This is a genomic window from Sphingobium sp. MI1205 (genome assembly GCF_001563285.1).
Taxonomy (GTDB): domain Bacteria; phylum Pseudomonadota; class Alphaproteobacteria; order Sphingomonadales; family Sphingomonadaceae; genus Sphingobium.
Genome location: NZ_CP005189.1, coordinates 512,418 through 560,000, shown reverse-complemented (window position 1 = coordinate 560,000; position 47,583 = coordinate 512,418). Strand labels below are relative to the sequence as shown.

Annotated in this window: 44 protein-coding genes, 1 tRNA gene, 2 rRNA genes, 1 pseudogene and 1 other annotated feature (2 of these 49 running past the window's edge); of the genes and pseudogenes, 17 read left to right on the top strand and 31 right to left on the bottom strand. The window is 62.0% G+C overall.

The window, feature by feature from the left end:
- The 5 genes and pseudogenes from K663_RS19135 to K663_RS24475 all read left to right on the top strand — a co-directional run.
- A 23S ribosomal RNA gene (locus K663_RS19135) occupies positions 1 to 2,256 on the top strand; it begins 539 nt to the left of the window's first position.
- 128 nt (positions 2,257 to 2,384) lie between these two features.
- A 5S ribosomal RNA gene (gene rrf / locus K663_RS19130) occupies positions 2,385 to 2,499 on the top strand.
- A 128-nt stretch (positions 2,500 to 2,627) separates the two neighbouring features.
- Positions 2,628 to 2,704, top strand: a tRNA-Met gene (locus K663_RS19125).
- A gap of 265 nt (positions 2,705 to 2,969) precedes the next feature.
- Positions 2,970 to 3,338: a hypothetical protein gene (locus tag K663_RS19115; RefSeq protein ID WP_062121628.1), complete on the top strand. Its 369-nt coding sequence runs from the start codon at positions 2,970 to 2,972 to the stop codon at positions 3,336 to 3,338.
- Positions 3,339 to 3,404: 66 nt separating this feature from the next.
- Positions 3,405 to 3,994 (top strand): annotated as a pseudogene (locus tag K663_RS24475) (IS630 family transposase); the annotation flags it as partial.
- 284 nt (positions 3,995 to 4,278) lie between these two features.
- Here the strand turns inward: K663_RS24475 and K663_RS19105 are convergent.
- Both K663_RS19105 and K663_RS19100 read right to left on the bottom strand, forming a co-directional pair.
- A complete protein-coding gene (locus K663_RS19105) occupies positions 4,279 to 4,740 on the bottom strand; it encodes a hypothetical protein (protein ID WP_062121626.1) in 462 nt (153 codons plus the stop codon).
- A gap of 5 nt (positions 4,741 to 4,745) precedes the next feature.
- On the bottom strand, positions 4,746 to 5,105 hold the full coding sequence (locus tag K663_RS19100) for a DUF6152 family protein (RefSeq protein WP_062121625.1): 360 nt from the start codon (positions 5,103 to 5,105) through the stop codon (positions 4,746 to 4,748).
- A 353-nt stretch (positions 5,106 to 5,458) separates the two neighbouring features.
- Here K663_RS19100 and arr point away from each other — a divergent pair, with 353 nt between their 5' ends.
- Positions 5,459 to 5,872: an NAD(+)--rifampin ADP-ribosyltransferase gene (arr, locus tag K663_RS19095; RefSeq protein ID WP_062121624.1), complete on the top strand. Its 414-nt coding sequence runs from the start codon at positions 5,459 to 5,461 to the stop codon at positions 5,870 to 5,872.
- Positions 5,873 to 6,091: 219 nt separating this feature from the next.
- On the opposite strand, the gene K663_RS19090 is transcribed toward arr, so the two are convergent.
- Both K663_RS19090 and K663_RS19085 read right to left on the bottom strand, forming a co-directional pair.
- Positions 6,092 to 7,156, bottom strand: a complete 1,065-nt coding sequence (locus tag K663_RS19090; protein WP_235589591.1) for a tyrosine-protein phosphatase — start codon at positions 7,154 to 7,156, stop codon at positions 6,092 to 6,094.
- 16 nt (positions 7,157 to 7,172) lie between these two features.
- Positions 7,173 to 9,782 carry a TonB-dependent receptor gene (locus K663_RS19085; protein ID WP_083536038.1) on the bottom strand — a complete coding sequence of 870 codons (2,610 nt, stop codon included), beginning with the start codon at positions 9,780 to 9,782 and terminating at the stop codon, positions 7,173 to 7,175.
- 304 nt (positions 9,783 to 10,086) lie between these two features.
- Here K663_RS19085 and K663_RS19080 point away from each other — a divergent pair, with 304 nt between their 5' ends.
- The 3 genes from K663_RS19080 (at position 10,087) to K663_RS19070 (ending at position 11,951) form a co-directional block, all read left to right on the top strand.
- Positions 10,087 to 10,455, top strand: a complete 369-nt coding sequence (locus K663_RS19080) for a DUF6481 family protein (RefSeq protein WP_062121622.1) — start codon at positions 10,087 to 10,089, stop codon at positions 10,453 to 10,455.
- A gap of 580 nt (positions 10,456 to 11,035) precedes the next feature.
- Complete coding sequence (locus K663_RS19075) at positions 11,036 to 11,431, top strand: cupin domain-containing protein (RefSeq protein ID WP_062121621.1); 396 nt, start codon at positions 11,036 to 11,038, stop codon at positions 11,429 to 11,431.
- Positions 11,432 to 11,501: 70 nt separating this feature from the next.
- The gene (locus K663_RS19070) at positions 11,502 to 11,951 is read left to right on the top strand and encodes a universal stress protein (RefSeq protein ID WP_062121620.1); all 450 of its coding nucleotides are present in this window, start codon (positions 11,502 to 11,504) and stop codon (positions 11,949 to 11,951) included.
- A gap of 35 nt (positions 11,952 to 11,986) precedes the next feature.
- Here the strand turns inward: K663_RS19070 and K663_RS19065 are convergent, their stop codons facing one another.
- Together K663_RS19065 and K663_RS19060 are read right to left on the bottom strand one after the other, a co-directional pair.
- On the bottom strand, positions 11,987 to 12,313 hold the full coding sequence (locus K663_RS19065) for a TraR/DksA family transcriptional regulator (RefSeq protein WP_062121619.1): 327 nt from the start codon (positions 12,311 to 12,313) through the stop codon (positions 11,987 to 11,989).
- 82 nt (positions 12,314 to 12,395) lie between these two features.
- The gene (locus tag K663_RS19060) at positions 12,396 to 13,226 is read right to left on the bottom strand and encodes a universal stress protein (RefSeq protein WP_062121681.1); all 831 of its coding nucleotides are present in this window, start codon (positions 13,224 to 13,226) and stop codon (positions 12,396 to 12,398) included.
- A gap of 448 nt (positions 13,227 to 13,674) precedes the next feature.
- Between K663_RS19060 and K663_RS19055 the strand changes: the two genes are divergently transcribed.
- The gene (locus tag K663_RS19055; protein ID WP_158511238.1) at positions 13,675 to 16,749 is read left to right on the top strand and encodes a transglycosylase domain-containing protein; all 3,075 of its coding nucleotides are present in this window, start codon (positions 13,675 to 13,677) and stop codon (positions 16,747 to 16,749) included.
- Between the two features lie 9 nt (positions 16,750 to 16,758).
- Here the strand turns inward: K663_RS19055 and rodA are convergent, their stop codons facing one another.
- Entirely contained in the window at positions 16,759 to 17,829 is a 1,071-nt protein-coding gene (rodA, locus tag K663_RS19050) for a rod shape-determining protein RodA (RefSeq protein ID WP_062121680.1), read from the bottom strand.
- 262 nt (positions 17,830 to 18,091) lie between these two features.
- On the opposite strand from rodA, the gene K663_RS19045 reads away from it, so the two are divergent.
- Positions 18,092 to 18,529, top strand: coding sequence for a universal stress protein (locus tag K663_RS19045; RefSeq protein WP_062121617.1), 438 nt, complete (start codon positions 18,092 to 18,094; stop codon positions 18,527 to 18,529).
- Positions 18,530 to 18,583: 54 nt separating this feature from the next.
- On the opposite strand, the gene K663_RS19040 is transcribed toward K663_RS19045, so the two are convergent.
- From K663_RS19040 to K663_RS18990, 12 genes are all read right to left on the bottom strand, one after another.
- On the bottom strand, positions 18,584 to 18,976 hold the full coding sequence (locus K663_RS19040; RefSeq protein WP_062121616.1) for a Na+/H+ antiporter subunit G: 393 nt from the start codon (positions 18,974 to 18,976) through the stop codon (positions 18,584 to 18,586).
- Between the two features lie 9 nt (positions 18,977 to 18,985).
- Positions 18,986 to 19,255, bottom strand: coding sequence for a K+/H+ antiporter subunit F (locus tag K663_RS19035; protein WP_062121615.1), 270 nt, complete (start codon positions 19,253 to 19,255; stop codon positions 18,986 to 18,988).
- Positions 19,252 to 19,740, bottom strand: a complete 489-nt coding sequence (locus K663_RS19030; protein WP_062121614.1) for a Na+/H+ antiporter subunit E — start codon at positions 19,738 to 19,740, stop codon at positions 19,252 to 19,254. The genes K663_RS19035 and K663_RS19030 overlap by 4 nt, the downstream gene beginning before the upstream one ends.
- A complete protein-coding gene (locus K663_RS19025; RefSeq protein ID WP_062121613.1) occupies positions 19,737 to 21,251 on the bottom strand; it encodes a monovalent cation/H+ antiporter subunit D in 1,515 nt (504 codons plus the stop codon). Before K663_RS19025 ends, K663_RS19030 begins: the two co-directional genes overlap by 4 nt.
- A complete protein-coding gene (locus tag K663_RS19020; RefSeq protein WP_235589590.1) occupies positions 21,248 to 21,616 on the bottom strand; it encodes a Na+/H+ antiporter subunit C in 369 nt (122 codons plus the stop codon). The genes K663_RS19025 and K663_RS19020 overlap by 4 nt, the downstream gene beginning before the upstream one ends.
- On the bottom strand, positions 21,613 to 24,468 hold the full coding sequence (locus K663_RS19015) for a monovalent cation/H+ antiporter subunit A (RefSeq protein ID WP_062121612.1): 2,856 nt from the start codon (positions 24,466 to 24,468) through the stop codon (positions 21,613 to 21,615). Before K663_RS19015 ends, K663_RS19020 begins: the two co-directional genes overlap by 4 nt.
- 189 nt (positions 24,469 to 24,657) lie before the next feature.
- Positions 24,658 to 24,762, bottom strand: a complete 105-nt coding sequence (locus tag K663_RS24030) for a DUF2474 family protein (protein ID WP_145902376.1) — start codon at positions 24,760 to 24,762, stop codon at positions 24,658 to 24,660.
- Complete coding sequence (gene cydB, locus K663_RS19010) at positions 24,762 to 25,760, bottom strand: cytochrome d ubiquinol oxidase subunit II (RefSeq protein ID WP_062121678.1); 999 nt, start codon at positions 25,758 to 25,760, stop codon at positions 24,762 to 24,764. Before cydB ends, K663_RS24030 begins: the two co-directional genes overlap by 1 nt.
- The gene (locus K663_RS19005) at positions 25,760 to 27,160 is read right to left on the bottom strand and encodes a cytochrome ubiquinol oxidase subunit I (protein WP_062121611.1); all 1,401 of its coding nucleotides are present in this window, start codon (positions 27,158 to 27,160) and stop codon (positions 25,760 to 25,762) included. Before K663_RS19005 ends, cydB begins: the two co-directional genes overlap by 1 nt.
- Positions 27,161 to 27,209: 49 nt before the next feature.
- A complete protein-coding gene (locus K663_RS19000) occupies positions 27,210 to 28,004 on the bottom strand; it encodes a sulfite exporter TauE/SafE family protein (RefSeq protein WP_062121610.1) in 795 nt (264 codons plus the stop codon).
- A complete protein-coding gene (locus tag K663_RS18995; protein WP_062121609.1) occupies positions 27,997 to 28,221 on the bottom strand; it encodes a DUF6691 family protein in 225 nt (74 codons plus the stop codon). Before K663_RS18995 ends, K663_RS19000 begins: the two co-directional genes overlap by 8 nt.
- Positions 28,218 to 29,135: an MBL fold metallo-hydrolase gene (locus tag K663_RS18990; protein ID WP_062121677.1), complete on the bottom strand. Its 918-nt coding sequence runs from the start codon at positions 29,133 to 29,135 to the stop codon at positions 28,218 to 28,220. Before K663_RS18990 ends, K663_RS18995 begins: the two co-directional genes overlap by 4 nt.
- A 101-nt stretch (positions 29,136 to 29,236) precedes the next feature.
- Between K663_RS18990 and K663_RS18985 the strand changes: the two genes are divergently transcribed.
- The 3 genes from K663_RS18985 (at position 29,237) to K663_RS18975 (ending at position 32,818) form a co-directional block, all read left to right on the top strand.
- Entirely contained in the window at positions 29,237 to 29,458 is a 222-nt protein-coding gene (locus K663_RS18985) for a hypothetical protein (RefSeq protein WP_062121608.1), read from the top strand.
- 142 nt (positions 29,459 to 29,600) lie between these two features.
- Complete coding sequence (locus K663_RS18980; RefSeq protein ID WP_235589589.1) at positions 29,601 to 31,127, top strand: right-handed parallel beta-helix repeat-containing protein; 1,527 nt, start codon at positions 29,601 to 29,603, stop codon at positions 31,125 to 31,127.
- A gap of 73 nt (positions 31,128 to 31,200) precedes the next feature.
- Positions 31,201 to 31,256: a sequence feature (sul1 is cis-regulatory element that is thought to sense ions involved in sulfur or methionine metabolism; They are found in Alphaproteobacteria), on the top strand.
- Positions 31,257 to 31,321: 65 nt separating this feature from the next.
- Complete coding sequence (locus K663_RS18975; RefSeq protein WP_062121607.1) at positions 31,322 to 32,818, top strand: SulP family inorganic anion transporter; 1,497 nt, start codon at positions 31,322 to 31,324, stop codon at positions 32,816 to 32,818.
- Positions 32,819 to 32,849: 31 nt separating this feature from the next.
- Here K663_RS18975 and K663_RS18970 read toward each other — a convergent pair whose 3' ends face one another.
- The 4 genes from K663_RS18970 to K663_RS18955 form a co-directional block, all read right to left on the bottom strand.
- Complete coding sequence (locus K663_RS18970) at positions 32,850 to 33,236, bottom strand: Rap1a/Tai family immunity protein (RefSeq protein ID WP_062121606.1); 387 nt, start codon at positions 33,234 to 33,236, stop codon at positions 32,850 to 32,852.
- Positions 33,237 to 33,283: 47 nt separating this feature from the next.
- Positions 33,284 to 33,661, bottom strand: coding sequence for a DUF4168 domain-containing protein (locus tag K663_RS18965; protein WP_062121605.1), 378 nt, complete (start codon positions 33,659 to 33,661; stop codon positions 33,284 to 33,286).
- A gap of 136 nt (positions 33,662 to 33,797) precedes the next feature.
- A complete protein-coding gene (locus K663_RS18960; protein ID WP_062121604.1) occupies positions 33,798 to 34,484 on the bottom strand; it encodes a response regulator transcription factor in 687 nt (228 codons plus the stop codon).
- Entirely contained in the window at positions 34,481 to 35,926 is a 1,446-nt protein-coding gene (locus K663_RS18955; RefSeq protein WP_158511236.1) for a sensor histidine kinase, read from the bottom strand. Before K663_RS18955 ends, K663_RS18960 begins: the two co-directional genes overlap by 4 nt.
- 250 nt (positions 35,927 to 36,176) lie before the next feature.
- On the opposite strand from K663_RS18955, the gene K663_RS18950 reads away from it, so the two are divergent.
- Positions 36,177 to 36,632: a response regulator gene (locus K663_RS18950; RefSeq protein ID WP_062121675.1), complete on the top strand. Its 456-nt coding sequence runs from the start codon at positions 36,177 to 36,179 to the stop codon at positions 36,630 to 36,632.
- A gap of 79 nt (positions 36,633 to 36,711) precedes the next feature.
- Complete coding sequence (locus K663_RS18945; RefSeq protein ID WP_083536034.1) at positions 36,712 to 37,476, top strand: hypothetical protein; 765 nt, start codon at positions 36,712 to 36,714, stop codon at positions 37,474 to 37,476.
- A 62-nt stretch (positions 37,477 to 37,538) separates the two neighbouring features.
- Here K663_RS18945 and K663_RS18940 read toward each other — a convergent pair whose 3' ends face one another.
- On the bottom strand, positions 37,539 to 38,405 hold the full coding sequence (locus tag K663_RS18940; RefSeq protein ID WP_062121601.1) for a hypothetical protein: 867 nt from the start codon (positions 38,403 to 38,405) through the stop codon (positions 37,539 to 37,541).
- Positions 38,406 to 38,516: 111 nt separating this feature from the next.
- Between K663_RS18940 and K663_RS18935 the strand changes: the two genes are divergently transcribed.
- On the top strand, positions 38,517 to 39,836 hold the full coding sequence (locus K663_RS18935; RefSeq protein ID WP_062121600.1) for an SLC13 family permease: 1,320 nt from the start codon (positions 38,517 to 38,519) through the stop codon (positions 39,834 to 39,836).
- Here the strand turns inward: K663_RS18935 and K663_RS18930 are convergent.
- The 7 genes in view from K663_RS18930 to ectB are tightly spaced (at most 26 nt apart) and all read right to left on the bottom strand, a layout consistent with a single transcriptional unit that may run on beyond the window.
- Positions 39,833 to 41,110 (bottom strand): mechanosensitive ion channel family protein, encoded by a 1,278-nt coding sequence (locus K663_RS18930; protein ID WP_062121599.1) that lies wholly within the window; start codon positions 41,108 to 41,110, stop codon positions 39,833 to 39,835. The genes K663_RS18935 and K663_RS18930 overlap by 4 nt on opposite strands.
- Positions 41,107 to 42,447, bottom strand: a complete 1,341-nt coding sequence (locus tag K663_RS18925; RefSeq protein ID WP_062121598.1) for an MFS transporter — start codon at positions 42,445 to 42,447, stop codon at positions 41,107 to 41,109. The genes K663_RS18930 and K663_RS18925 overlap by 4 nt, the downstream gene beginning before the upstream one ends.
- Positions 42,444 to 43,691: an MFS transporter gene (locus K663_RS18920; protein ID WP_062121674.1), complete on the bottom strand. Its 1,248-nt coding sequence runs from the start codon at positions 43,689 to 43,691 to the stop codon at positions 42,444 to 42,446. The genes K663_RS18925 and K663_RS18920 overlap by 4 nt, the downstream gene beginning before the upstream one ends.
- A 17-nt stretch (positions 43,692 to 43,708) precedes the next feature.
- A complete protein-coding gene (locus K663_RS18915; protein ID WP_062121597.1) occupies positions 43,709 to 45,148 on the bottom strand; it encodes an aspartate kinase in 1,440 nt (479 codons plus the stop codon).
- Entirely contained in the window at positions 45,145 to 46,065 is a 921-nt protein-coding gene (gene thpD / locus K663_RS18910; RefSeq protein WP_062121596.1) for an ectoine hydroxylase, read from the bottom strand. The genes K663_RS18915 and thpD overlap by 4 nt, the downstream gene beginning before the upstream one ends.
- Before the next feature lie 26 nt (positions 46,066 to 46,091).
- Complete coding sequence (locus K663_RS18905; RefSeq protein WP_062121595.1) at positions 46,092 to 46,505, bottom strand: ectoine synthase; 414 nt, start codon at positions 46,503 to 46,505, stop codon at positions 46,092 to 46,094.
- Positions 46,506 to 46,515: 10 nt separating this feature from the next.
- Positions 46,516 to 47,583, bottom strand: the 3' portion of a protein-coding gene (gene ectB / locus K663_RS18900) for a diaminobutyrate--2-oxoglutarate transaminase (protein ID WP_062121594.1). The gene runs 240 nt beyond the window's last position; only the last 1,068 of its 1,308 coding nucleotides appear in the window; its start codon lies beyond the right edge, outside the window — the gene reads right to left on this strand; the stop codon is at positions 46,516 to 46,518.

The window sequence follows — 47,583 nt, the reverse complement described above, 5'->3', positions numbered from 1 at the left end:
ACCTGAAACCGGATGCCTACAAGCAGTGGGAGGGTCCTTGAGACCTGACCGCGTACCTCTTGCATAATGGGTCTGTGACTTAGTGTATCATGCAAGCTTAAGCCGTTAGGTGTAGGCGCAGCGAAAGCGAGTCTGAACAGGGCGACAGAGTATGATGCATTAGACCCGAAACCCGGCGATCTATGCATGACCAGGTTGAAGGTGCGGTAACACGCACTGGAGGACCGAACCGTTTAATGTTGAAAAATTATCGGATGAGTTGTGCTTAGGGGTGAAAGGCCAATCAAGCCGGGAAATAGCTGGTTCTCCGCGAAATCTATTGAGGTAGAGCGTCGGATGATTGCCGTTGGGGGTAGAGCACTGGATGGATGCGGGGGTCGCGAGATCTACCAACTCTAACCAAACTCCGAATACCAACGAGTCTAGTCCGGCAGACAGACGGCGGGTGCTAAGGTCCGTCGTCAAAAGGGAAACAGCCCTAACCTACAGCTAAGGTCCCCAAGTCATCACTAAGTGGGAAAGCATGTGGGATTTCCAAAACAACCAGGAGGTTGGCTTAGAAGCAGCCATCCTTTAAAGAAAGCGTAACAGCTCACTGGTCTAAATAAGAGATCCTGCGGCGAAGATGTAACGGGGCTAAAGTGATGCACCGAAGCTTAGGGTGTGCAGTTTACTGCACGCGGTAGCGGAGCGTTCCGTAGGCCGTTGAAGCGATCTGGTAATGGGTCGTGGAGGTATCGGAAGTGCGAATGCAGACATGAGTAGCGATTAACAGTGTGAGATGCACTGTCGCCGAAATTCCAAGGGTTCCTGCTTAAAGCTAATCTGAGCAGGGTAAGCCGGCCCCTAAGACGAGCCCGAAGGGGGTAGTCGATGGGAACCACGTTAATATTCGTGGGCCTGGAGGTGTGTGACGGATGGCGTAACTTGTCTGGCCTTATTGGATTGGTCCAGGCAGGGAAGTTGTCCCAGGAAATAGCCCCTCCGTATAGACCGTACCCTAAACCGACACAGGTGGAATGGTAGAGTATACCAAGGCGTTTGAGAGAAGTATCCTGAAGGAACTCGGCAAATTGCCTCCGTACCTTCGGAAGAAGGAGGCCCCACATCAAGGCAACTTTTTGTGGGGGGCACAGGCCAGGGGGTAGCGACTGTTTAGCAAAAACACAGGGCTCTGCTAAGTCGGCTTCAAGACGACGTATAGGGCCTGACGCCTGCCCGGTGCCTGAAGGTTAAGAGGAGGTGTGCAAGCACTGAATTGAAGCCCAGGTAAACGGCGGCCGTAACTATAACGGTCCTAAGGTAGCGAAATTCCTTGTCGGGTAAGTTCCGACCTGCACGAATGGCGTAACGACTTCCCCACTGTCTCCAGGATATGCTCAGCGAAATTGAATTCTCCGTGAAGATGCGGAGTACCCGCGGTTAGACGGAAAGACCCCGTGCACCTTTACTGCAGCTTCAGAGTGGCATTAGGAAAGAACTGTGTAGCATAGGTGGGAGGCTTTGAAGCCAGGTCGCCAGATCTGGTGGAGCCATAGGTGAAATACCACCCTGTTGTTTTCTGATGTCTAACCTCGCACCGTTATCCGGTGCAGGGACCCTCTGTGGCGGGTAGTTTGACTGGGGCGGTCGCCTCCTAAAGAGTAACGGAGGCGCGCGATGGTGGGCTCAGGACGGTTGGAAACCGTCTGTTAGAGTGCAATGGCATAAGCCCGCCTGACTGCGAGACTGACAAGTCGAGCAGAGACGAAAGTCGGTCATAGTGATCCGGTGGTCCCTCGTGGAAGGGCCATCGCTCAACGGATAAAAGGTACGCCGGGGATAACAGGCTGATGATTCCCAAGAGCTCATATCGACGGAATCGTTTGGCACCTCGATGTCGGCTCATCACATCCTGGGGCTGGAGCAGGTCCCAAGGGTTTGGCTGTTCGCCAATTAAAGTGGTACGTGAGCTGGGTTCAGAACGTCGCGAGACAGTTTGGTCCCTATCTGCCGTGGGCGTCGAAATTTGAGAGGAGTTGACCCTAGTACGAGAGGACCGGGTTGAACATACCTCTGGTGTACCTGTCGTCCTGCCAAGGGCGCAGCAGGGTAGCTATGTATGGACGGGATAACCGCTGAAAGCATCTAAGCGGGAAGCCTCCCTCAAGATAAGATTTCTTCGAGCGGTCGTAGACCACGACCTTGATAGGCCGGATGTAGAAGTGTGGTAACATATGGAGCTAACCGGTCCTAATTGCTCTGATCGCGCCTGAGAGTCCCACCATCAATGACAATGCTGGACACAGCATCAGTCATTGAGCGTGGTGATCACCTCAAGCCAGATACAAGTACAAACATGCGTGCACGGCATCGATTAACAACCCAAAGCGCAAGCTTCATTGCTTGGTGACCATAGCGTCTGTGACCCACCCGATCCCATCCCGAACTCGGCCGTGAAACCAGTCTGCGCCGATGGTACTGTGGCTCAAGCCCCGGAAGAGTAGGGCGTCGCCAGGCATTGAAGCTTGCGCTTTGAAACAACAAACCCATTCACATCTCAAAAAAAGGGCGGCCCATAAAGCCGCCCTTTTGCGCTTCAAGGGAAAAACCGGACACCCGGTCCCTCAAAGCACAAATATCGGTGACGCGGGATGGAGCAGCCCGGTAGCTCGTCAGGCTCATAACCTGAAGGTCGCAGGTTCAAATCCTGCTCCCGCAACCAATGATATTGCGATCGATCACCGGAGGTCGCAAGACGCTTCAGGCCCGCCCTCCCGGCGGGCTTTTTGCGTTCTACTGCTATCGACAGGATGCCGGCAAGATCGCCGCGGACGTCGATCTTCAACCCGCCGTCTTCTGGAACGAGAATGATCTCCTGAACCAAGGAGCAGATAACCTTCGCAGCCTCCAACCGTTCGGTTCGCAGTCCCCCTGCAATGTCTGATACAGTTGATCCAATTGCCACGATAATGGTAAGCCATATTCGGATGCAGAAGCGGCGGCGGTTCGGCGGCATCCGCCACAACTTTCTCCAGTTCCCTCTTGCGATCGTCCGTGGCTTCCATCCTGGCGTTGATCTTGGCCGCAGCACCGCCCTTGAGGATCAGGTTCACGAGGATGTCGAGATCGCGGTCGACCTTCTTGATCTCGATCTTGGCCGCCTCGGTCGACGATCGCCCCTCCATGCGCTGGCGATTCATTTCGCGCGTAAATTCGTCGCAGAACTCCTTGAACAAGGCTGGGTCCATCAGATGACGGTGCAGAGCATGGAGAACCCGCTCCTCGCGACGATCGCGCCGGATGTTCGTCCGGTTGTTGCACGTACCTTTGTTCCGAGCCATCGCAAAGCCGAGTGAAGTGGCTGAGATCATTGTGAGCGCGTGCCGCAGTGCGCGCACTTATGTGAAGCTGACACCGCGGCCCATCATGCCCAGAACGAACTTGCGATGGAGGCGTTCAAAAAAGGGGCTTTGCAGCCGAGGTAGCAAAGGTCCGGAGCGCTCTCCCGAAGGGCACCCCAATAGAGATCTGGCTCCAGAACGAGGCCCGCGTCGGGCAGAAGAACACCATCACTCGTCGCTGGGCGAGGCGAGGCCCGCGACCTTCGGCCCCCAAGGACCAGCGGACCAAGTCGGCCTACATCTTTGGCGCGATCTGGCCCGAACAGGGCAAGGGCGCCGGGTTGCTCCTACCCTTCTGCAACACCCAGAGGATGACGTTGGACCTGGCCGAGATCGCACTCGTCGTCGCGCCGGGCGCGCACGTTGTGGTGCCCATGGATCAGGCCGGATGGCACATGACCGGCAAGCTCGAGGTCCCTGCCAACATCAGCATCGTTGCACTGCCCGCAAAATGTCCAGAACTGAACCCCGTCGAGAACATCTGGCAGTTCATGCGCGACAACTGGCTCTCCAACCGCATCTGCACATCCCCCGACAACATCGTCGATCACTGTTGCGAGGCATGGAACAGACTGATCGAGCGGCCGTGGCGCATCATGAGCATCGGTTGACGCAAATGACACGTCGGTTTTGATCAATGCAGGTTGGCATTAGAAGTCCTCAATCGAGCGTCACGCTGACTAACCGAGGAATAGGGGGCATAAACTGCGGCCTTCACCAGACGACCTCCTGCATCAGGAGCGGGGCGTGCTGCGCTCCTCCAACATTTCGCGATAGGCCTTTCGCGCGGTACGGCGGGCGAGCAAATGAACCAATGCAATAAGGCGCTTATCGCGAGCCCTCGACGCACTGACCGCTGAGGCGTCTGTAAGCGCAACGCATTTCATGCTGCCGCCTAAAGATAGGCAATCAGACGTCCCAAACCAGCTACGCCCAACCATAGTACGATGGATGCCCCGGCCGTGATCCGCAACACCATCGGCGGTTCATTGGTGCCGCCTTTCCAGCATTGCCGGAAGATCGCGGCATTGCCGAGCGCAAGGACGATCAGCCCGAGCTTCCAGGTGAAGATGCTTGACCGCGAGAGCGCCACTGCATCCGTCGCGAACAGCAGCGGGCCGGTCAGAAGCATGAACGTAAGTCCGGCCAGCCCCACAGGTGTGAGTGCCCGCGACAGCAGCATGAGCGGGAGCGAACGAAAGGCGCCGACAATGCGTAGGTCGAGTAGCCCGATACCACCGATCAGCAGGATCATGCCAAGCAGATGCGTGATGTTGGCCAGGGGATAGGCCCAGGCCGATTCCCGAACGAAGCTGCCAAGCGCAGAGCTTTCAATCGCTAAAGCTGCAGCTTCCACAGGGTTCAGCGCAGTTCGACTGTCTTGCGGTCCACCGTCACGCGTTCGATACGCATTTCAGCCGTTCCGTCGGAACGTGGATAGCCTACCAGCGTGACCGGTTTGCCGGAAGTTAACATCGCCTTGGTCAGACCACGCGCCTCCATCCGGGAGACAGGAGCAAGGACGAGGGTCCACTCCTTTTTCTGCCACATGACCTTGGCGCTGCCATGCGGATTGCCCCAGCTGACGGATGACAAAGGAGCGGTGACCGAGAGCGGTTTGGTCGAGTCATAGCTGCTCCAGCCGTGATGCGCGAAGCCCGCCGAAGGAGCGAACATCAACAGCATGGCAAGGCTCGAAACGAGCGCGTTCCTGAAAGGCATTTCGATCTCCCGATCACAACAGCCCGTCGCCCGGCCATGGTTTTACATCCGCTCGATGTCTCGTTCAACGCCCGGTCGCGGCGCGTAGGCAAATCTGCGTTATGTCAACTGGCGTGATCCGCACGTGGTAGCTCAGTTTGAAATTCGGCTATCGACCTCCTCACTGCCATGCCGGTCAAAAAAGCCGAGCGGCTAGAACGGACCGACCGCCTCGACGTGTAGCTGAATGTCGAACAGGAGGAAGTCACCGCATCTCCCATATCACTATGTGACCAAGGCGGGCCTTGCGGAAAGCCGGTGCACTTGTTCCAAGGAAACAGCCCTCGATACACATCACAAGGAGCGATAACCCTATGTCAGCGACTGCCGGCACGTTTTCACAATCGTTCTTCCACGGAACAAAGGCCGATCTGAAACCCGGAGACCTGATCGTCGTCGGCCACCAGTCCAACCATGCCGAGGCCAAACCATTATCTTGGGTATATTTTTCTGGCACGCTGGATGCTGCGATCTGGGGCGCCGAACTGGCCGCCGGCAGTGGAAGAGAACGGATTTATGTCGTGGAGCCAACCGGGCCGATCGAGGACGACCCCAACCTGACGGACAAGAGGTTCCCTGGTAATCCGACATTGTCCTATCGCTCCCGCGACCCGCTGCGCGTCATTGCCGAAGTGACGCAGTGGCAAGGACACCCGCCTGAACGGCTACAGGAGATGAAGGACGGTCTCGCCCGTTTGAAGGCGGAGGGTGCCGACATCATCGATTAACCTGATTGGGAACGGCGGTGTCCGCCCTTTGAGGCATAAAACTCGTCGTTCCGCTTTCCACCGGAAGCCGAAATTCAAACTAAGACACTGCCGGTCCGCAGCCGAAGTTTGCCGGTCCGGGTGGCGTTGCCCGGCTAGATACGCACCGCCATCCTGGCAAAATTTAAGCAGGAACGGCGTGGTTAAAGCCACTTTCTGCATTCCTGCTTTAAACAAAGCTCACTCAGTATAGGTGGCACGCAACGCGGCCACATCAACTGCGCTGACGCCCAATGCCTTGTCGAGATAGGCTTCGACAGAACCGTAACGCTGGTCGATTTCCTCTAGCGCCGAACTCAAAAACGCCTTGCCGTCAGCATCCTTGAGCGGCTGGGGCTTCGTGCCCTTATACTGAGCGAACATCCGGGCAGCGGCATTATCCGGGAACGCCGCCGGATCATACGGAGCGGTTTCATATTCCGGTCGGCGGTATTGGGTCGACAGATGATAGTCCGCAATGATGACATCCCGCGGAACGCCCAGGGCCGACAGGATCAACGCCGTCGCCAGCCCGGTGCGGTCCTGCCCCGCCGAACAGTTATAAGCCAGCGCCCCCCGGTTTGCGAGCAGGCGGTCGAACAGCACGCGGAACTGCGGTGCCATTATGTCGGGCATCCTGCGGTAGAGCGCCCCGCCATTGGCCAATGCCTGGCCAGTTGAGGGCTTCATCGCGCTGGTGATCGCCGTCATGGAATAGCCTACCGCATTGTAGGGCACACCGACGATACGGCTGGGTGCGAGTTGGCGCTCCTCGCTGGACCGCAGGTCAACCATATTGCCAAGGTGCAGGCCCTCGATGAGCTTGAGGTCGCCCTTGGTCAACACCGGCGTAGCGCCGGACCGATAGATCATGCCCCATTTCACATACCGTCCGCCTGCCGCCGGATATCCGCCGATGTCGCGGAAATTGGAACCCTGCTCCAGCGGCAACACCCGCTCGGCGATGCGAATTGCCTTGCCGTCCTGCTGATCCTTCAGCAGGAAGAAAGCGCGCTCGCCCGGCTTGACCGCCTGCTCATGCACGCCGTCCCTGTCCTTGGCAGACACCAGCGCCGATGCGGTTGCCGGAGCATCCGCCTTGTCGGACATGAATACATCGACGGCGTTTTTCCCGGTCCAGCTGATCTTCAAACGATCGGGCGCGATCCGCTCGACCATCGGGCTTGCAGGCACCTCCGCCGCAGCCATGGGGGAGGCTGCGGCACTTCCGAGCAGAAGGGCCGCAAGTGCAACGGACTTCATCATGATGGTCATCCCCATTTTAGAAATTGGCTTTGACGCCAAACAGATAGCGCGTGCCAAACAATTCCACTTCATAAGGCGTGGCATCGCTGCCGGTATAACGGATCCCCGGCTCATTGGTCAGGTTGACGACATCGGCATAGAGCGTGAAGCCCTGCACCAGTTCATAACGGACGGACAGGTCGACCCGCTCGTTGCTCGCCCAGTAAATGTCGGACGTGGCATCGACCGAAATGTCATCGAGCCATTTGGTGCGGTGCTGGTAGCCCACCCGCGCGGAAAAACCGTCCTTCTCATAGAATAGCGACAGGTTCGTGATGCGCTTCGACGTGCCGGGGAAGGCTACCTTTCGGCCGGACGGCAGTTCAAAATCGCCATCCACCAACGTCAGGCTCGCCTGCGCCCCCAGTCCATCGAACGGCGCCGGGAGGAAGGTGAAGGGCTGATTATAGGCGAACTCGACGCCGTAGAGTTTTCCGTCGCCGCCATTCAGCGTGGAGCTGTAAATGTAGCCCGAACGGTCCACGCCGCCAAAGTCGAACCGGTTGTCTCCGACCGGCGCTGTGGTGTCGAACAGTGTGTCCTTGACCTTGCGGTAGAAGCCGTTGACCGACAGCAACGAAGCCGGTCCAAAATACCACTCGGCCGAAGCATCGACGCCGAACGCCCGTTCCGGCTTCAGCGCGGGATTGCCGCCGATGATGGACTGGATGCCTGCCGCATCATTGATGGTGACGGTCGCCCGCTGCTCGACGAAGCTGGGCCGCGCCGCGCCGCTGACGAAGGAGGCGCGCAACTTGAGTTCATCGGTTGCGTCATAGTTAAGGTGGAGGCTGGGATAGACGAAGGTGTAATCGCTGCTGACCGCCACCGGGGCCAAGGCTCCGCCCACTCCTGCCGTGCCGGTGGAGCGGATTTTCGTATTTTCCACCCGCGCGCCCGCGACGATGGACAGGTCGTCCGTTTTCCAGCTCACCGACGCATAGCCGGCGATGATCCGTTCCTTGACCGTATTCGCCAGTGCAGGGTTCCGGCTCGGCACGGCGAAGGTGCCGCCCGCCGCATTCGCTTCGCGTGCGCCCGCGATCAGCGCGTCGAGCTGCTGGCGCATCCCCTTGTTGTTCAGATAGTTGAAGACGTAGCCACGATCGAGATCTTCATCGACGGGCGTCCCGGTAACGAAGGCGCCGGGCGTCCAGGGCAGGCCCAGTGCGGCAGCCACATCGCGCATGGCGAATGATCCGCTGGTGCCATCGGGTCGCAACAGAGCCAGGGCGCCCGGATCGACCGACTTGCGATCGTCATATTGACCGCCGAACGAGACGATGATCGCATCCGAAACATCATAGTCAAAGTCGGCCTTGCCGGTATAGCTCTTGGTCTTGCTGCCCATCACATAGGCGGTGAGCGTTTCGCGGTCGAAGGCGAATTGGTCGAGCGCGCCGCTGCTGCCGTTCGCGTTGGTGACGGTCAGGACCGGAAGATTATATTTGCCCGTGCTGTATGTGACGTCGGGGCGAAGCGCGGCAGTGGTCGACGACTGGCTGATGATCGGCAGGTCGATCTTGCTCTCCGTCTCGACATAGGCGGCATCCCAGTTCGCGCGCAGCCGACCGAAATCATGATCGCCATGCAATATGTTGACGAAGGTGGACGTCTTGTATTCGCCTTGTTCGAACGCCCCCGTTACGTTGGCGTCCACCGTAGTGCCGCTGGTCCCGGTGCGGTCCGCGCCGGTGAAGGTGAAGGTATACTGGTTGCGCTGCTCATGATCGAGAAATTCGGTGTAGAGGCTGGTGGCGCTGATATGATGGCCATCGGCCGGTCGGAATTCGATCTTGCCCGAAAGCGAGTTGATCTCCCGCTCGATAATATATTTCGCATTGCGAAGCTCCCGCAGCGCACCTGCGGCGTCGTAGCGCGGCTCGCTGTTGTCGGTCTGCTGTTCAAACTGGCTGTGAGACGCGGCCACCGTGATGCCAAAGACGTTGCTGCCATAGCTTAAGCGGCCCGCCGCCTGTTCCTGCGGCCCATTGCCCAGGTCGACAAAGCCATAGCCAAGGTCGAGATAGCCATGGAAGCCTGGCTTATCGAGGGCGGAGAAGGTCTTGATATTGACCCGGCCCGCCAGCGCCTCGGCAGGCATGTCCGGCAGCAACGTCTTGTTGAGTTCCACCGTGCTGATAAGCGCGGCCGGGACGGAGTCGAAGCGGAAGATGCGCTCCTCTGCGCCCAGCACATTGACGCCGTCAAACGAAACGACGGTCCAGCGGGTCGGCGCGCCCCGCACCTGAACATAGCGTTCCTGACCCTGGTCACGCTGCACGCCGATGCCGGGGAGGCGGGCAAGCGCAGCAGCGACGGTCTGGTCGGGGAAACGGCCCGCATCGTCGGCGGTGATGGCGTTGACGACATTGTCCGCCTCCCGCTGCACCAGGAGCGATGCTTCCAGGCTTTCGCGAATAGGGGAACCGTTGACGACGATCGCCTCCGCTTCATCCACCGCCACCGCCTCGGCCGATACTGCTGGGACGGCGGCACTATTCTCTTCTGCCGCTGCATTTTGCGCCATGATCGCAGCCATGGCCGTTCCGGCGACAAGCGCCGCCCTCAAGATGTCGTTTGTCATTGGTGAGCCCCTTCTCGTTTCGTTGGGGGGCACCTAGACGGGCATTATGACTGTGGAGCGTAGCGATGATGATGACAGCGTTACCGCGTCGTGACCTATATGTGACACCGCAACGAGGCATGAGAGAGCGTCATCATTCACCGCTAATGTTGAACGCCTTCGTTCGGACGGCCATGAAGCGCCATGCAATCTGGCGACCTTGAGATCAGCGAGGTTTTTTGCTAATGGCGTTCGCTGCAACGCAGGCGATCCTGCCTTTGCGGCGCGGCACGCGCCATCGACACAAAATTTCCAAGGATAAAAATTGTCTTCTTATAAAGCTCCTTCGTTCCAAGACCGCATTGCCGCAGCAGGATCCGCCAAACAGAAGGCTCTGGATGCATTGAGAGCCAAGCCGCCCGTCGATGAGGCAATTTTGGCGGAGCGACGCCGGGCGAGCGAAGCTAAAGATCAAGCAATTGCAATCGAGCGGGCTGCCAAGGCTGAGTCTGTTGCTTTGGCCAAAGCGCAAAAGGCAGAACGCAAAGCGGCAGAGCTGGCGGCGGAAGCCGAAAAGCAAGCAGCCGCAGAGGCCGCCGCAGCACTCAAGGCCGCCAGGTTGACACCCGCCAGCGCCGCTGAAATGAAGGCTGCGCGCGATGCGCGTTACGCTGCGCGCAAAGCCCGAAAATAGTTAGCTGATGCTGGCGCTGGCGTGCCAACAGGCGTCTTGCAGGGTGATGGGGCAAGTCCGACCCATCACATAACCTGTTGCTCAGGACAGCGCATCAACGCTGAGCATCCCCGGAGTTTCGGAGAAAATATGGCCGACTTGTATCTGAAAGCGTTGGAGTCGGAACGTCGAAGCCTATGGGCCGAATGCAGGCTGAAGGGTCTCGCAAAGGATACCCCGCAGCGTATTCGCATAGCGGAACTGGATGGATTGCTAGCCGAGCATAAAGCCAGGAAAAGCAGCGGATCTGCTCCGTCCGGCCCTGAAAACTGTTGATTGCCGCTGAGAAGTGCCCCTGGAAGGGCATAAATTTCCACTGAGAATTGACCCATGTTGAACTCGCCCCTGGCTTTGACGAGCGGGGGATCGTGGAGAGTTGGACATGGCGTTATTGAGCGTCATGCCGCTCTCATGTTCTGGAATTTTGAGGCTTGATCGCCTAAACAGGATCGCGAAAAGACTCGCATTCTCCAAAGATCGAGATGAAAATATTGCAGGTTCATCTCTCGCGCGACCATGGGTTCAGGCAGAGGAGATCATCATGAGAGGATTTGTCGGCAACATTGACGAATTGACGGAAAGCAATTCCGACTTCCGCCATGTGCTTTATACTGGCTGCAATCTGCAACTGGTACTCATGGCGATAGCGCCGGGCGACCAGATCGGGGAAGAAGTGCATGAGGATCGCGATCAGTTCTTCCGCGTTGAATTCGGAGAAGGCGAGGTCCAGATCGACGGCGTCTCCACCGCCATTGCCGCCGACGACGCCATTATCGTGCCCGCGGGCGCCCGGCACAATATCATCAATAGAGGAACGGGATTGCTCCAGCTCTACACCATCTATGGCCCGCCCGAACATGTCGATGGCACCATCCACCGCACCAAGGCAGATGCAGAGGGAAGTCACGAGCATTTTGACGGACGTACTACTGAGTAGCGGAGGCAGTCGCGGCAGGAGATAGTGATCAGTTGGTCGTTGTGAATAATCCACTGGAAGAGGAAAGCCCATGTACAATCGGATACTCATCTCGACCGACGGATCGGAAATCGCGCAAAAGGGCGTGGACCATGGCCTGGCGCTGGCAAAGACCCTGGGCGCCGAGGTAACGATCATCACCGTGACTGAACGTTTCCCGGTGTACACCAGCGGAGTGGGCTATGATCTTGCCTGGAGCGGTGTCGCGCTGGCTGAATATGCCGAAGGCCAGACGAAGGCGGCGGACAGCATACTGGCTGCCGCGCAACAATCGGCGCAGCGATTGGGCGTGACCGCCGACACGCTCCATGTCCCGGAAGCGGAGGTGGCCGAGGCGATCATCGCGGCTGCGCAGGAGCGGAACTGTGACCTGATCGTCATGGCTTCGCATGGGCGCCGGGGATTGGGTCGCCTGATGCTGGGAAGCAAGGCGTCCGAAGTGCTGGCGCACACCAATATTCCCGTGCTTGTGGTTCGCTGAGTTCCCGGCCGGGCGCCGTTTGAGCGCCCCGTTGGTCAACTCGCCTTCTGGGCGCACTCGATGCACAGGGCCGCTTCAGGCCGGGCCTCCAGACGCTGCGGCGCTATGGTGCTGCCGCAGTGCACGCATTCCCCATAGGTGCCGTTCTCGATCCTTGAAAGGGCACGCTGCACGGAGGCGATCTCGCGCGCGATCAAGGCGGCCTGCGCCTCCAGCGAGGCGTCGTCTTCCTTCTCTACCGCCCTTTCCGATGAATCCGGGTTCAGCGGCTCGGACAGATCATCGGCAACGCTTTTCTGGCGGCGCTCCAGTTCCGCCAGCTGCACTTCCAGACGCGATTTCGCAGAGTTCGGATCAATCACGGCAATTCTCCTATTCCTGTCCTGCCTGAACTGTGAGCCGAACGCGCATCGAAGCGCCAGGCTATGCCGACGCCGCCTGCCATCAATGCGACAGGAAAATGGAAAGCGCCGGACGTTCGAGCACCGACCGGGTGGCGCCGCCCAGGACGAATTCACGGACCCGTGAATGCCCATAGGCGCCCATGACCAGCAAATCGCTTTCCGATTCCGTGCAATAGGCTTGCAGCGCCTGTCCCGCATCACGCCCTGCGGCCGGGATCTCGATAGCGTTGGCGGTGATGCCATGGCGTCCAAGATGGCGAACGACATCGGAAACCGACGCGGCCGGTGACAGATCCTTGTCGCCCGTGACGACGGCGACTTCGACCGTCCTGGCTGAGCCGCAAAAGCCAAGTGCGTCAGCCAGCGCGCGCGCTGCCGCCCTGCTCCCATCCCAGCCGACGACCACATGATCGAATGTGCCGTTGCGGGCATCTTCGGTTATCAAAAGGATTGGACGCCCGGATTCAAAGGTCAAACCTTCCACGCATGCAGCTTGCTCGTGCCCATGGACCGGCACGACGAGCAGGTCATAGGCGCGCGCCTTGCTGGCAATCTGCCAGTGCGAGATCATCCCCACGCATTCCACGAGCATCGCCTCGCCTCTGATGTCTTCGCTTGCCGAGGCAGAGAATTGAGCGAGCAGGGCCTGTGCATTTTCCGCGCTCTTGCGGTTTTCCGCAGCAATCATGCCGGCGGCATTGATCAGCGTGTCGGCGAGCCAATTGGACGCCGGAGGAATGCGGACCTGACACACACCGACCGACAGCGTGGCGCCCAGCGCGCTGGCGAGGGCCAGCGCATTATCCAGCGCCCAACCGGGGGTTGGCTCGGGATAGCTGTTCATTTGCAAAATAATGTCACGCAGCGCCATGCTACTCTCCAGCGGCCGGGGATCTTTCAAGTGCGTCCCGGCATCGTTGCTCATCATGCCAGTAACAGGCTTCCAGAGCCACTGCCCAACGCAAATCGAACGTGGGTGGGCGCTCGCTGCGCGCGCCGACCATGGCGGGGGAAATGGGTGAGGGGGATCGCTTCGCCCCTATGCAACTGACTCCCCACGCAAACGCCGGGATGAAACGAAATTAAATTGCGATGAAACGAAATTGGGGGCGGCACGTTTTAACAAGCAGCTATCGTGCTGCGGCGGGCAGTTTCCAGATGGTTCCGACTGAAAAGATGGAAGGGCCGCCGCGTCACCGGATGTGAGGAGGGCGATGACGACCTTATTGGGATCATCGGAACCAGGAGCTGGCGGCTACCGCCGCTTGACGGATTTGCGCGCGCATAGCAGCTGGAGGGGCATAGGGCGTCGCCCTCGAATGACTGCGATGGCGGTAGCGGCGGTCGTATTTCTGATTTTCGCTATTGTCGAACTTCGCACCTCTTACATCCAGTCCCACCTGTTCTCGCGGCTGGCGGACCGCATGCATTTCCACATGGACGATGGCGCAAGCGAGGACATTGCCTTTCCTGCCCATGGCCCGTTCGACAAACGATTGGGCTATGTTCAACTGCCCGGTTACATCGCTGCACTTTCGCGGGAAGGCTACATGGTCGAGCGGCAGGCGCGGACGTCATCCACGCTGCAATGGTTTCAGGGTCTGGGCGGATTTCCCCCTTATCGCGAGAAAAGCTCTGCGGGCCTGACGCTGGAGGGGGCCAGGGGACAGCCCATTTTTTCCTACCGCGATCCGTCCCAAATCTATCGTTCCTATGACGATGTACCCGACCTTGCGGTTCGTAGCCTGCTCTTCGTGGAAAATCGCGATTTGCTGAGCTTGCGGTATCCGCGCCGCAATCCCGCGGTCGAATGGGACAGGCTTGGCCTCGCCCTCATCAGCTTCGGGGCCAGCGGCGAGGGCGAGCGCAGTCCCGGCGGCAGCACCGTGGCGACGCAAATGGAAAAGCTGCGTCATTCACCGCGTGGACGGACGACCGGGCCGATCGAAAAGCTGCGGCAGATGACGTCTGCCAGCCTGCGCGCCTACCATTCTGGCCTCAATACGGTCGATTTCCGCAAGCAGACCGTCGTGGACGCGCTCAACCTGATACCGCTTGCGGGCTTTCGCCGTCATGGGGAGGTCATCGGCCTCGGCGATGGATTGCAGCTTTGGTACGGAGCCGATTTCGCCAGTGTGAACAGGGTGCTGCGCATGCCCGCACGAACCGGTTCGGAATTACGCCAACAGGGTCTTGCGCTGAAACAGGTTCTCAGCCTGGTCATCGCGCAGCGCCGCCCCGCTCATTATCTGGGGACGGGCCGCGATGAACTGGAAGCGCTGACCGAAAGCTATCTTCGCCTGATGGTCGCGGAAAACATCATCGGGTCCGATCTTGGTGAAGCGGCCATTGGCACGCGGCTCACTTTCAACACCACGCCCCCTGCCGCCCCGCCCTTGTCCGATTCCGTGGCGAAGGCGGCGAATGCGTTGCGGCTCAATTTGGCCCGGCTCATCAAGACGCCGAGCTTCTACGATCTCCACAGGCTCGACCTCACCGTCGAAACGTCGATCGACAGGAAAGCTCAGGCGGAAGCGACGGCGCTGCTACGCAGTTTGCGGGAGCCTGAAGGCTTATCGGAACTGGGACTTACCGGCCCGCGTCTGCTCAGCGGAAGCGCACCGGCGCAGGTGAATTACAGTTTCACGCTGTATGAACGCGGCGCTGGTTCTACCCATGTGCGCGTCCAGACTGACAGCCTTGACGGTCCGCTGGACGTCAACGCCGGGACGAAGCTGGAACTGGGGTCCACGGCGAAGGTTCGCACGCTTCTCTCCTATCTCAACATCATCGCGGATCTTCACGATGACCTTCGGACCATGCCGTCCGCTGAACTCAACCGCCTCGTCCAGCAAGGCGATCCGTTGACCGCGTGGGTTGCCGGGCAGTTGCTGGAACATGGCGACAGGGGCACAGCGGCCATCGTCGATGCGGCGATGGAGAAGAAATATTCCGCGGGCACGGGCGAGCGGTTCTTCACCGCCGGGGGCATGCACCGCTTTGCCAATTTCAATCGGCGGCATGGCGGGCAAATGACGGTGTCCTACGCGCTGCAACAGAGCGTCAACCTCGTCTTCATCCGCATGATGCGCGACATAGTGGATTATCACCTCGCCCGCATTCCGGGCGCGGCGGGAATTTTCGAAAGGCCCGATCACCCGCGCCGGGACTATTACCTGCGGCGCTTCATCGACATGGAGGGTCGCCAATATCTCGCCCGGTTCCGCCCCCAATATCGGGAGCTGGATCCCGCCGCGATCATGAGCCATGTCGCCGAACGCGCCAAATATTTGCGCCCCCGGCTGGCGGCGGCCTTCCGAACCGTTCGGCCCGATGCCGACTTTGATCAGTTTTCCGCCTTCATCCGGCAATGGGCAAAAACCCCGCCGGATGATGAGGAAGACATGCGGAAGCTGTATGAAACCTACGCGCCTGACCGGCTGAGCCTCGCCGACCGATCCTATATCGCCGACATCCACCCGCTCGAACTGTGGCTGGCGGGCTATCTCTACACGCATCCCGGTGCGTCGTGGGACGACATCGTCGCGGCAAGCGCCGATGTGCGGCAGGAAGCCTATCTCTGGCTGCTCAAGCCCAATCGTTTCGCCGCGCAGAACCGGCGGATCAGGACCATGCTGGAAAAACAGGCCTTTGTTCCGATCCACAAGGATTGGCAGCGGCTGGGCTATCCCTTCGAAACGCTCGTGCCCTCCTATGCCACCGCCATCGGCACATCGGGCGACCGCCCCGACGCGCTGGCGGAACTGATGGGCATTGTCGCGAGCGGGGGTTACCGTTCCGCGCCCCGGCTGATCGACAGGCTGCATTTTGCGGAGGGCACCCCCTATGAAACCGTGATGAAGGCACAGCCGAAAGCCGGTGTCAGGGTGCTTCGGCCCGAAATCGCCCACGCGGTGCGTCGGGGATTGGTCGATGTCGTCGAAAATGGAACCGCGCGGCGGGCCTATGAAGCGGTCACCGCTGCGGACGGCTCTGCGATGATGATCGGCGGCAAGACGGGAACCGGCGACAATCGCCACATGCGATACGGGTCTGGCGGGCGTCTCGTCGGATCGGAGGCGCGGTCCCGTACAGCCACCTTCGCCTTCTTCATCGGCCAGCGCCATTTCGGCACGATCACGGCCTTCGTGGAAGGGGAAGAGGCGTCGCAATATCGGTTCACCAGCGCCTTGCCCGCGCAATTGTTCACGCTTCTCGCGCCTGTCATCCAGCAAGTGATCGGCGAACGATCGTCAGCAAAGCCGCCCGATCCCGCTCCCGCAATCCGCACGGATTGGCAGGCGTTGCTGAACCGGCCAAATCCCCTTGCGGTCAACAGGCCGACGCTTCGGCACCCGCCATCGCTGCTGACCTCGTTCGATGGATGGCGGTGAAATAGCCCTCTACAGGCCGTTCGGGGTCCGGTTCCGCAACTGATTGTCGCGATGGATCGACATCAATATCCCCAGCAGGATCAGAACGGTCATCATGGCCGATCCGCCATAGGACATGAGCGGCAGCGGAATGCCGACCACTGGCGCCAGCCCCATCACCATGGACAGATTGATGCCGACATACAGGAACAGCGTGAAGGTCAAACCCATGGCGGTCAGGCGCGTGAACACGGATGTCGACCGCATGGCCAGGTTCAGCCCCCACCAGATCAGATAGCCATAGGCGAAGATCACGAACAGCCCGCCCATCATTCCCCATTCCTCCATCATCGTGGCGAAGATGAAGTCGGTATGCGTTTCGGGCAGATAGGCCAGATGGCTCTGCGTGCCGTTGAGGAAGCCCTTGCCGAATATGCCGCCCGATCCGATGGCGATCTTCGACTGGGAAATATGATAGCCGGTGCCCAGTGGATCGCTTTCCGGGTCCATGAAAGTGAGCACCCGGTTCTTCTGATAGTCGTGCAGCATCCCCCAGGCGACCGGCAGCATGGAAAGGACGATCGCGCCCGCGCCGATAAACCAGCGCAGGTGCGTGCCCGCCATGAAGATCAGCAGCGTTCCCGCCATCGTGATCATCAGGGCGGTGCCAAGATCGGGTTGCAGCATGACGAGGCCAGCGGGCACCGCGATCAGCCCCGCCGGGATGAGCAGCACGAACGGTGCGCTGACGAACATGGGCGGCACGCGATGGTAGAAACGCGCCAGGGTGAGGACGATCGCCAGCTTCATGAATTCCGAAGGCTGGAGCCGGATGAAGCCCAGGTCGATCCAGCGCTGCGCCCCCATGCCGATCTTGCCGAACAATTCCACGATCAGCAGCAGCGCCAATGTCACGCCATAGAAGGGATAGGCAAAGCGCATCCAGACACTGACCGGCACGAGCGACAGGACCAACATCCCGCCGGCAAGCACGACGAAACGCAAGGCCTGGTTCGAAGCCCAGGGCGTCATGCTCCCGCCCGCCGCAGAATAGAGCGTTGCAAGCCCCAGCGTCGTGATCGCCAGGACCGTGAACAACATGCTCCATGGAAGCGCGCGCAGGGGTGCGGGAATCAGCAATGCCCCAAACTCCGTCGATCTTACGCGTTGATGGTCAGAACGGCACCTTTGGTCACTCGACGGCGGGATTGCAACCTGCCGAATCGTGCCGCTGGCATACAGCTGTCCGCCCGGTGGCGCGGACCCGTCGTGCAAAGCCAGCCGAAATCATTTATTACAATAGTTACACCTTCGACGTCCGCCATCATGATAAAAGAAAGCGTCAAGGAGAGGAGAAGGCAAAATGACCTTTGCAACGATATTGGTCGCGATCGACATAAATGATCCCGAACACGCCAGGTCCGCGCTTGAAGCCGCCCGTTCCCTGAAGGCGTCTCAGGCCGGGGCGACGAAGATCAACATCCTCTATGTCCGCTATTATCTGCCGGTCAGATATGCGGAATTGCTTTCGGGGGATTTCGACACGCAGGAAATTGAGGAAGCACGCCGCCGCATCCATGACTGGAAAATCGAATATGGGCTGAAGGACGCCAATTTCATCACGCGCCGCGGAACGGTGAGGGACGAAGTTTTCGAAGAAGCGCGGCGAAGCAAGGCGGACCTTATCATCATCGGGTCGCATCAGCCGTCATTGTCATCGCGGATGCTGGGATCCAACGCCTCCGCCATCGTCAGGAATTCGCCCATCAGCGTCCTGATAGCGCGCGACAAAGCCGTCTAGTTCGGTCCATGCGAATGGGCCGGGATGCCGGCCTGTTCAAACGCCGCGATCGGTCTATTCCCGTTCGTCCTGCACGCCGAACGTGGCCCAGTCCGCATTCCCGCCCGGCCCGTCGGGCAAGTCGCCCTCCGACTGGCCGGCGGCGTCCGGATGACTGTGACGCCCATGGATATAGGCTTTGGCGATCATGTTGGCCGAAATCGGCGCGGTTATGAACAGAAACAGCGCGATCAGCAGCTCGTGCGCCGACCATGAAAGCCCATGTGTCGGGAAATAGAGCATGGACGCGATCAGGCAACCGCCCACCCCCAGCGTGGTCGCCTTGGTAGGGCCATGCAAACGGGTCATCAGCGAAGGAAGGCGCGCAAGCCCCCAACTGCCGATCAGCGCAAAGGCGCCCCCCAGCAGGATCAACAGGGCGATGGCGATGTCGATGAAATCGGTCATGTCCTGTTCCTATTCCACGATGTCGCCGCGTAGCAGGAACTTGGCATAGGCCACCGTTCCCACGAACCCCACCATCGCCAGCAGCAGCGCCGCTTCGAAATAGACGATGGTTTTCTCCATGATGCCGAACAGGATGATGGCGGCGATGGCATTGATGACCATCGTGTCGAGCGCCAATATGCGATCCGCCGCCGTTGGCCCACGCAGCAGGCGGTACAGGTTCAACAGCACGGCCAGCGCGATGCAGCCAAGCGCCATGGTCAAGGCCAGCTGGATCATCGGAAAATCTCCATCAGCGGTCTTTCATATCGCGCCTTGATCCGCGCCACTTCCGCCTGCGGATCGCCCGTATCCAGCGCGTGGACCAGCAGATAGCGTCCGTCCGTCGATATGTCGGCCGACACTGTGCCGGGCGTCAGGCTGATCGTGCCCGCCAGGACCGTGGCGGCTTCGGCCGAACGAAGGTCGAGCGGGACGGTGAGCCAGCAGGATCGCAGGTCGCGGTTCCGGCGGAACAGGACGAGCCGCGCCACATGGAAATTGGCGGCGATAATGTCGCCGATCACCAGCAGCACATAGGCGATCAGCGGCCAGCCATATCGAACCCGCGGGCGATCGGGCCAGAAGGGTGCGGTGAACAGGGGCACCACTATCCCCAGCACAAGGCCGAGCAGGAAGCCGCCCATGCTCAACTCGTTGAGCACCAGCATCCACATGATGACGAGCAGGATCGTCAGGCCGGGATGGGGGAACAGCCGCCTCATTTGTCGCTTTTTCCTTCATCGCCCGTGCCCAGCACAGAGCGGACATAGGCGGGCGCATCGAAAATCTGCGCGCTCGTCGCTTCCATATAAGCCGTCACTGGTCCGGCGCACAGCGTCAGGCCAGCCAGCAGGGCAAGGAGGAAGAAGGCAGGCAGCGCCTCCACCCGGCTTGGCGCTGGACGGTCGGTATCCACGGTCGGCGTGGCATCCTCTTTCCAGAACAGCCTGCTGCCCGCGCGCGCCAGTCCGATCAGCGCGATCAGGCTGGTGCCCAGCACCATCGCCCAGATCGCGACGACATGAGGGGATGCTAATGCGGCGCGCAGGATCAGCAGCTTGCCGATGAAGCCCGAAAGCGGCGGCAGGCCAGACAGGGCCACGGCGGCCGTCAGGAACAGAAAGGCCAGCATGCCTTGCCCTGCATAGCGTGGCGTCGGGACGATGGCCGCGCCCTCCGCGTCACGCCACCGGATTATCAGGTCGACCGTCAGGAACAGCAGGGCGGCGGACAATGTGGTGTGGGGAAGGTAATAGAGCGCCGCCGCCATCGCCTGCCTGTCGAACAAGGCGACCGCCGTCAGCAGAATGGCTGTCGATCCGATAAGCCCAAATGCCGCCATCTCGCGAAGGCCGCGCGCCGCAAGGAGGCCGGCAAAGCCCAGCAGCATGGTGCCAAGCGCGGCGGGAAGCAGGAACGCGCCCGCCGCATCGCCAAAGATCAGCGGCATCGTCCGCATGATGGCATAGGCGCCCACCTTCGTCATGATCGCGAACAGGGCGGCGACGGCTGGGGCGGCGGCTGCATAGGTTCGGGGCAGCCACAGGTGCAGCGGCAACAGCGCCGCCTTCAACGCAAAGACCGCCGCCAGCAGCAAGCCTGCTGCCTGGGCCAGCCCCTTATCGCCTGCGGGCAGCATCGCCACGCGTCCCACCATATGCGCCATGTTGAGCGTACCGGTCAGGCCATAAAGCAGGCCAAGGGCGACCAGGAACAGCGTCGATCCGATCAGGTTGACGATCACATATTGGACGCCTGCGGTCAGCCGTCGCGCACCCTGGCCATGCAGCATCAGGCCATAGGATGCGATCAGCAACACTTCGAAGAACACGAACAGGTTGAACAGGTCGCCGGTCAGGAAAGCGCCGTTCAGGCCCAGCAGCTCGAACTGGAACAGCGAATGGAAATGCCATCCCTTGCGGTCCAGCCCGGTGACCGTCGCATGAACCGACACCGCCAGTCCCAGTAGCGCGGTCAGCAGCAGCATCAGCGCCGCCAGCCTGTCCAGAACCAGCACGATGCCGAACGGGGCAGGCCAGTCGCCCAGCGCATAGGCGGTCGGCTCGCCTGCGCTCGCCCATCCCATCAGGATGATCGACACGGCGATCAGGCCAAGCGCCGAACCGATCGAAATGGCGGCGCCGATCCAGCGTCGCCGGCGCAGGAAAAGCAGCGTCGCGGTTCCAGCGAAGGCGGGCAGTAGCAGCGGCGCGGCGATCAGCGCTTCTTTCATGGCTGCGCCTCGCGATCCGGCTTGGGCGGATCGGCTTCGACCGCTCCATCGACCTGGTCGGTGCCAGTCTCCAGAAAGCTGCGAAGCGACAGCACGACCGCCAGCGCCGTCATGCCGAATGAAATCACGATCGCGGTCAGCACCAGCGCCTGGGGAAGGGGATCGGTGTAGCTGGTCAGCCCCTTTTCATATAGCGGCGGGCTGTTCCGGGTCAGGCGGCCGATGGCGAACAGGAACAGGTTGATCGCATAGGACAGCATGGTGAGGCCCAGCACCACCGGAAACGTCCGGCCGCGCAGGGTCAGGTAAATTCCCGCGGCGGTCAGCATGCCGATGGCCGATGCGACCAGAAATTCCATGCTCATGCGCGCGCGCCCCGCAACTTGGCAGGGTCAATGTCCATCGGACCGCTGTCCTCCTCCTCCGGCTCCTTCTGCGCCCGCTGGGCAACGTGGCTGAGTTCCGCGAGCGCCAGCATGACGGCCCCGATGACGGTCATGGCGACGCCGATGTCGAACAGCATGGCCGTCGCCAGTTCGAACGTCCCGATGATCGGCAAGGTGAAATGGCCGAATGAGCTGGTAAACAACGGCGCGCCGAAGAACAGCGAGCCAAGCCCGGTCAGCGCCGCGATGATGACGCCCAGGCCGATCAGCAGATGCTCGTCGATCCGTCGCCTCTCATCGGCCCATTCAAAGCCCGACGCCATATATTGCATCAGCATCGCAATCGACATGACCAGCCCGGCGATGAATCCTCCGCCCGGCATATTGTGCCCGCGCAGGAAGATATAGAGGCCGATCATCGTCGCCAGCGGCAACAGCAGTCGTGCCGCCACCGCGAACATCATCGGGTGGCGCTCGGGGGATCGCGGCAGATCCGCCACCCATTGGCGCAGCCTTTGTCCCGAAACGCCGCGTGTGGCGGGCTGCAGCAGGGCAAAAATGGTGAGCGCGGCAATGCCCAGCACCGTGATTTCGCCGAATGTGTCGAATGCGCGGAAGTCCACCAGGATCACATTGACGACATTGGTCCCGCCGCCATGGGCATAGCTGTTGGCCCAATGATAGGCGGAAATGGGATCGTTCGGCGTCCTCGTCATCACCGCCCATGCCGCAAGGCCGGTGGCCGCGCCGCCCGCCATCCCGATCATGCCGTCGCGCAGCCTTCGCCCATTGCTGGACAGCCGGGCGGGCTTCTTGGGCAACAGGTTGAGGGCGAGCAGCAGCAGCAGGATCGTCACGACCTCGACCGAAATCTGCGTCAGCGCCAGATCGGGCGCGGACAGGTAGATGAAGGCCAGCGAAACGATCAGGCCGATCACGCTGATGTAAATGAGCGTCAGGAAACGCTGCCTCTGCGCCTTCACGACCGCAGCGATTGCCGCGATCAGCAGCAGCCAGGCGATGACCGCGACTGGCGGCGCGGGCATGGTCGCGCGCGTGCCGGGCGCATACCCGCCCGTCCGCACGGCCTGAACGCCCAGCGCGATGGCGACAAGGAACAGCAGGCTGAGTTGCCTTTGCAGCGATCCGTTGTGGATGGCGATCGTGACGGCGCGCGCCATGCCGATGAAGCGATGGATGCAGCTATCGAACGCCCGCTTCGCGTCGGGCAGGCGCGCTGCGTCCCAACTGCGCTGGAGCAGGCCATGGCGCCAGAGCATAGCGCCGCCGACGATGATCGCGACGACGCTCATCCCCAGCGCCGGGGTCACGCCGTGCCACAGCGCGGGCGCGAAGGCGGGCGCATTTCCTCCCGTCACCGCACCGGCGGCTCTGGCGATCAGGCCGGATGTCAGGCTTTGCGGAAATAGCCCGATCAGCACGGTCAGCGCCACCAGCAGGGCCGACGGCGCCCACAGCCCTAGCGACGGATCATGCGGCTGGGCGGGATAATCATGGCGGCGGCGGCCCAGATAGAGGTGGAAAATATAGCGCAGCGAATAGGCGACCGACAGGGTCGCGCCGATCACGGCAGCCAGCGGCATGAACCAATGCTGCCCGGCCCACACGCTATGCGCGGCCTCCTCCAGCATCATTTCCTTAGACAGGAAACCGCCCAACGGCGGTATCCCCGCCATGGAAGCGGCGGAAACGATGCCCAGCGTCGCGGTGATCGGCATCAATCCCGCCAGCCCGCCCAGCAGGCGGATGTCCCGCGTTCCCGCTTCATGATCCACGATGCCCGCGTTCATGAACAGCGCGGCCTTGAACAGCGCATGGTTCAACAGGTGGAAAACACCCACCATCGCGGCGGCGGGCGTACCCAGGCCGAACAACATGGTGAGCAGGCCAAGATGGCTGACCGTCGAATAGGCGAGGATGGCCTTTAGGTCATGGCGAAACAGCGCGACCGCCGCGCCCATGATCATCGTGACGAGGCCGGTGGTGGATACGAGGTAAAACCACAGGTCCGTGCCTGACAGCACCGGCCATAACCGCGCCAGCAGAAATACGCCCGCCTTCACCATGGTCGCGCTGTGCAGATAGGCGCTGACCGGCGTGGGCGCGGCCATGGCGTGCGGCAGCCAGAAATGGAAAGGGAACTGCGCCGACTTGGTGAAACAGCCGATCAGGATCAGCACCAGCGCCACGGGATAGAGAGGGGAAGCGCGAACCGCTTCGCCAGCCACCAATATGTCGGCCAGCTCGAAAGACCCGGCGATGTCGCCCAGCAGCAATAGCCCGCCGATCAACGCCAGCCCGCCGCCGCCCGTGACGGCCAGCGCCATGCGCGCGCCCTGCCTGCCTTCCGCCTTGTCGTTGCGAAACCCGATCAGCAGGAAGGAAGAAAGGCTCGTCAGTTCCCAGAAGATCAGCAGCAGCAGGATGTTGGCCGACAGCGCGATGCCCAGCATCGCTCCCTGAAACAGGAGCATCAGCGTCATGAACCGCCCCATCGGCTCGTCGGGCGGCAGATAGTAGCGCGCATAAAGGATGATGAGCAGGCCGATGCCCAGGATCAGGCCCGCAAACAACAGGCCAAGCCCATCCAGCCACAGGCCGAAGTCCAGCCCCAGCAACGGCACCCATGGCAAGTAAAACCGGACCACGCCACCGGCTATGATGACGGGCAGCATTGCTACAAGCAGCAGCAGCCCGAGGAAGGAAGGCGTAATGGCCACCAGCGTCTGCCAGGTCCTGCCCGCCCCGCTCATCATGGAGAGCACTGCGGCACAGGCGAAAGGCAGCAGGGCGATGAGGACCAAAAGCAAAATCTTCTCCCGGACGCCGTTGCATGGCGCGGTAGTTGAACCTGGGGGCGACGCGTTCCTCTTTCCCGCTTCGTGTCCATCAGGCAACCCAAATCGGCCATTTGCCGCCGATTTATCGGTCCGGGGACGTCGCTGTCGGCTCGCAAATGTCTGGATGTTGCTCGATGAAGCGGCGGAGCGGCCCGCCCTTCACATCAGCCACAGGCGCAGGCCGAACGATACAGCCGCCAGGACGGCTACGCTCGCCGCCCAGATACCGATGAACCAAAGCAACCTGGCCCAGCGCCCCTGCATCAATGATAGCCTTCGTCGCCCACCTTGCCCCGGAACACCCAATAGGCCCAGGCGGTGTAGGCAAGGATGACGGGCACCAGGACCGCCGCCCCGACCAGCATGAAGATCTGGCTGCGATAGGGCGCGGCGGCCTCCCATATCGTGACGCGCGCTGGCACGACATAGGGCCATATCGAAATCCCCAGTCCCAGCAGGCAGAGCATGAACAGCCCCAGCGCCCAGATAAAGGGCTGCACATCCTTCCGACGGGAAAGGCTGCGGTAGAAGAGGGCTGTCACGATCAGGGTGGCCAGCGGAACCTGCGCCGTCGCAAGGATGCCGGGCCATGACAGCCAACGGTCCTGATAGCTCGCCTCAAGCGTGAGCGTCGCCAGGCTGACCGCACCGATCACCAGTAGCAGCGCGATGCCCAGCCGTCCGGCATAGCCTGCCGCCTGCCGTTGCAGGTCGCCCTCGGTCTTCCAGTTGAGCCAGCAGGCGCCGAGCAGGGCATAGCCGACCAGCAGCCCCGCACCGGTCAGCATGGAAAAGGGCGACAGCCATTCCCACCATCCCCCGGCATAGGCGCGGCCCTCCACGCTGATCCCTTGCAACAACGCGCCCAGCGTCACGCCCTGTGCGAAGGTGGCGACGGCCGATCCGCCCGTGAAGGCGCGATCCCACCACGCCCGGTGCGCCGGGTCGCGCCAGCGAAACTCGAACGCGACGCCGCGCAGCACCAGCCCCAGCAGCATCGCGATGAGCGGCGCGTAAAGCGCGGGCAGGATGATGGCATAGGCCAGCGGGAACGCCGCCAGCAGGCCGCCGCCGCCCAGCACCAGCCATGTCTCGTTACCGTCCCAGACCGGGGCGATGCTGTTCATCGCGGTGTCGCGGTCCTTTCCCGCCCTGAACAGCGGGAACAGGATGCCAATGCCCAGGTCAAAGCCGTCCATCACGACATAGGCGATGATCGCAAAGCCGATGATGGCGGCCCAGATGACCGTCAGGTCGATCATCATTCGCCTCCTTCTACTGCGGGTGCGGGGGTGATCCCGGCGGTGCGGATGGGCGCGCCGCTCAACCCGCGCTCATGCGCTTCGGGCGGCTTCTTCATCAGGTGCAGCAGATACCATATGCCCATGCCAAACACGGTGAAATAGACGAGCACGAACGCGATCAGCGAGGCGGCGACGGCCGGGGCATCCAATGGTGACGCGCTTTGCGCCGTGCGCAGCAGTCCATAGACGGTGAAGGGCTGGCGGCCCACTTCGGTCACTGTCCAGCCTGCCAGAACCGCGATGAAACCCGATGGTCCCATGACCAGCGCGGCCCTGTGCAGCCATCGCCATTCGTAAAGCCGCCCGCGCATCCGCGCGATCAGGCTCCACAAGCCCAGCCCGACCATGGCGAAACCCAGCCCGACCATGACACGAAACGCCCAGAAGACGATAGGGACGGGCGGTTCGTCGGTGTCGGGGACAGTGTCCAGCCCTTTGAGCGGCGCGTTCAGATCATGCTTCAGGATCAGCGACGATGCCTTGGGAATGGAAATGGCGTAATCGACACGCTTGTTTGCGCTGTCCGGGATGCCAGCAAGGATCAGCGGCGCGCCATCGGGATGGCTGTCATAATGGCCTTCCATCGCCATCACCTTGACCGGCTGGTGCTCCAGCGTGTTGAGCCCGTGCAGGTCGCCCGCGACGACCTGAACCGGCGCGACGATCGCCGCCATCCACATCGCCATGGAAAACATGGTGCGCGCGCCGGGATTGGATCGATCCTTGAGCAGATGCCACGCGCCGACCGCGCCAACGGCGAAAGCCGTCGTCAGATAAGCCGCCAGAACGGTGTGGACCAGACGATAGGGAAAGCTGGGGTTGAAGATGATCGCCATCCAGCTGGGGCCGGGTAGGAACTGGCCGTTCGCGCCGATTTCATGCCCGGTCGGCGTCTGCATCCAGCTGTTGACCGACAATATCCAGAATGCCGAAATGAACGTGCCGATCGCCACCGCGCAAGTCGCGGCGAAATGCAGCTTGCGCCCGACCTTGTCGATCCCGAACAGCATCACGCCCAGGAAACCCGCCTCCAGGAAAAAGGCGGTCAGCACCTCATAGGCCATGAGCGGGCCGATGACCGGACCCGCCTTGTCGGAAAAAACCGACCAGTTGGTGCCGAACTGATAGGACATGACGATGCCGGACACGACGCCCATGGCGAACACGACCGCAAAGATCTTCAGCCAGTAGCGGTACAGATTGGCGTACACGCCCTTACCGGTCGCGAGCCACAGCCCTTCCAGCACCATCAGATAGCTGGCCAGCCCGATCGAAAAGGCCGGGAACAGGAAATGAAAGCTGACCGTAAAGGCGAATTGCGCGCGGGCCAGGATGATCGCGTCCACAGCATCGAACATGGCATGTCCTTTTGACCGGGGGCAGAATGGCAGAGGTAGCGGCTATCGATCAGCTTGTCATGCCCGGCAGCAGGGCGGCAGCGCTTCGCCAGAGCATGTAGAAGGCGACGATGAAGATGAGGCCTGCAAAGACGATGGTCAAGCGGCCGGTCTTTTCGCCCAGCCGTTCGGCGGCGCTCGTCCCGGCGAAGCTGCCGGCAACGCCACCCACGATGAACACGAACGCCAGCAGCCAGTCGACAAGGCCGGAAAAAGCGTAGCTGGCCGCAGTCGTAAGACCGAAAGCCGTAACCGCCACCAGCGATGTGCCAACCGCCATCAGCATCGGCATGCCGGTCGAGGCGACAAGGCCCGGCACGATCAGAAAGCCGCCACCAATGCCGAAAAATCCCGAAAACGCGCCAGACCCCAGGCCATAGGCGACGACCTTGGGCGCCTTTTCCCTGTTGCACTCGACGCCGGGGTCGCCGGGATTGCCGCGCCCCTTCAACATCAGTGCGCCGACCAGCAGCATCACCAGCGCAAAGAGGAACAGCAGCTTGTCGCCATCCACCATCTTGCCCAAGGTCGAACCGGCCAGCGCCCCCACGACCCCCGCCGCCGCGTACATCCCCCCACAGCGCCATTTCACATGATGGGCGCGGGCGTGGCTTGCGAGGCCCGTCGCGGCATTGGCGGCGACCGCCAGCGCGCTGGTGCCGATGGCGACATGGGCGCTTGGCACGCCGACCAGATAGACCATCAATGGGACCGCGAGGATGGAGCCGCCGCCGCCCACCAGACCCAGCACAAAGCCGACAAGACCGCCCGACAACGCGCCCAGTGCATAGTGCAGGCTATCCATGACGGATGCCCTGCGCGGATCGGCTTGCCGTCCATAGCGGGCCTTGCGTCATGAAGCGGTGGAGCGCCATGCCTGCCAGCATCGCGACCGTGAAAATCACGGCGGATTGCGGCGCCAGCGCCAGGCTCGCGATGGCTGGGTGGCAAAAGCCGCCAATGCCCCAGCCTATGCCGATCAGGCCTTCGACCGGCTGGGCGTGGGGAAAGGCTGCGATCATAGCTGGTTCACCGGGATTTTGAGGTAGGTGACGCCATTGTCCTCGGCGGGCGGCAGATGCCCCGCGCGCATGTTCACCTGAACCGAAGGCAGGATCAGGCGCGGCATGTCCAGCGTGCGGTCGCGCGCTTCGCGCATGGCGACGAATTCATCCTCGCTGATGCCGTCATGGGCATGGACATTGGCGCGGCGTTGTTCGCCGACCGTCGTTTCCCAGACATGTTGGTCGCGCCCTTCCGGCAGATAGTCGTGGCACATGAAAAGGCGCGTCTCGGGCGGCAATTCCAGCAGGCGGCGCAGCGAACGGAACAGAGTGCGTGCGTCTCCGCCGGGGAAGTCCGCCCGCGCGGTGCCATAATCTGGCATGAACATGGTATCGCCAACGAACACCGCGTCGCCGATGACATAGGCGACGCAGGCGGGCGTGTGGCCCGGCACATGCAGCACCGTCACCGGCAGATTGCCGATATTGAAACTGTCGCCATCCTTCCAGAGCTGGTCGAAGTCCGATCCGTCGCGCTGGAAAGCGGGTTCAGCGTTGAACAGCTTGCCGAACGTCTGCTGCACTTCGCAAATGTGCGCGCCTATCGCGATCTTTCCGCCCAGCTTCTGCTGGAGATAGGGCGCAGCCGAAAGATGGTCCGCATGGGCATGTGTTTCCAGAAGCCAGTCGACCCTCAGCCCCTGATCCGTGACATAGGCGATGACATGGTCGGCCGCATCGAAAGATGTCCGGCCCGACGCCGGATCATAGGAAAGCACGCTGTCTATCACGGCGGCGCGGCGCGTTCCGGCGTCATGAACCACATATGTCACGGTGAACGTCGGCGCATCGAAAAAGGACTGGATCACTGGCACGCCCTTTTGCGCGGCGACCACCTGGCTCGCGGCCTTGGAGAGTATTTCATCGGCCATGCGATTCTCCATGATTTAACATTTACAGCAATCATGTATCTGAATATGTCGAAATCGTCAAGGGCTTGCTCTGCGATCAGGTCCCTTGCAGTGAGGCAAAAATGACTGACGCAACGACTTTCGAAACCGGAACCCCGCGGATCGGTGACGTTGCTCCCGATAGGTACATGCTCGCCAGCGATAGCGGCGCCCTGTGCATGCGCAACATCGAAGCGATGTTCGCCGGGATCGGATCTGCGCAGCCGGTCGTTACGGAAAGCGCGCCCCATGCTCCGTCAGTCACGTCGGGGGTCGCATCCTTCGCCCAGATCATCGGGCGTTGAGGTAAGGGGCTGGGAGGTTATCATCGTCATCGCCATGCTGACAGGAAGCGTCTTTGCGCCGGAAACCCGATTCCCCTCCGTCACCAGCCATCGACCGCCGCATATCGGTTCCACCCGAACCAAAAGGCGTGGCAAACGTCTGTTGCTGCTGCTTCTTTTCCTTTTCGCGATGCTCACCGCCACGGGGGCCAGCGCGCGGGATTATCATGTGGACGCCGTCAACGGGGATGACCGGAACGACGCGTCGTCGCCAGCCACGGCCTGGCAATCGCTCGCCCGGATAGGAAAAGTCCGCCTCAAGCCGGGCGACCGGGTGCTGCTGGCCGCCGGATCGGTCTGGCGAGAGCCGCTCGTCATCTCCCGGTCGGGCAGGCGGAACGCACCGATCATCGTCGAGGCCACGGGAACCGGCGCGCGCCCACGGATCGATGCGGGCGGCGTCTCGGAATATGGGGTGGCGATCCTGAACGCTGAATATGTCGAGGTCGGCGGGCTGGAAGTGACCAATGACGGCGCGCCCCCGGCGCCCCGCTACGGCGTGCTGATATCGCAGCAGGATGCAGGGGTCGCGCGCAACATCGCCGTGCGGGACATGTACATCCATGACGTGCGCGGCACGAACGAGCGCAAGGACAATGGCGGCATCGTTTTCCGCGCGCTGGGCAACAAGCGGGCGACGCGCTTTCACAATCTGACGATCGAACGCAACATCATCTGGCGGGTGGACCGGTCGGGTATCGCGGGCATCAGCGATCAGGTCACGCTGGATCGCTGGTTCCCCAGTGAACGGGTGGTCATCCGCGACAATTATCTTGAGGATATTGGCGGCGACGGCATCGTGCCACGGGGAACGGACGGCGCGCTGGTCGAACATAATGTGGTCCGCTATGCGGCGAGCCGCGCGCCCGGCTATAATGTCGCCATCTGGCAGTGGAGCACCGATAACACGCTGATCCAGCTGAACGAGGCGGCCTATACCCACGGTCGATGGGACGGGCAGGGATTTGATTCCGATTTCAACTCGCGCGGCACCATCATCGCCCATAATTTCAGCCACGATAATGAAGGCGGCTTCGTCCTGATCTGCTCGCCGGGCCGGACGGGGCCTGACAATATCGGCAATCAGGGCAGCATCGTGCGCGCCAATGTCAGCCGCCATGACGGCGCGCGCATCATCCAGCTGTCGGGCGGCATCGCCCATGCGCGGATAGAGGGCAATGTCATCCATGTCGGCAGCGATCAGGATGTCACCATGGTCGCCGCGACCCAATGGCAGGGCTGGCCAAGCGATGTCAGTTTCACCAACAATCTTTTCGCGGTCGCCGGTGCGGTGCGCTATGGGCATGAAGTAAGCCGCGACGGGCCGGATTATATCGTCGCGTCCGGCTTCCCCCATTCGCCTGCGATCCGGTTCGATGGAAACAGCTTCCTTGGCCGCCATGTCGATGCGCCCGACGATCCGCGCGGCATCTGGCAGGCAGACTATCAGGCGGCGGAGGCGGACTGGTCAGTCCCCACATTCGATCCCGCCAATCCCGAAGGGTTCGATGCGTTCCTCGTCAGCCATCGCAACTGGATGATGACCATGCTTGCAAGGGAGCTTGGCCAGCCCGTCGCGCTTCTCACACCCCGCCGCACCACCTGGGTCGAAGCCCGGCCCAAGCCATGATCGCCGATGGCAGGGAGGGGACTAAACGGCTCTTGCCATCGGCCATTTCCATGGGTTAAGCCGCCCCCATTCGCAAGGACCCGGTGAAAATCCGGGTGGCTATTCCGGCCGCCGATCCGCCGGACAACATCACACATGACTTGGAATGATCCGCGCTTCAAAGCGCCATGTGCCTTGATGTGGAAAATTTTTGAATGACTGGCAATCTAACCTCTTATCGTCGGCAGTGGTTCACCGATGGCGCATCCATGCGCAAGGAACTGCTGGCGGGCATCGTCGTTGCTCTCGCGCTTATTCCCGAAGCCATCGGCTTTTCGATCATCGCGGGGGTCGATCCGCGCGTGGGCCTTTATGCGTCGGTCGCCATCGCCATGGTGATCGCCTTTATCGGCGGCCGTCCCGGCATGATTTCCGCCGCGACGGCGGCTGTCGCCGTACTGGTGACGCCGCTGGTGCGCGAACATGGGGTCGAATATCTTTTTGCCGCGACCATCCTGATGGGCATCATTCAGGCGGTGGCGGGGCTGCTGCGGCTGGACCTGCTGATGCAGTTCGTCTCGCGCTCGGTCATTACCGGCTTCGTCAACGCGCTGGCCATCCTCATTTTCCTGGCGCAGCTGCCGCAACTGACCAATGTCGGGTGGCAGACCTACGCGATGGTCGCGGGCGGCCTTGCCATCATCTATCTGTTCCCTCGCTTGACGAAGGCGGTGCCATCGCCGCTCGTCGCGATTCTGCTGCTGACCTTGATCAGCATCGGGCTGGGCCTGCCAGTGAACACGGTCGGCGACATGGGGAAGCTGCCTGAAGGACTGCCCGCATTCGCATTCCCGCAGGTGCCGCTGACGCTGGACACGCTGCGCATCATCCTGCCCTATTCGGTGACGATGGCGGCGGTCGGGCTGCTGGAATCGCTGCTGACGGCGCAGATCGTGGACGACATGACGGACACGGACAGCGACAAGCGGCGCGAATGCCTGGGGCAGGGCGGGGCGAACGTCGTTTCGGCCTTTCTGGGCGGAATGGGCGGCTGTGCGATGATCGGCCAGTCGGTCATCAACGTGACGTCGGGCGGGCGCGGGCGGCTATCGACATTCGTGGCGGGCGCTTTCCTGCTGTTCCTGCTCGCCGTGCTGGGGCCGTGGGTGGGACAGGTGCCGATGCCCGCGCTGGTGGCCGTGATGATCATGGTGTCGATCGGCACATTCAGCTGGAATTCTATTCCCAATCTGCGCCGCCATCCGCCGACCTCGTCCGTGGTGATGCTGGTGACCGTGGCGGTCGTGGTGGCGACGCGCGACCTGTCGCTAGGCGTGCTGGCGGGCGTGCTGCTTTCGGGCATATTCTTCGCTGGCAAGGTGCAGCGCATGTTCGCCGTCGAACTCGACCTGTCGGAAGATGGCGGCCATGCGACATACCGGGTGACCGGGCAGATCTTCTTCGCCTCGGTCGATCGCTTCACCCGCGCTTTTCAGGCCCAGCAACGCGCGCCGCATGTCACGATCGACGTATCGGGGGCGCACTTCTGGGACATCTCCGCCGTTGGCGCGCTGGACAAGATCGTGGCGCGGCTGCGGCGCGAAGGGCAGATGGTGAATGTCATCGGCTATAACAGGGCCAGCGCCGACATCGTCGATCGCTTCGCGCTGCATGACAAGACGGGCGTGGAAATAGGCACGGTGCCGCATTGAGCGTCAGGCGCGTTTCCGGTTGACGATGCGATCAGGACTGCTTGGCGAGGATAGCGGAGGCCGGATCCGGACAGGATAGCCGATCAGCGATGGCGGCGTGGACCGCGGCTGCGGCCGACAGTGAACGCAGTTCGGCATCGCCGGACAGCCGGTTCAGCACCAGTTCCGCAGCCGCTTGATTGGTGATTTCGGTGCGGCAGATCGCCTGACTGCCGCCTTCGCCATCGGCATAGAACATGCCATCGATGACGCCAGCGACATACATTGAGCACTGGCCGTAATTGGGCTGCGAACATATTTCGAACAGCCGGTCGCCCGAGAAGAAGGCCGGTATGTCCCTCGTCCCCTCCACGGCCTCGCTCGCCGAAACCGGCATGATCGCCGCCGCGAAGAACATGAGAATGAATGCCCGGCTCATGATGTATTCCTCACATATTCCATGGGATCGGGAAGTCTGGCGTCATGTCAGGTCGAAAGAAGTTCTTCCATCATCAGCTGCTTCACCTGATCCCGGAGGCGCCCTTGCCGTTCGACCTCAGCACTTATGGCGTTGAAGGCCGAAAGGTCCAATCCGTGCTTTTCCACCACGCGGACCATCTCTGCCTGCGCGCGGCTCTGAAGGAGGTCAGCCTGCTGCGGCTCCAGCTTCGCCAGCTGCGATGACAACTTTTGCTTCAACGTCTGAATTTCCAATAACGCCGAAGCATAGGCGTGAATTTGCCGGGGCGTCAGTTTTGTGGGCTGGCCCTTCGCAATTGGGCCGGTTTGCGCTCCATCCGACGCCAAAGCCGGGAAGGCGGTCAGGAGGAGCAAGGGAACGGCTGCGTAGAATATCCTGGGCATGAGCTATCCTTGGGAAAAGCGTTGTCGGGGGATATGACGGGACTGCGCCATTCTAGGCCAAGCCATTGAAAAAGGCCAGCATAGCGGTTTTTCGGTGCGCCTGACGCCAGCGCCATGGCGAATCTGTCGTACCATCTCAATTAGCCGCGATCAGACGGTATCCGACGCCCGGTTCGGTCAGCAGCAGGGAAGGATCGGAAGGATCCTGTTCTATCTTCTGGCGCAGCAGCCCGATATAAACGCGCAGATATTGCGTATCGGTCGCCTCCGCTCCCCATCCGGCGGCCAGCAATCGCTTGTGCGTGACGACTTGTCCGGCCTTGCGCGCCAATGTTTGCAAAAGGTCATATTCCTTCGGCGACAATTTCACCTGCTCTCCTGACAAAGTGACGCGGCGGGTGGGGAAATCAATTGTCAGTCCGCCCGCGCAATAGGTCGATGCCTCTGCCTTCGATAATGAATGACGCCGGATGGCCGCGCGCATGCGGGCCATCAATTCTCCGATCTCGAAGGGCTTGTTGACATAATCGTCCGCTCCTTCGTCCAGGGCGGAAATCTTCTCCCCTTCCTGATGCCGCGCCGAAATGACGATGACGGGCACATCCTGATCCAGGCGGATGCGTTGCAGCAGCGACTTGCCGTCAATGTCCGGCAAGCCCAGGTCCAGCAATATCAGGTCGAATTCGACCGCTTCGATGGCGGCCATGGCGCCGCGTCCATCCTGCGCGACGGTGATGCGGTATCCAGCCGTCTCCAGAACGGGCTGAAGCACGTCGATCAGGGAAGGTTCGTCGTCCACGACAAGGATGTGCAAGGCGGTCATGCGGGAGAGGTCTCTGTGGCTAGCGGAAGCATGATGGTGATGGTCGTGCTGCATCCGCCCGGAGCTGGCGACGCGGCGCTGATCCGCCCGCCCAGCGCTTCGACAAAACCCTTGGCGATAGCCAGTCCCAGCCCGCTTCCGCGCGGCGATGCGTCGGGGCGGGATACGCGATAGAAGCGGGTGAATATCTTTTCGAGATCTTCGGGCGGTATGCCCTGGCCCTCATCCGATATGCTGATGACGCAATAATCGCCGTCGCGGCGGACATCGACATCAATGCGCGTGCCGTTTTCGCTGTAGATGATCGCGTTGTCGAGCACATTGACCAGCACTAGTTCGAACATGGCGGCGTCGACTGTCACCAGCAGATCATCGTCGCTTGCCCGGCGCACGATCTGGCGATCGCCCGCCCGTGGACGCACCCTCTGCACGATCGCGCCGATCGTGTCGGCGACGCCCAATGTCTGTCTGCGGGCGAGCGACTGGCCCGCTTCCAGGCGGCTCATCTCCAGAAGGTTGGATGTGTAGCGGTTCAGGCGGTCGCATTCGCTGACGATTCCCCGCAACAGACGCTCTGCCGCCGCCGGATCGAGCTTGTCGCGAAACTCGATAAGGCTCGATGCCGAAGCGCTGATCGCGGTCAGCGGCGTGCGAAAATCGTGGCTGACCGATGAAAGCAGCGCCGTCTTGAGTTCCTCCGTCCTCGCCTGGGCACGGCGCTCGGCATTGCTTTCCGACAGGGCGGCGCGCTCGACCGCCAAAGCGATCAGATTTGCGAGCGCCGACATGAACGCGCTTTCCAGTCGTCGGGACGGGCCATGCTCGAACAGGATGACCCCTTCAAATCCCGTGCTGCTGTCCAGCCGACAGGCCGTAAAGGGACCTTCTTCGCGCGGACCGCCCGAATATCTTGTCGCGTCCCGAACCAGATGAAGCCCCTTGTCGCTATCCGGCGCCTTCCGGGCCGCGTCGAACGATCCATCCCTGACAAGGAACAGCGTGGGTGTCGCGCCGCCAACGTTGGACAGATGGTCGTCCAGCGCCTTGGCGATGTCCGGGACGCGCAGCGCCGATTGAAGGGATCGGCTGATTTCCAGCAGGCTGCGCAATTGCCGGTTGCCGCGGTCGGCGGCGGTGGCGCGTTCCTTGAGCCGCGCGGCAAGAACGCCGGCCACCACTGCGCACAGGCTGAACAGCAGCAGGGGCATGAAGTCCCGGCTGGTGGAAATCTGAAAGCTCAAGACCGGCTCGACCAGATAGAAATTGTAGAGCAGGAATGCGGCCGTCGCCGCGACCAGCGCCGGACCAAGCCCGCCGATCGCGCCCCAGATGACGACGCCCAGGACAAAGAACAGAGCAGCGGCGACGCGTCCCAGCGCGGGCTGTGCATATATGGCGATGAACCATGACGGCAGCACGATGGCGGCCGCCAGCATGCTCATCCGCCAAGGCCGCGCTGCCCCTTCGTGCGACGGCGCATTCCGATGCTTGGTGTGGATCATGGACGCGCTGGTGGCAGGCGGCGACTGCAAGGCATTTCCCAGCTTAGCCAGCAGGTCCGATCCGGTCCATGCATATAAAATCTATAATAACGCTGCCCCGCCACGCGTGCTTAAATGCTGCCAATAAAAGGATTGGGCGGAGATCAGGGACACCGCGACCACAGATCTCACCTCGATGATATGGGGCAGCATGACACCGGACGGGGGGTTCGCAAGGGCAGGGAAGACGGGCAGGCCCCGTTTTCCAAGGCCGGTCATCATTCTCGTCGTGGAGGATGAAGCCCTTGTCAGCATGAATGTCTGTGATTTTCTGATCGATCAGGAATTTACGGTTTTCGCGGCGCAGAATGTTGAGCAGGCGCTTGGCGTTCTTGACGAACTGGACGGCGGAGTTGATCTGATTTTCACCGATGTGAACATGCCTGGCGAACAGGATGGCTTCGACCTGGTCCGGCAAGTCAGCGGACGTTGGCCTGCGATCCGGATACTGATCACATCGGGCGGATTGCACCATGAAGAGCTTCCGGCCGATCTGTGCCGGTTCGGCCCGATCATGGCGAAACCCTATCGTTTCGACGCCCTCGCCTTGCGCATAATCGACGCCATTTTCCCTCCCCCGGAACCGCCAGATTTATTGGCGACCTAGGGCGTCCTTCAAAGCAACCGTGGCTGCGCAACGGCGTTGAGCGCTGTGTACGGAGCCATCTAAACCGGAGAAAATATCAATGCACAAAATTATGTTTACGACCTTCCTTCTTACCGCAGCCTTGCCCGCCGCCGCGCAGGACGCGCCCACTGCCGCACCTGCCGCATCCGCAGCGCCAGCCACGCAATCGCCCGCGACCGCCCCGGCCGCCGCCCCCGCCGCGACGCTCAGCCAGGAACAGATCGTCGCCTTCAACAAGGCCGTGTCCGACTTCACGGCTGGTCAGCAGGCGCAGCAGCAGGGCGACGACATGGCCGCCGTCGCCAAATATGAAGCCGCGCTTCCCGCCATCCGCGATGCGGTGAAGACCCAGCCCGACAAGATCGACAATGTGAACTTCCTCGCCAACGCGCTGTACGCGACCGCCGCCGCGAATGCCGCCTTGCAGAAGCTGGACGCCGTCGCGCCGCTCTATGAAGAAAGCCTGCCGCACTGGCGCAAGGTCGTCACCGCCAAGCCGACCGATGCGCAGAGCAGGGGCGTGCTGACCGGCATCCTCATCCAGCTGGGCAATTTCAAATTGGGCAAGCAGGACAAGGCGGGCGCCGCCCCATTCTATGCCGAAGCCATCCCGCTCGCCCGCAAGGCTGTCGCCGAACAGTCGAACCCGGTAAACCGCAACCTGCTGCTCGCCGCGCTCATCGGCGCCAGCCAGACCAGCGAGGATGCGGCGCTCAAGGCTGAAGCGGCGACCCTGTCCAAGGCGATGCTCGCTGATGGCAGTGTCGATGCGGCGAACAAGCCGTCCGCACAGGTCCTTGCCCAGATGGCGAAGGCGGGCTGACCTCTCATCGTCAGGCGCGCCGCAGGCCGTCAGGCCCATGGCGCGCCGGGCATTTCACACTGTCAGCGCCATTCGACGATCGGTTCGTCCTTGTCAGGCGCGACGAACGCCACCCGTTCGAACTGAACCGCAATCACGCAACGCGGCGCGACCGATGGGCTGGCCTGCGAACAGTGAATGGGCTGGCCATCGGGAAAGCCGCTGATCTTGCCTTCCAGCTGAAGCTGATAGCCACTGCTTGACGGCGCTTCATCTTCCTTCAGCTTGACCGTCGACGAATAGGGCCGATCGCCGCGCCTCAATGTGCGCGAACCTTCGGGCGAGTAGAATTGCGCAATCGCCAGCCGTCGCTGGGCAGCGTCCAGCATGTCGTCAGTCGGCGCCAGATCGTCCGCCCCGCACTGCTCCGACCGCGTCCATGGACGGCGCAGCCAGAAGCCCTCCACCGCATCGAAGGTCATTTCACCCGCAAGCTGCTTCACCCACTCCGTCTCGGCCAGATCGCTGGCATGCGCGGTCAATCGGAGCGCCCGGCTTTTGGGGTTGAACGTCCATCCCGCCCAGCTGGCCTTTTCCTTGCCGTCCGCATCCTTGGGGTCCGCCATCTCGCCCCGGCATCCGAACGGCATGCGCAGGATGAACGACCGCCCGGTCAGCGCCGCGTTCGATTGTGGCAGGGCGGAACCGCTTGCCACCGCGTCGGCCGCGCTTGCCGCCGCGGCGAGAAGGGCGGCGCGGTCAAGCGGCGGCGCAGGGGCGGGGATCACAGGAATTTTCGGCACTTCCACGACGGGCGTGGGCGGCTGCACAATCTGTTCGTCGGGCGCGGGGGCTGGCTCCTTGTCTGCAAGGACGAAAGCCAGCACGCCGCCCGCTCCGGCCGCGATCAGGTGGGTAAGGATGCGAAACCGGATATTATGTTCGGCCATAGTCGGCAGCCTAGCAGATTGTTACGGGCAAATTGACCCCTAGAGGATCGAATTTGCAGCTTTTTTTGCATTTCTTCTCCCACTGCCGCCCGTTTATGCTAGCCGACGCTCATGACATTCGAGCAACTTGTCACCCTGTTCGTGCTCGCTGGGGTCATCGTCGCGCTGATCTGGGACAAGATCCGCGCCGACGTCGTGGCGCTGGGCGGGGCGGCGCTGCTGCTGCTCACGGGAGCGGTGCGGCCCAGCGAGGTGCAAGGCGCGTTCGGCAGTCCCGCGATCATCGCGCTCGCGTCCCTGTTCGTCATCGCCCATGCCATGGAACTGTCCGGGCTGCTCGACCTTCTGATCCGCAAGGCGGTGGCGCTGTGCCGCCGCATCGGGGCCGTGGGCATCTGGCTCCTCATCGTGCTGTGTGGGGCCGCGTCGGGATTCCTCAACAACACGCCGATCGTGGTGTTGTCCGCGCCCGTTGTCCGCGACGTGGCGAAATCGCTGAAACTCGATCCCAAACGCTTCCTGATGCCGCTTTCCTATGTCGCCGTGCTGGGGGGATGCTGCACGCTGATCGGCACATCCACCAATCTCCTGGTTGACGACATGGCGCGGTCGTCGGGACAGCCGCCCTTTTCCATTTTCGAAATCACGCCGGTGGGATTGGTGGTCGCGGCGGCGGGTGGTCTTTACCTTTTCCTGTTCTCAGGCCGGCTGCTCGCCCGTCCCTTGCCCGCCTCGCTCGACCGGGTGGAAGCCGCGCTGCCGCACCATGTCAGCCATGTCGATGTCGCCGGGGACGCAATCGGCGACGCGGGCGACTTCGCGGTGCAACGGCCATTGGCCCCGACCAAGGCGCTGATTTCCACCGCGATCTTCATCGGCGTTATCCTGCTCGCCGCTTTCAACATCGCGCCCATCGCCGCCTCCGCCTTTTCCGGGGCGGTGCTGCTTATCCTGCTGCGCGTCATCAAACCGGATGAAGCCTATGGTGGCCTGCGCCCCGAAATCCTGATGCTGATCGTGGGAATGGTCGTGATCGGCATCGCGCTGGAACAGACGGGACTCGCGGCGTCGGCCACCAATGCGATGGTCGGGAAAGTCGGCCTGTTCGGACCGCTGGGCGCGCTGATCCTGCTCTATGGCGCGACGCTGCTACTGACCGAACTGCTGTCGAACGCCACCGTGGCCGTGCTGGTGACGCCGATCGCGGTCGCGCTGGCGGAAAGCATGGCCGTCAGCCCGCGCCCGTTTCTCGTCGCCGTCATGATGGCGGGCAGCGCCGCCTTCGCCACGCCCTTCGGCTATCAGACCAATGTGCTGGTCTATCAGATGGCGGGCTACAGCTATCTCGATTTTACCAAGGTGGGCCTGCCGCTCAACCTGATTACCTGGGTCGCAGCGGTCGCGGCCATTCACTGGTTCTTCCCTTTTTAAGCATGCTCCCGGACATAATCCGGTCTGGCAGCTGGGGCCAGTCCGGCCAGATCCGAACCGGCGGGGCGCTGGAAAAGCCGCAGGTTAAAATCGGGCAGGATCGCGATCAGGTGATCGAATATGTCGCCCTGTATGCCTTCATATTGCGCCCAGGCCGTGCTGTTGGCAAAGGCGTAGATTTCAATCGGCAGGCCGTTTTCGCTGGGCGCAAGCTGGCGTACGAGCAATGTCTTGTCCTGCGCGATGTCCCTGCGTGATTGCAGATAGGCCAGCACATAGGCGCGGAACGTGCCGATATTCGTCATGCGCCTGCCATTGACGGTGCCGTCCGCGCCATGCTCGGCGTTCCACCGTTCGATCTCCCTGCGCTTGGTCTCCAGATAAGGCCGCAGCACCGAAAATTGCGCCATCCTCTCAACGTCGCCATCATCCAGAAAACGCACGCTGCTCTGGTCGATCATCAACGACCGCATGATGCGCCGCCCGCCCGATTCCGCCATCCCCCGCCAGTTGCGGAAACTGTCCGAAATCAGCCTATGGGTCGGAATGGTGGTGATGGTCTTGTCGAAATTCTGGATCTTCACCGTATGCAGCGCGATGTCGATGACGTCGCCATCCGCGTTGAACTGCGGCATCTCTATCCAGTCGCCCACGCGCACCATGTCGTTCGACCCGATCTGCACCGAAGCGACCAGCGACAGGATCGTGTCCTTGAATACCAGCATCAGCACTGCCGCCATTGCGCCAAGGCCTGACAGCAGCAGCAGCGGCGACTGATCCATCAATGCGGCGATGATCAGGATCGCGGCCGCGCCATAGACCAGCAGCTTGCCCAGTTGCACATAGCCCTTGATCGGCCGGTTGGCGGCGTTGGGCCGACGCTGGTACAGATCGTTGAGCAGAGCCAGAAAACCGCTGATCGCGATCGCGATGGTCAGGATGATGAACGCCGTGGACAGGCTATGCACGAATGACACGGCCTGCGCGGGCAGATGCGGGACCGCGCCGATGCCGACCTGGATGACCAGCGCGGGCACGATGTTCGATAGGCGCGCGACGATTGCCCCGATATGCCCCGCCTCGATGCGGAAGGGCAGGTGGTTCAACAGGCGCAGCAGCAGTTTCAGCACGATCCGCTTGGCGACCCAGTTCGCACCCCAGGCGACCGCGCCCAGAAGCAGCAGCGCCAGCCCGCTTTGCATCCACGGCTCATTCACATAGCCGCGCGTTATCGTCCCGATGCTGTCGTTGGAAATGGGTAGGTTGGTGATCAAGCCTGCTTCTCCGCAAAGGGATCGTCATAAAGTGAACGGCCAGCGGTTTCGGGCATGAAGCGCAGCGCGATCAGGCCGACGATGCAGGCCAGCATCATGTAATAGGCGGGCATTAGTTCATCGCCGGTGACACTGATCAACCCGCTGCCGATCGCCGGCGCGGTCCCGCCGAAAATGGAGGTCGAAACATTATAGGCGATGGCAAAGCCCGCGAAGCGCACCTGCGTCGGGAACAGCGCAGGAAAGGTCGCTGAAATCGTCGCAAGCTGCGGCACATAAAGCAGGCCCAGCGCCACGAACCCCACCGTCGCGCCCACAAGGCCCGTCGCCATCAGCATGTAGAGCGGCACGACCCCGACCAGCAGCCCGATCAGCGACGCCCGCCACATTGCCCGCCGCCCGACCCGGTCCGACAGCGCGCCCGCGAATGGCAGGAAAACCATCATCAACAGCATGCCGATGATCGGCACGATCAGCGCCTCGTCGGCCGACAATCCGATCCGCCGTTGCAGATAGGTCGGCATGTAGCTGAGCAAAGTATAGTTCACGACATTGAGCGCCACGACCAGCCCGCCCACCACCAGCATCGGCCGCCAGTATCGCCGCATCAGCAGGGACAGGCCGGGGGAGGGCGGCCCGCTGTCATGCAGGGCCGCCGCCGCGCGGAACACGGGCGTATCCTCCATCTTCGAGCGCAGATACATGCCGACCAGCCCCATGGGCGCGGCCACCAGGAACGGGATACGCCATCCCCATGCATGCATCGCCGCCTCGCCCAGCATCAGCGAAAATCCCAGCATCAGCGCCGCGCCCAGCGAAAATCCGGCCAGCGTCCCGAACTCCAGGAAACTGCCGTAAAATCCGCGCCGATCATCGGGCGCATATTCCGCCATGAACGTCGCCGCCCCGCCATATTCCCCGCCGGTCGAAAATCCCTGCACCATCCGCAGCGCGATCAGCAGCGTGGGCGCCCAGAAACCGATCGTGGCATGATCGGGGATCAACCCTACGCACAGCGTTGCCCCGGACATCAGCAATATGGTCAGCGCCAGCACCGACTTGCGCCCCAGCCGGTCGCCCAGCGGCCCCCAGAACAGCCCGCCCAGCGGTCGCACCAGAAAGGAAATGGCGAATGTCGCCAGCGCGAACAGCACCGCCTCCTCCGTGCTGCCGGGGAACAGCGCGGCGGAGATATAGGTCACGCCATAGGCATAGATGCCATAGTCGAACCATTCCGTCGCATTGCCCATCGCCGACGCGGCTATAGCGCGGCGCAGCGTCGCGTCCTGCGACGGGTCGGGGGATGCGCTTGCGGCGGGACTGGAAATCGCGTTCATGTCGTCTGTCCTTCGGGCGGCATTTCATCGGCGCTGTTGGGGTCCAGCAAAGACGCCATCGGCGTGGTGCGCGGCATGATCTGGAAATCCTGCTGATAATTGTCCGGCACAGGCTCCGACGCACTCTGCCGCCACAGGCCGATCATCATCGCCAGCCCCGCGCACAGTGCGATGAACAGGAACAGCCCGCCCGTCCCGGCCGCCGTCATGAAGCTCGCCCCCAGCAGCGGCCCCAAAGCTGCGCCGATGGAATAGAGCAGCACCAGCCGCCCGCTCGCCGCCACCCGCTCGGTCTCCAGCAACCGGTCGTTGCAATGCGCGACGCACAGCGGATACAGCGCAAAGCTCAACCCCCCGAACAGCGCGCCCAGCGCCATCAGCAACAGCCCGTCTTGGCTCAACGACAGCGCCACGCTGACCAGCGCCGCCACCGCGAAGCATCCCACGATCACGCGCCGCCTGTCGTGCCGGTCGGACAATCGCCCCAGCGGCCATTGCAGCGCCACGCCGCCCAGGATCACGATCATCATGAACCGCGCCGTTTCAGCCAGGTCCAGCCCCAGCCGCCGCACATGCACCGCAGCCAGCCCGTAAAAGGCGCCCAGCATCAGCCCCGTCGCCACCGCGCCCCCCGCGCCCAGCGGCGATGCGATCAGCAGCGACCGGATGGAAAAGGCGCTTGCCTCCACCGGCGCGGGCGCCGAACTGCGGGTCAGGCACAGCGGGATGATCGCCAGCGAAATCAGGATGGACGCGAGCTGGAACGGGATGGCGGGCAACGTCCCGCTCGCCCCGAGCAGCAATTGCCCGATCGCCTGCCCCGAATAGAGCGCGACCATATAGGCCGCCAGCACGCTGCCGCGCATCTGCGGTTCCGCCCGGTCGTTCAGCCAGCTTTCCAGGCACACGAACACCCCCGCCACGCACACCCCGTCGATCAGGCGCAGCACCATCCAGAACAGCGGATGCGTCAGCAACGCATAGGACAGCGTGCTGGCCGACAGCAACGCGACGAACGCGGCAAAGGCGCGAATGTGCCCCACGCGCCGCACCACGTCCGCCGCCCGTAGCGACCCCACGATCAGCCCGCCAAAATAGGCGGTCGCGACGATGCCGATGGCCATCGTGCCGCTGCCCGCCCGTTCCAGCCGCAGGCTGATGAGCGTCGCCAGAAATCCGCTGCCCGCCATCAGCATGAAGATGGACAGCAGCAGGCTGCGAACGGGATAGATGGCGGCAATCATGATGGGATGCGCGGCGCTCAGGCGGCGCGCTGCTCCTGCGGGCGTTGCTCGTCGCACTCCACCAATGCGCCGTGCAGCGCCCGGACGGCGGCCTCATATTGCGCGACATCGATGATGAACTGCACATCGACGTTGCGGATCTGGTGCTGCATCGCGATGACGCCCACGCCTTCATCGTCCAGCGCGCGCAGTGCGTCGGCGACCAGCGACGGGCGCGAAATATCGCTGCCGATCACTGACACCATCGCCACGGGATGCGCCGAAATCGCGGCATCGGGATAGCGTATTTGCAGATCCTCTATCACCCGCTTCATCGTCGCGGCTTCCGCCGACAGATAATGGGTTATGGTGTTGGCGTTGGACGACTTGCTGACGATCCACGCGCCATGCCGGGTCAGCGCCTCCAATATCGCGGCGTCATATCCCTTCACGCCGACCATGTCCTGCTCGAAAAATTGGAGCGCCTGCGCACGGCGGATGCCGGTCACGATCTCCACGCGCGGCGTGTCGGACACATAATCGCCGCAGATCAGCGTTCCGCCATCCTCCCGATCAAAGGTATTGCGTACACGCAAAGGAATGTTGGTCTGGCGCAGCCCGCGCCCCGCACCGGGATGGATCGCCTCCATGCCCAGATTGGCGAGCTGGTCGGCGACATCATAATTGGTGCGGCCGATCTTGCGCGCCTTGTCCGTGCCGACCAGCTTGGGGTCGGCGCTCGACAGGTGAAATTCCTTGTGGATGATCGCCTCGCGCGCGCCGGTCAGCACGGCGATGCGGGAAAAGGTCATTTCCGAATAGCCCCGCGCATAACGGCGCACCATGCCCTCGCGGCACCCGGCATAGCCGGTGACGATGGGCAGCGTCGTAGCCAGATCGACAGGCTCCATCGCCGCCACGATCCGCTCGTCCAGCCCGGCCATGTCCTCCTGATCCCAAAGGGTCAGATCGACGAACACCGCATTGACGCCCCGGTCGTTCAGCAGCAGCGCCGTGCTGTGGGCGCTATGCGCCTCGCCCAATCCGGCGAGCAGCTCGCGCACCGTCATCAACTGTTCCTTGACGCAAAAACGCCCATGGCTGCGCAGCCGCGCAAGGTCGTCCAGACAAGCGGCGACCGCATCGATCCGCCTGTCGACAAATGTGTCCGCCTGCTTGCGGCTTTCACCCCGCGCGAACATCTCGGCATTGCGCGCGCACATGGCGGCGCGCACTTCCTCTATCGCCTCGCGCCAGCCATCCGTGCCTTCATCGGCCACGAACCGCGCATAAACGCCCGCCCTTCCGCTCTTCTTATGCTCCAGCAGCAGGTCGGTCATCCCCGCATAGGCGGACACGACGAAGATGCGGTTATACAGCTCCGCGCCCTTGCGGCCCGCGATCAGCACATTGTCGAACAGGGTCGCGGTGGCGGCCATGGATGTGCCGCCGATCTTCTCGACGCTATGCCCGTTCATGCCGTCACCTCTTCCATCAATGGTCCCGATACCGGCGCGATCGGCGTGGGGTCGCCCCGCGCGGCGATGAACTGGGGGCGCGGCTTTTCAACGCCAAAGGGCGCGGCCAGCCGGTTGCTCACGGCATTATAGACCAGAAAGGCGTTGGCGCGCGGGAATGGCGTGATGTTGCCGTTTGACCCATGCATGACGTTGCAATCGAATATCACGACCGATCCCGGCTGGCCCGTCGGCGCGACGATGCCATGCTTGTGCGCCAACTCGGCCAGGCTGTCCTCGTCCGGCACGCCATATTCCTGGCGCTTCAATGACATGCGGTAATGATCCTCGGGCGTTTCGCCCACGCAGGTCAAAAAGCTGCGGTGCGATCCGGGGATCAGCATCAGCGGCCCGTTATGCGGCGTATTTTCCGCCAGCAATATCGACATGGACAGCGCCCGCATGCGCGGCATTCCGTCCTCGACATGCCAGGTTTCGAAATCGCTGTGCCAGTAGAATTCCTTGCCCTGAAAACCGGGTTTGTAGTTCAGGCGCGACTGGTGAATGTACACCTCATCGCCCAGCAGGAACCGGGCCACGCCCGCCAGCCGCGCGTCGGCGGCCAGCCGACCGATCACCGGGCTTTGCGCATGAATGCGAAAGATGGAACGGATTTCGCGGCTGCCCGGCTCGCTGATGACCGTCTCATCCTCCAGCGCGGCGGGATCGCCCAGCAGCTTGCGCGCCTCGCTCTGAAGGAAGGCGACTTCCTCGTCCGAAAACAGGTTTTCCAGCACCAGATAGCCGTCCCGGTCGAACTGGGCGGCCTGATCGATGCTGATCGGTGCGTCCTCGCTCCAGTCGCCATGAACGACCGGGTCGAGGCGCGGCAGAAACTCCGCCATTTTGGCATGGCGGGACGGGTAGATGTCTTGCAAGGGACTTCCCCCTCTTTTTTTCAGGTTCAATTACTCAGTACGGCCTCGCGGATCATGTCCGCTTCGGCGGGGTAGGCGCCGCTTTCGTCATGCACTTCCTTGCCGGTGACCGGCGGGTTGAACACGCAGGCGCACAGAATGTCGGTGGTGGGCCGCACGACATGCTTGTCATGGGCATTGAGCGCATACATGACGCCCCCGGCCAGCTGATGCGTGATGCCGGTGCCCAGATCCTCGATCGTGCCCGTGCCTTTCAGCACCAGCACCGCTTCCAGATGGTTCTGGTAGTGCATCTTGATTTCTTCACCGGCATACATGGTGGTGATGTGAAAGGAAAAGCCCATGCTGTCGTCTTTCAGCAGCAACCGGGCACTTTCCCACTGCTCCGACTTGATGTTGCGGTCCGATTTGCGGATGTCCTGAAGTTTACGAACGATCATGATCTACTCCTCACTCCGCCGCGACGCCGTAGGGGACGGTCATCGCTTCGCGGATGCTGGTTTCCAAAATGTCTAGCCCGGCGGAAAGCAGGGCGTCTTCTATGATCAGCGGCGCGAGAACCTTGACGATTTCGTCATGCGCGCCGCTGGTTTCGATGATGAGGCCGCGATCGAAGCAGGATGCGGTCACGATCGATGCGATCTCGCCCGATCCCACGTCAATGCCGCGCATCATCCCCCGGCCGCGGGTCGACAGGCCATGTTCAGCCGCCATCGCGTCCAGCCGCCGCTCAAGCAGCGTGCTGCGGCGGGCGACGTCCTGCTGGAACTGCCCGTCGCTCCAGAAATGGCGCAGCGCGGCTGTCGCGGTAACGAAGGCATGATTATTGCCCCGGAATGTGCCGTTATGTTCGCCGGGCGCCCACTGGTCCAGTTCCGGCCGCACCAGCGTCAACGCGAAGGGCAGGCCCATGCCCGACAGCGACTTGGCCATGGTGACGATATCGGGCGTGAAGCCCATGCCTTCGAAACTGAAGAAGTTTCCGGTCCGGCCGCAGCCTGCCTGAATATCGTCAACGATCATCAACGCGCCATGCTGCTTGGCGATGGCGTTGATCCTGCGCAGCCATTCGGGCGACGCGGCGTTCAGGCCGCCTTCGCCCTGCACCGTTTCCACCAATATGGCGGCGGGGGCGTCCAGGCCGCTCGACGGATCGGACAGCCGCCGATCCAGCAATTCGGCCGTGTCCACATCGGGTCCATGATAGCCGTCAAAGGGTTCATGCGCGACATGGCTCAGCGGCACGCCCGCGCCGCCCCGCTTGGCGGCATTGCCCGTGCAGGCGAGCGCGCCCAGCGTCATGCCGTGGAAACCGTTGGTGAAGGCGATCACCATTTCGCGGCCCGTAACCTTGCGGGCCAGCTTGATCGCGGCTTCGACGGCGTTCGTGCCCGTAGGCCCGGTGAACATCGCGCGATAATCAAGGCCGCGCGGCTTCAGGATCACATTTTCCAGCGTGCTGAGGAAATCGGCCTTGGCATCGGTGTGCAGGTCCAGCCCGTGCGCGATCCCGTCGGC

What these genes read in the sequence shown, in the direction of transcription:
- K663_RS19115 (WP_062121628.1), top strand. Translation starts at nt 2,970, where the DNA reads ATGCAGAAGCGGCGGCGGTTCGGCGGCATCCGCCACAACTTTCTCCAG.
- K663_RS19100 (WP_062121625.1), bottom strand. Translation starts at nt 5,105, where the DNA reads ATGCCTTTCAGGAACGCGCTCGTTTCGAGCCTTGCCATGCTGTTGATG.
- arr (WP_062121624.1), top strand. Translation starts at nt 5,459, where the DNA reads ATGTCAGCGACTGCCGGCACGTTTTCACAATCGTTCTTCCACGGAACA.
- K663_RS19090 (WP_235589591.1), bottom strand. Translation starts at nt 7,156, where the DNA reads ATGATGAAGTCCGTTGCACTTGCGGCCCTTCTGCTCGGAAGTGCCGCA.
- K663_RS19085 (WP_083536038.1), bottom strand. Translation starts at nt 9,782, where the DNA reads ATGACAAACGACATCTTGAGGGCGGCGCTTGTCGCCGGAACGGCCATG.
- K663_RS19075 (WP_062121621.1), top strand. Translation starts at nt 11,036, where the DNA reads ATGAGAGGATTTGTCGGCAACATTGACGAATTGACGGAAAGCAATTCC.
- K663_RS19070 (WP_062121620.1), top strand. Translation starts at nt 11,502, where the DNA reads ATGTACAATCGGATACTCATCTCGACCGACGGATCGGAAATCGCGCAA.
- K663_RS19060 (WP_062121681.1), bottom strand. Translation starts at nt 13,226, where the DNA reads ATGGCGCTGCGTGACATTATTTTGCAAATGAACAGCTATCCCGAGCCA.
- K663_RS19055 (WP_158511238.1), top strand. Translation starts at nt 13,675, where the DNA reads ATGACTGCGATGGCGGTAGCGGCGGTCGTATTTCTGATTTTCGCTATT.
- rodA (WP_062121680.1), bottom strand. Translation starts at nt 17,829, where the DNA reads ATGTTGTTCACGGTCCTGGCGATCACGACGCTGGGGCTTGCAACGCTC.
- K663_RS19045 (WP_062121617.1), top strand. Translation starts at nt 18,092, where the DNA reads ATGACCTTTGCAACGATATTGGTCGCGATCGACATAAATGATCCCGAA.
- K663_RS19040 (WP_062121616.1), bottom strand. Translation starts at nt 18,976, where the DNA reads ATGACCGATTTCATCGACATCGCCATCGCCCTGTTGATCCTGCTGGGG.
- K663_RS19035 (WP_062121615.1), bottom strand. Translation starts at nt 19,255, where the DNA reads ATGATCCAGCTGGCCTTGACCATGGCGCTTGGCTGCATCGCGCTGGCC.
- K663_RS19030 (WP_062121614.1), bottom strand. Translation starts at nt 19,740, where the DNA reads ATGAGGCGGCTGTTCCCCCATCCCGGCCTGACGATCCTGCTCGTCATC.
- K663_RS19025 (WP_062121613.1), bottom strand. Translation starts at nt 21,251, where the DNA reads ATGAAAGAAGCGCTGATCGCCGCGCCGCTGCTACTGCCCGCCTTCGCT.
- K663_RS19020 (WP_235589590.1), bottom strand. Translation starts at nt 21,616, where the DNA reads ATGAGCATGGAATTTCTGGTCGCATCGGCCATCGGCATGCTGACCGCC.
- K663_RS24030 (WP_145902376.1), bottom strand. Translation starts at nt 24,762, where the DNA reads ATGCAGGGGCGCTGGGCCAGGTTGCTTTGGTTCATCGGTATCTGGGCG.
- cydB (WP_062121678.1), bottom strand. Translation starts at nt 25,760, where the DNA reads ATGATCGACCTGACGGTCATCTGGGCCGCCATCATCGGCTTTGCGATC.
- K663_RS19005 (WP_062121611.1), bottom strand. Translation starts at nt 27,160, where the DNA reads ATGTTCGATGCTGTGGACGCGATCATCCTGGCCCGCGCGCAATTCGCC.
- K663_RS19000 (WP_062121610.1), bottom strand. Translation starts at nt 28,004, where the DNA reads ATGGATAGCCTGCACTATGCACTGGGCGCGTTGTCGGGCGGTCTTGTC.
- K663_RS18995 (WP_062121609.1), bottom strand. Translation starts at nt 28,221, where the DNA reads ATGATCGCAGCCTTTCCCCACGCCCAGCCGGTCGAAGGCCTGATCGGC.
- K663_RS18990 (WP_062121677.1), bottom strand. Translation starts at nt 29,135, where the DNA reads ATGGCCGATGAAATACTCTCCAAGGCCGCGAGCCAGGTGGTCGCCGCG.
- K663_RS18985 (WP_062121608.1), top strand. Translation starts at nt 29,237, where the DNA reads ATGACTGACGCAACGACTTTCGAAACCGGAACCCCGCGGATCGGTGAC.
- K663_RS18975 (WP_062121607.1), top strand. Translation starts at nt 31,322, where the DNA reads ATGACTGGCAATCTAACCTCTTATCGTCGGCAGTGGTTCACCGATGGC.
- K663_RS18970 (WP_062121606.1), bottom strand. Translation starts at nt 33,236, where the DNA reads ATGAGCCGGGCATTCATTCTCATGTTCTTCGCGGCGGCGATCATGCCG.
- K663_RS18965 (WP_062121605.1), bottom strand. Translation starts at nt 33,661, where the DNA reads ATGCCCAGGATATTCTACGCAGCCGTTCCCTTGCTCCTCCTGACCGCC.
- K663_RS18960 (WP_062121604.1), bottom strand. Translation starts at nt 34,484, where the DNA reads ATGACCGCCTTGCACATCCTTGTCGTGGACGACGAACCTTCCCTGATC.
- K663_RS18955 (WP_158511236.1), bottom strand. Translation starts at nt 35,926, where the DNA reads ATGAGCATGCTGGCGGCCGCCATCGTGCTGCCGTCATGGTTCATCGCC.
- K663_RS18950 (WP_062121675.1), top strand. Translation starts at nt 36,177, where the DNA reads ATGACACCGGACGGGGGGTTCGCAAGGGCAGGGAAGACGGGCAGGCCC.
- K663_RS18945 (WP_083536034.1), top strand. Translation starts at nt 36,712, where the DNA reads ATGCACAAAATTATGTTTACGACCTTCCTTCTTACCGCAGCCTTGCCC.
- K663_RS18940 (WP_062121601.1), bottom strand. Translation starts at nt 38,405, where the DNA reads ATGGCCGAACATAATATCCGGTTTCGCATCCTTACCCACCTGATCGCG.
- K663_RS18935 (WP_062121600.1), top strand. Translation starts at nt 38,517, where the DNA reads ATGACATTCGAGCAACTTGTCACCCTGTTCGTGCTCGCTGGGGTCATC.
- K663_RS18925 (WP_062121598.1), bottom strand. Translation starts at nt 42,447, where the DNA reads ATGAACGCGATTTCCAGTCCCGCCGCAAGCGCATCCCCCGACCCGTCG.
- K663_RS18920 (WP_062121674.1), bottom strand. Translation starts at nt 43,691, where the DNA reads ATGATTGCCGCCATCTATCCCGTTCGCAGCCTGCTGCTGTCCATCTTC.
- K663_RS18915 (WP_062121597.1), bottom strand. Translation starts at nt 45,148, where the DNA reads ATGAACGGGCATAGCGTCGAGAAGATCGGCGGCACATCCATGGCCGCC.
- K663_RS18905 (WP_062121595.1), bottom strand. Translation starts at nt 46,505, where the DNA reads ATGATCGTTCGTAAACTTCAGGACATCCGCAAATCGGACCGCAACATC.